This window comes from Brucella thiophenivorans (genome assembly GCF_002252445.1).
In the GTDB taxonomy this organism is placed as follows: Bacteria; Pseudomonadota; Alphaproteobacteria; order Rhizobiales; family Rhizobiaceae; genus Brucella; species Brucella thiophenivorans.
In genome coordinates, this window is the sequence record NZ_NNRJ01000019.1 from 1 (window position 1) to 56,812 (window position 56,812).

A 56,812-nucleotide genomic window follows, 5' to 3' on the forward strand; every position below is an offset into this window, starting at 1 on the left:
GTTCAAGGCAACCGACAAGGCTACCTTCAACCTTCAGCTCGCTTACGAAGAAGCTGACACCTTCGCAGCTACTGCAAACGTAGCTTACGAACTGGTTCCAGGCTTCACCATTACTCCAGAAGTTTCCTACACCAAGTGGAACGACGACAAGTCGATCCTCAAGGGCCAGGACGCTTGGCAGGGTATGGTTCGCTTCCAGCGTTCGTTCTAATCCTAACGGATTGGTTTGAGAAAAACCCGGCAGCTCAGCTGCCGGGTTTTTTGTTATGTTTAGTTCTTAAATGCTGCGTGGCGCTTGCTTTTTTAGGACTGGCGGGCTCTCTATTCGGATAGAAATAGAGTTTTCAGCGGAGTGACTGGCTTATGTTAAAGTGGTTCTGGCCAGGCGTGACATGGACTGCGGCGCTGACCGCATTGGCGCTATGGTTCGGCGAAGATCGGGTTGAAGCCGATATTTCGACACGTTCAACGCAGGCACTTGCATCTTACAGCTGGGTCGGTTTTGACGTTGATGGCCGCGGCGTTGTACTTAAAGGAATGGCACCAGATCCTCAATCGCAGCAAGCTGCAGTCCTAGCTTTGCGCAATGTTGACGGCGTTGGCGACATTCTCGATCTGACAACAGTTCTTCCGGCAGCAAGCCCATTTGTTTTTAAACTGACAAAAAGCGGGGAGGGTATCGTTTTGTCTGGTTTTATTCCTGATAATTCCATGCGCGATGTAATCATGACTGCCACCGAATCGTCAGTATCAAGCGGTTTGGTCGATGATGAGATGGCTCTTGCGCGTGGCGCGCAGCCGGAATTCGAAGAACGTGTTCTTTTCGTTATTGATCTCGCCAGCAAATTGTCGGAAGCGGAAATTGAAATTTCCGATGCCAGATTATCGCTTAAAGGCGTCGCTCTGAGTAATCAGGATTTTGATGCTCTGACTGCTTCATTGAATGCGCCGTTGGGGCATGGATTGGCGCTATCGGGTTCAAATATTGCAAGACCCTGATTTCTGTTTGTTTTATTCGCTATCATCCCCTGTTTCTTTATCTCATCTGATTGACACCGGAGCTGTCACTGCCTTTCTGTAGGGGTGACAATTGGTACAGAATGAATATTGGGCGGATTCTATATGCTTTATCTTGCGGTTATGTTTTGGCCAGTGCTCCTGATTTCGTCTGTGATTGGCTTGGCAGTTGGTTGGCTTACCGCTGGCAAATGAGGCCGGTGTGATTCGTTCTGGGGTATAAATTTGTGCGGGGTTTTTTGATTTGCTGCTGTGGCCATTATGGTTATGCGCAAATGCGTAGAGTATGAGGGAACCTATATGCCGATGTTGATCATTCAACTGGCGATTTTGATTGCCGTTGCCTTTGTAATTGGCTGCATTTTAGGGCGCCTTATCAAAGGCCGAAAAGCCTCGGATAAAATTCAGGAAGATACGATCATTGCGGCGGCTCTCTCAGTGCCGGTGCTGAATGAGAAGCCCGAATCCGTGGCTCCGATGAAAGCCGTCGCCGTGGAAGAACCAGAGAAAAAACTGGTCGAAAATTCGCCGAAACAAGTGGGTGAGACTGTTAAAACGGCGGGGACTGAAGAGTCGGAAGCTGATCCAGAGCCGGTAGATGAGGTCGCACCAGAAGACACAATTACAGAAGTAGAAGATCCGCATCGTCCCGAGCTTCTTGATGCTCCGTTGCAAGGCGCAGCGGATGATCTGACGGCTATCAATGGTATCGGCAAATCGGTTGAAGTGATTCTGCAAAAGCTCGGTGTTTTCCATTATGCGCAGATTGCGCAGTGGAATCTTGATCAGTCCGCATGGATTGAGCGCCATATTGGTTTTGCAGGGCGCGTGACGCGTGAAAACTGGACCGGGCAAGCAATCAAGCTCGTAGAATTGAAAGAGCGAAGCACTCCCAAGAAACGTGCGAAGCCAAAGAAAGCAGGGGCAAAATCAAAAGCTCCCGCTCGCGCTAGAAAAACACAGGCTTAAAAATAGCTGAAGGCCGACTTAAAGCATGTCGCGGAAAAGTGGGAACTGCCTTCGCGGGGAAATCATTTCACTGGACTGATTTCTGATCCCGCTACGATCCGATAACGACATGCGTAAAAACAAAAAGTTAAAGCGTGTTGTATGAATACAATAAAACGCAACACGCTTTAGCGTCGGCCATCAATGAGGTCTGTGCGAATATCGGCGCTGCCGGTGAGACGTGCTTTATACACCTCATAGTTTTCCATCACACGCTGCACATAGTTGCGTGTTTCGGAAAAGGGGATGCGCTCTATCCAGTCGACCACTTCTTCAATTGGCTTGCCGCGCGGATCACCATAGCGTTCCATCCACTCAGTCGCGCGTCTGGGCCCAGCATTATAGCCTGCAAAAGTCAGCACATAAGAACCATTGAATCGGTCGAGTTGTTCGCCCAGGAAGTGCGCACCAAGCGTTGCATTATAGGCCGCGTCAGTTGTCAGTCGCTGGTCAGAATAGCTCATCCCATTGCGTGTAGCGACGCTTTTTGCAGTGGCTGGCATCAATTGCAGTAGGCCACGCGCACCGGCTTTGGAAACCGCGCCAATGTTAAATTCGCTTTCCTGCCGCGCAATTGCATAGGCAAGAGCTTTACCAGAGCCGCTGATATTGGCATTTGCCGGAATAGCCCCAACCGGATGCGAGAGTGCGCCAACATCCAGCCCACGGAAGGCGGCGGTTTTGCCGACCCGCAGGGCGAGATAATGGTTCTCGTTGCGCTCTGCCATCACTGCCAGCAGTGCCAGTTCGCCAACGCTGTTCAGCTCCTGTGAAAGCTGCATGTAAAGGGCATTGGCGCGATTGCCGTAACCAATTTTTTCAAGACGCTTGATTGCCTGCACGGCTGGACGACCCGAGAAACGCACACGTTCTGCATCGCTTGGTCGCGGATAGGCGAGTTCCGGGGCCTTTTCGCGAAGCTTGGCCGCCGAAAGCTGTCCATAGAAGGTCGTGCCGAAATGCGCAGAACGTCGATAATAGTGCGTTGCATCTCCGCCAGCACCGGCATCCGCCGCACGCCCCAGCCAGTAATAGGCGCGGGAAGCAGAAATCGGACGCGAAGAAATCTCCGCGATTTTTGCAAAATGTGGTGCGGCAAGCTTGGGCTGGTTGAGCGCGCGCAAGGCATACCACCCGGCATGGAATTCCGCTTCTGCGGCCATGGTCGGTGATTCTGCGGCATGGGCTGCGGCAAGCCTGTAGGCGAGTTGAGGCTTGTTAATGTCAAGAAGCTCGCGTGAGAGAATCCGACGCTCTACCCACCATGCATCGGGATCAAGCAGCGATGACGCATCTTTTGGCGCTTTGAGCATCAGGTTTGTTGCTTCATCGAAGCGCTCTGCCCGTCGCAGAAAACGGATTTGCAGGAACATATAGGCCGGATTGGAGTGCCACGAACGATCTACATCGGCGATAGCCTTTGCGGTGTTTGGCGATTTCTGTGCCAATGCTGCAAAGGCATTATAAAGCGACTGCGCCTGCGCTGGACCAGCTAGAAGCTTTGCAGATTGCATGCGATCATTATAAAGCGAACGCAGAAGACGGCGCTGGTGATCATCACGCGTAAGTACGCTGCCGAATTCTTTCAGGACACGCGCTTCATCATCTGCGGAAAGGCGCTCGGTTGCCCACCAGGGTGACAGAAGCTGATGCGCTTTGGCTTTGTGTCCGCTGGCTATGTAGGCGCGGGCGAGGGCGATCATACCTTCGGTTGTCTGTGGTCGCGTGGTGCCGAATGTAGAAATGACCGTTGCTGCAGGCGCGTTTTCGCGGAACAATGCGCGTTCTGAATTACGACGCAGTGCCGACATACCCGGCCAGCCTTGCAGTTCAGAGGAAGCGGCCGATATTTCGCTGCTGGGGATGCCATTTATCCCGGATGTGGCAATTGACCATGTCAGAATCTGGCGATCAAGCGAGCCTTTTGTCATACCGTTGCGGTATGCAATGGCACCGGTAACGTCTCGCGAATAGAGCGCATCAAGGCCACTTTTCAACGTACCACTGATAACAGCAGGGTTTTCGACGCGGCGAAATGAGGATGTAATGAGTGGATCCGGCGCTGCAGGGCGCGCTTTTGGCGTTACCAGATTGATTGGCGATTCATGCGTAGAAGTCGGCGCAAAGGGGCGTACCAGCGGCGTTGGGACGTCGGTTGGTAAAGATGATTGCGCATAAGCAGCGCTTATCTGTCCCGCAAAAAGCGAGGCAGCAATAATTAACCCGCCCGAAACGAGTGCTCTTTGCATTAATGGCATATCTATATTTTTCTGAACCATGATCTAACGAGAATAGAGTGCCTGATTTCGGGCAAAATATTGTTCAAATCTGGCTTTTCTAAGCCTGATCTGGTGAGTGGATAATTTGCGTAAGACTATGATCGCGATGCATGAAGCATTGGTTAATAAAAGGTTATATTTTTCCTTATGATCAATTGTGCACAGGCGGGTTGACCTTGGTGAAAGAAGTGCAGGAAAAAGCGACGAATTTTTTCGTAAAACTGTCATTTGCAGGCTGATTTGCACTTCTCCCCCGCTTGCCGGATTTGCGCTGCGAGATTATGGTGCATCGCCTTGCAGGCATTCTGGCATATTTGATAGCCAGAGTGGTATTGCTGGCTTGCGACTTATTTCTCAGGAGTTCACAGATGCTGAAAGGCTCGATTACTGCACTTGTCACGCCATTCGATAGTGAAGGAGCGTTCGACGAGAAAGCCTTTCGTGCCTTTGTGAACTGGCAGATTGAAGAGGGCACCAAAGGGCTCGTTCCTGTCGGTACAACAGGCGAAACGCCAACCCTGTCCCATGACGAGCACAAACGCGTTATCGAGGTTTGCATTGAAGTGACCGCTGGCCGCGTGCCGGTGATCGCTGGTGCTGGTTCCAACAACACGGTTGAAGCCATCGAGCTTGCACAGCACGCCGAAAAAGCTGGTGCGGATGCCGTTCTCGTTGTCACGCCTTATTACAACAAGCCAAACCAGCGTGGCCTTTACGAGCATTTTTCGCGCGTCGCCCGCTCGATCTCTGTTCCATTGATTGTCTATAACATTCCGGGTCGTTCGGTTATTGATATGACACCTGAAACCATGGGTGCACTTGTTCGCGATCACAACAATATTGTGGGCGTCAAGGATGCGACCGGCAAGATCGAACGGGTTTCCGAACAGCGCATTACGTGTGGCAAAGATTTTATCCAGCTCTCGGGCGAAGATGCAACAGCCCTCGGTTTCAATGCTCATGGAGGCGTTGGCTGCATTTCGGTAACGTCGAACATCGCACCGCGTCTTTGCGCAGAGTTTCAGGATGCCTGTCAGGCAGGTGACTATTCAAAGGCACTGGAATTGCAGGATCGCCTGATGCCATTGCACAAGGCGCTGTTCATAGAGCCTAATCCTTCAGGTCCAAAATACGCCCTGTCGCGCCTGGGCCGCATCGAAAATGTTCTGCGTTCGCCGATGGTGACGGTTGAAGCGGCGACGGCTGAAAAGATCGATCAGGCCATGAAACACGCAGGACTTGTCAATTAAGACTGCTGATTTGGGTAATTGAGACATTATTACGCTCTCGCCCGTGCGAGAGCGTTTTCATTTCCGGCAATGCGCATTATATGGTTCCATTATGAATAAGCCGAAAAATTCTCCTGCCCGCAAAATGATCGCTGAAAATCGTAAAGCGCGCTACAATTTTGAGATTACCGACACGCTTGAGGCTGGTCTTGTTTTGACCGGTACTGAAGTGAAATCGTTGCGCGCCAATCAGGCCAATATTGCTGAAAGCTATGCAAGCTTTGAGAATGGCGAATTCTGGCTGATCAATTCCTATATTCCGGAATATACGCAGGGCAATCGTTTCAATCATGAGCCGCGCCGCTTGCGTAAGCTTTTGATAAGCCGCCGCGAAATGGGACGAATTTTCAATTCTGTCTCACGAGAGGGCATGACCGTTGTTCCATTGAAGCTTTACTTCAATGATCGCGGTCGGGCGAAACTCGAAATTGGCGTGGCGCGCGGTAAAAAGAATCATGATAAGCGCGAGACTGAAAAGCAGCGCGACTGGAACCGTGAAAAGTCACGTCTATTGCGCGATCGTGGATAAATAATAACAAAAGAGCGCTTTAAGCGCTCTTTTCATTGAGATAACTGCGAACATTTCTGAAAACATCTCGGAACATCGACTCCGTCAGCTTTCCCGTATTGGTGTTGTAGCGCGAGCAGTGATAGCTCGAAAATATCCGCAAATGATCAATCTCGGTTTCCTTGCAGTGGCCAAAGGGATGTCGAGATACGGGCGCGCCCATCGCGCGAACCGTCGACTGATGCGCAATCGTACCCAATGTGACAACGGCTCGCAGATTTTTGAAATGTGTGAGCAGAGGGCTGAAAAACTGACGGCAATTGTTGATTTCACTGCCCACCGGTTTGTTTTCGGGGGGCACACAGCGCACCGCATTGACAATACCGGCATCTATAAGCCGCAGACTGTCATCGGGCCGTGCTTCAAAATTACCTGTTGCAAAACCAAATTCGCATAGGGTGCTGTAGAGAAGCTCGCCCGCATAATCGCCGGTAAAAGGGCGTCCGGTGCGATTAGCACCGCGCAGGCCGGGAGCAAGGCCAACGATCAGAAGCCGAACATCATCGTCATATGCGGGCAGAAATGGAGAAACCGGCGCATTGTGCCATTCAGGTTCTTTGCGCCGCCATTCTTGAAGAAAAGCATGCAAACGCGGACAAATTGTACAGTTCGGTGAAGGTTCTGAAATCATCACCTTGCATGAACCGGACAATTGCCCGCGTCAATAGTTCTGATCAGACTGCATTCCGAAAACCGTGAAATGGCTTTCGAATAAGATGCGCTCTAAATCAATAATCGTCGTCTTGATCATCATCCTGACGGCGCTGCTGCTGCGGGCGCTCGGAAGGATCGCGACCAATTTCCGACTTCAGCGAAACAAGATCGATGAAATGATCGGCCTGACGGCGCAACTCATCGGAAATCATTGCTGGTTGTGTTGTCAGCGTAGAAACAACGGAAACCTTACGGCCCTTGCGCTGCAATGCTTCTGCAAGCGAACGGAAATCGCCATCGCCTGAGAAAATCACAAAGTGGTCCACAGTGTCGGTTAACTGCATGGCATCGACGGTGAGTTCGATGTCCATATTACCCTTGACCTTACGACGGCCTGTGGAATCGGTAAATTCCTTGGCAGCTTTGGTGACAACCTTGTAGCCGTTGTAATCGAGCCAATCGATCAATGGGCGGATTGAAGAATATTCCTGATCCTCAACCAGAGCCGTGTAATAATATGCACGGAGCAAATAACCACGTTTCTGGAAGGCCTTCAAAAGTTTACGGTAATCAATATCGAAACCGAGTGTCTTAGAGGCTGCATATAAATTTGCACCGTCAATAAATAGCGCAATTTTTTCACGAGAATCAAACATCGTGCAATATATCCACTCTGCGACCTACAGGGAGTGGGCCTGCGACCGCGTATTCAGATTTGTTTCTTAAACGGCGGGGGTATTCATTTTAGTACCAATGACGTTTATTGCGTTCTACGGAGATATTATAGAAAAACAAGCAACTCATGGTTGTTATTTGATGGTTCTTAATTGCTTATACGAGATATTTGCCTATAGCAATGGATAATCGATTAAAATCTATTGTTCCGATTTGACGCACAGCGTGTATTTGTCAGACAGATTATAGCTTAGGGTCTGCAAGGGATTAGTTTTGCATCGTGGTACGGATGAAAATTACACAGATTTAGGAGCTAAACCGAGGGGGGAGTTCTGCACTGAGGTTTTGCGACGCAAAGCTGGGCAGTTTTGACCATATCCCTTCGAGACGCCGTGGGGTTCCTGTCTGAATGCGTCAAACAGCCCTTGTGGAGGCACACTCCATGGCGACCTGCTCTTATGTTCAGGAACGAAATCCGTCGCACGCCACGCCCTGAACCTAATTCGCCATAGACCCTGGTCCAGCCGTCTGATCAAGTGTTTTGATCTGATCGTTCTCTCATGAAACGCTCTGAATCACTGATGTCTTGCACTGCGTTCGACATGCGCTCTAAACAACAGTGGTAAGTTTGCCTGAAATTAAGAACCCTGTCGTTTACCTTTTGCGCTTTTGCTTGTAATTTCGGCGCATAAGCGTTATGTGCAAGAAAAATTCCGTTAAAGTTTAAGAGATGAAAGGGACCGCCCATGGCTCGCGTCACCGTTGAGGACTGCGTAGATAAGGTCGAGAACCGTTTTGAACTGGTTCTGTTGGCCGGTCACCGTGCCCGACAGATTTCTCAGGGTGCTCAGATCACGATCGATCGTGACAACGATAAAAACCCTGTTGTTGCTCTGCGTGAAATTGCTGACGAAACGCTTTCGCCTGACGATCTCAAGGAAGACTTGATCCATTCGTTGCAGAAGCATGTGGAAGTTGATGAGCCAGAAGCACCTGCGGCTGCGCCTGCTCAGCTCACAGATGCATCCGATGCGCTTGCTGAAGGCATAGCTGAAGCAGCCGAAGACGATGCGATTACCTTCGACAGCATGTCCGAAGAAGAACTGCTTGCTGGTATCGAAGGTCTGGTCGCTCCGGAAAAGAACGACGACTTCTAATAGCCTTACGGCTACCGTATTTTGCATGCGCTGTAGCCTGACGAGGCTATGGCGCATGTTTTTATCTGGCTGTTGCACCAAGGCTGCAGACTTTTCTCGGGGATGTGAGAAAGGCTGAGTTGTGAAATTAAGGCTCTTTGCAGAAAACAGGTCAGAAAGTTCGTGAATTATTATATTTATTAGCGATTTTCGGTCAAACTAGCTGCTTGATATAGGACGGTTAAGGAGTTTGCGTAGATGATGCGCCAATATGAGCTTGTAGAGCGTGTTCAGCGATACAAGCCTGACGTCAACGAGGCGCTTCTCAACAAGGCATATGTTTATGCCATGCAGAAGCACGGCAGCCAGAAACGCGCATCCGGCGATCCTTATTTTTCCCATCCGCTTGAAGTAGCGGCAATTCTCACAGACATGCATTTGGATGAAGCGACCATTGCGATTGCGCTCCTGCATGACACGATTGAAGACACGACTGCGACGCGTCAGGAAATCGACCAGCTTTTCGGACCTGAAATCGGCAAACTCGTTGAAGGGCTAACCAAGCTCAAGAAGCTTGACCTTGTTTCCAAGAAGGCTGTGCAGGCTGAAAACCTGCGCAAGTTGCTGCTGGCGATTTCCGAAGATGTGCGCGTGCTTCTGGTGAAGCTTGCTGATCGTCTGCACAATATGCGCACGCTTGGCGTGATGCGCGAAGACAAGCGCCTGCGTATAGCTGAAGAAACCATGGACATCTATGCGCCGCTTGCTGGTCGCATGGGTATGCAGGACACGCGTGAAGAGCTTGAAGAACTTGCCTTTCGCTATATCAATCCCGATGCTTGGCGCGCAGTCACGGATCGTCTTGCGGAGCTTTTAGAGAAGAACCGCGGGCTTCTACAAAAAATTGAAGAAGATCTTTCGGAAATTTTCCAGAAAAATGGCATCAAGGCCAGTGTCAAAAGCCGGCAGAAAAAGCCATGGTCGGTTTTCCGCAAGATGGAAACCAAAGGCCTGTCGTTCGAGCAGCTTTCCGATATTTTCGGCTTCCGCGTCATGGTCGATTCCACACAGGATTGCTATCGTGCGCTTGGCTTGATCCATACCACTTGGTCCATGGTTCCGGGGCGGTTCAAAGATTATATTTCGACCCCAAAGCAGAACGATTATCGTTCGCTGCATACCACCATCATTGGCCCATCACGTCAGCGTATCGAATTGCAGATCCGCACACGCATGATGGATGAAATCGCTGAATTCGGTGTCGCGGCTCACTCGGTCTATAAAGATCGTGGCAGCGCCAACAATCCGCACAAGATTTCAACGGAAACCAACGCCTATGCGTGGTTGCGCCAAACCATTGAGCAGCTCTCCGAAGGCGACAATCCAGAAGAGTTTCTTGAGCATACCAAGCTCGAACTGTTTCAGGATCAGGTTTTCTGTTTTACGCCCAAGGGGCGTCTCATCGCGCTGCCGCGCGGGGCAACACCGATTGATTTTGCTTATGCGGTGCACACCGATATTGGCGACAGCTGTGTTGGTGCCAAGGTCAATGGCCGCATCATGCCTTTGATGACAGAGCTTAAAAATGGCGATGAAGTCGATATTATCCGCTCGAAAGCGCAGGTGCCGCCTGCTGCATGGGAATCGCTTGTGGCAACAGGCAAGGCCCGCGCTGCTATTCGCCGTGCTACGCGCTCGGCAGTTCGAAAGCAGTATTCGGGCCTTGGCATGCGCATTCTTGAACGCGCATTCGAGCGTGCGGGTAAGACTTTCAGCAAGGATATTTTAAAGCCAAGCCTGCCTCGTCTTGCGCGCAAAGAAGTCGAGGATGTTCTGGCAGCGGTTGGTCGTGGCGAACTGCCATCGACCGACGTTGTGAAGGCGGTTTATCCTGACTATCAGGATACGCGTGTTACCTCTCAGAACAGCCCGGCAAAAACTGGTGAAAAGGGCTGGTTTAATATTCAAAACGCGGCTGGCATGATTTTCAAGGTGCCGGAAGGTTCTGAAGCCGCTCCTGAGCCTGTCGCTTCCGGTGAAAAACCAAAGCGTAAGGCCGTGCCGATCCGTGGTACCAATTCTGATTTGCCGGTACGTTTTGCACCAGAAGGTGCCGTTCCCGGTGATCGCATCGTTGGTATTATGCAGCCGGGTGCTGGCATTACGATCTATCCTATCCAGTCGCCTGCATTGACTGCTTATGACGATCAGCCTGAGCGCTGGATTGATGTACGTTGGGATATTGACGAGGGAATGCACGAGCGCTTCCCGGCGCGGATAACCGTGTCAACGATCAATTCGCCCGGTTCTTTGGCTGAAATTGCGCAGATCATTGCAGCAAATGACACCAATATTCACAATCTTTCCATGGTGCGTACCGCACCCGATTTCACAGAGATGATTATCGATGTTGAAGTATGGGATCTTAAGCACCTCAACCGCATCATTTCCCAATTGAAAGAAAGCGTTGGCGTCAGTGACGCAAAGCGTGTGAACGGATAAGGCAAAATGAAAACTGAAGACGTCCTTGCTGTCTTCCGCGAAGCGGGAGCGATCCTTGAAGGCCATTTTATTCTGACATCTGGCCTGCGCAGCCCGATTTTCTTGCAGAAGGCACGCGTGTTCATGCATGCCGACAAAACGGAAAGACTCTGCAAGGCGCTTGCGGAAAAGATCAAGGCTGCCGATCTCGGTCCAATAAACTATGTTGTCGGTCCAGCAATTGGCGGTCTTATCCCGTCTTATGAAACCTCGCGACATCTCGGTGTGCCATCAGTATGGGTCGAGCGTGAAGACGGTACTTTCCGTTTGCGCCGTTTCGATTTGCCGAAAGGCTCACGCGTCGTGATTGTTGAAGACATCGTCACCACGGGCTTGTCGATTCGCGAAACCATCGATTGCATGAAGGACATCGGCATCGAAGTGGTCGCTGCCGCTTGTATCGTGGATCGTTCTGCTGGCAAGGCTGATGTTGGCACCAAGCTGATTTCGCTTGCTGAGTATGAAGTTCCAGCCTATTCGCCCGATAATTTGCCACCGGATCTCGCTGCAATTCCAGCGATTAAGCCGGGCAGCCGCAATATCTGATAAGCTTCCGTTACAATATTGATTTTGTTGAGCGCAATTTCGCCGTGCGGCGAAATTGCGCTTTGCGTTATTGCTCCCGCACCCTTATTTTAGGGGAGGGCAAGCATACGCCCTAATCCCCCTGCGTAGAGCGGTTCCTGATTAGACGGAATCGTAAGAACCGTTCTATCAAATTGTTTATCGCATTATCTCACGCAAAACCGCTTCGCACTTTTGCTGGATATGCTCTAGGAATTCATTGTGGCTGTTGCGCCTCTCATATTTGACCAAAAAGCTTCTCATCGGGCGCCGTGTGGCGTCTGCGTGGATTGTGATGTACGGCGCATGGCTGTGTGTTCAGCACTCGATGACGGCGATCTTGATGCTCTTGAATCCATCATGTCGTCGAAAAAGCTTGATGCCAATGAAATGCTGGTGGAAGAGGGGGATCCAAAGCGCCGTGTTTTCAGCCTGACGTCTGGCATGCTGCGTATTTATACCTCACTCCCCGATGGACGTCGCCAGATTGCTGGATTTCTGGTTCCGGGCGATTATCTTGGACTAGCCGATGACGAGGTTTATTCGCAGTCGGCAGAAGCTGTCGTACCTTCCGTTCTCTGCGCCTTTTCGGCAAAGGAAATGGATGGGCTGATGGAAAACTTTCCCAAGCTCAAAGAGCGTCTTTACCAAATGACGCGCGAAGCGCTGCGGACGGCGCGCGATAATCAGCTTGTGCTCGGTCGTCTTGCTCCGGTGGAAAAGCTTGCAAGTTTTCTTCTGGTTCTGGCCGCGCGTACTGAAAAGCGCGGCGGCAAACCCAATCTTGTTCATTTGTCGATGAACCGCACCGATATTGCTGATTATCTTGGCCTGACGATCGAAACGGTCAGCCGCAGCTTTACCAAGTTGAAGACACAGGGACTTATCCAGTTGATCGATTCCAATACCGTCGAGATATTGTCACGTCGTTCGCTTGCCTCGGTTGCGGGTATGGACCCGGAAAATATTTAACCCGCAATTTATTTGTTTTGATTTGGTTGATTCAAATCAATGTATTTTGCGGAAACACCCACTAAACCTGATCATGGAAACGGACGCAGCATAGTCAAATGTTGCTCTATTTTGATGAGGGATTGGGTTTTGTTGTGGCTGACAATTACAATATCGGCTGTTATGCATGCGGGCTTCCTTGCCGCATCATGCCGACTTGCCCTGCAGAGTGCCCATCTTCGTCCAGTGCACGTAAAGGTGAGAGATTTTCGCCTGATCGTCAGGAACGAGGATTGGAATTATCATGCATGAAGCCGCGATAAGACGTTATGCGGCGCTGGCCGTTCCACGCTACACATCATTCCCTACTGCTGCGGATTTTACGCCGGTCACACCTGAGAGCACACGCCGCTGGTTGCGCCAGATCGGCCCGGAAGAAGGCGTCTCGCTTTATATCCATGTGCCGTATTGCAAAGAGATTTGTCACTATTGCGGATGCCATTCTAAGATGGCTGTTCGTGAGGACGTAATAGAAAACTTCGTTATCGCGCTTTTAAGCGAGATCGAAACTGTAAGTGCAAGCCTGACGGCTCGTCCGCAAGTTGTGCATTTACACTGGGGCGGGGGCACCCCTTCTATCCTGCATGCAAACCAGTTCAAACGCATCGTGGCAGCACTTCGTCTGTCGTTCGATTTCCATCCAGATATGGAACACGCGATTGAACTTGATCCACGCACGGTTAATCCTATTCTGGTCAAGACTTTGGCCCTGATCGGCGTCAATCGTGCCAGCCTCGGTGTGCAGGACGTCAATGCCGATGTTCAGAAGGCAATCGGTCGCATTCAGCCGATAGAAACTGTTGTAAGGGCTGCAATGCTTTTGCGTGAAGTCGGGATTGATCGACTGAACTTTGACCTGATTTACGGTCTGCCACTTCAGACGGTGGAAAGTCTTCGCGAGACCTGTGAACGTGTGGCTGTAATGAAACCGGATCGTGTCGCCTGCTTTGGTTATGCGCATCTGCCGCAACGTCGCGCCAATCAAAAACTGATCGACGAAAGCCTTCTGCCCGATGCAGATGAACGTTTTGCGCAGGCAAGCACAGTTGCTGAAAGCTTCATTAGTTTTGGTTATCAGCCGGTTGGCATCGATCACTTCGCATTGCCTGATGATGCGTTGGCCGTTGCTGCCGAAAACGGCACGCTGCACCGCAATTTTCAGGGCTACACAACGGATCGGTGCCAGACACTGATTGGCTTAGGACCTTCATCGATTTCGCAATACCCAGCTGGCTATACGCAGAACATTTCCGATGTCGGCCAATACAGCAAACGTGTTGTAACAGGTGGCCTTGCAACTGTGCGGGGCTATTCGATGCGCGACAGCGACAGACTGCGGGCAAGTATCATCACGGCACTCATGTGCAACTTCCGGGTTGATCTTAACCTCGCTGCACCGGGCATCGAGTTTTCCGATGAAATGGCTTTGCTGCGCCCGCTGGTGGCTGACGGATTGGTCGAAGTGCGCGATGGCGTCATCACTGCAACGAAAGATGGCAAGCCACTGATTCGTTTGGTTGCCGCGACCTTCGACGAGTTTCGCAGGGAGAGCATGCCGGGCTTTAGTTTCGCCGTGTGAAATATTTTACGCATGTTGCAGATAGACATCGCAATGTGCGCTAGAACAAAGAAATGAAGTGAGCTTCACTTTATTTCAGAGCTGCCGCTGCACCGGGCCGTCAAATGGTCAGTGGCATCAGGAGCACCGTTCGTTGGGGGATGAGCGGTGCTCCGCCTTTTTATTCAAAGGCTGAGCTTATCGAGCCTTTTGCATCTTCGGCAGGAAAATCGTCAGAAGACCTAAGAGCGGCAGATAAGAGCAGATCTGATAGACAAACTCGATGCTTGTCCGGTCTGCAACGATGCCGAGCAATGCCGCCGCAATACCGGCAATGCCGAATGCCAGGCCGAAGAACAGTCCTGAAACCATGCCGACACGTCCGGGAAGCAGTTCCTGCGCAAAGACGATGATTGCCGGGAAGGCCGAAGCCAGAACAAAGCCGATGATCACGGTCAGAATTGCTGTGACTTCGAGATTTGCATAAGGCAGCGCGAGTGTGAAAGGCAGAATTCCTAAGATCGAAACCCAGATCACCGTGCGTGTGCCGATCTTGTCGCCGATAGGCCCACCAACAATTGTGCCTGCCGCAACAGCGCCAAGGAACAGGAACAGAAGCAACTGCGACGCCTGAACGGTCACGCCAAAATGGCTGATCGTATAGAATGTATAGTAGCTTGTGAGGCTCGCCATATAGACATATTTGGTGAAGATCAGCAGGGCAAGAACACCAATCGAAGCGATCACCTTGTTGCGCGGCAAAGGCAGCGTTTTGTCGGCCTTTGGCTTGTGCTTATTGGCGAGGTTATGCTGATTGTACCAGTTGCCGACATACCAGAGCAGTGCCATGCCGATCAGTGCCGCGATCGAAAACCACGATACACTTGCCTGTCCGAAGGGCAGGACGATGAAAGCCGCAAGCAATGGTCCGATTGATGAACCGAAATTGCCACCGACCTGAAACATAGACTGTGCAAAGCCATGGCGACCGCCCGATGCAAGGCGTGCAACACGCGCAGCCTCTGGGTGGAACACGGAAGAGCCAAAGCCAATAAAGGCGGCACCCAATAGCAGGGCTGAATAGTGATGTGCTGTGGCAAGCAGTATCAGGCCGATCAGCGTGCAACCCATCCCGAAGGGAAGCGAATACGGCATCGGGCGGCGATCCGTATAGATGCCGACGATTGGTTGCAGGATCGAAGCCGTGACCTGAAAAGTGAAGGTGAGCAGACCAATCTGCCAGAAGGACAGGCTGTAATTGTCTTTCAGCATCGGATAGATGGCAGGAAGCAGTGACTGCATCATGTCATTGAGGAAATGGCCCATACTGGTGGCCAGAATGATGGCGAGAACCGTATTGTTCGCGCTGCTTTCTGAAGGCTGCTCGGCAGCATTCGTGCTCATAATTTTACTCCGAAGATCACATGTGAGGGAATTTTCCCTGTAATTTGGGCTGATCAAGCAGGGTTGTTGTTCGAATATTACCCTCGTGGTCCTTTCATAATTAGATTGTTTCGCGCCTGCTTTCGTGATTTGGTCCATTACTTTCGAGAGTGGGCCAAAGCTAATGAAGCCGAAATCACCTCCGGGGCTTTTATTACCGGGCAGTGAAGACCTGCAAAGGTTTCATGAAGACCGTATCGCTATGCTTGAAAAGCTGAGCGGGCCGGTAATTGCTCTGCCGACAGAATATCCCGATGGCTATTTTGTCCCCCAGCATAGCCACAGCCGGGCGCAGCTTTTGTGCGCGTCGCACGGTGTGGTACTGGTGACAACGGATGCCGGACGCTGGATGATCCCTGGCGATCACGCGATCTGGATACCTGCGGGTGTCAAACATTCCGTAGAGATCGTTGGCGACGTGTTTATGCGCTCCATCTATATCGCAGTGGATGCCATTTCGGGCGTGCCAGATTATCTGCATGTGGTCGGCATGACCGATTTGATGCGCTGTCTGATCATCGACGCAACATTGGTTGACAGCATTCCAGAGCCGGGAAGCCGCGATGCTTTGGTGATAGAGCTGATTCTGCGAGACTTGCACACTCTGCCGCAAAGACCGCTTGGCTTGCCTTTCCCCGCCGATATTCGCCTGCAAAAGCTCTGCCGTGATTTTGTGAAATCACCGTCTGCGCGCGCGACGATTGATGACTGGGCCGACCGTATGGCCATGAGCCGGCGTTCATTCACCCGCCATTTTCAGCGTGAAACCGGAGTTAGCTTGTCTGTGTGGCGGCAGCAGGCTTGTCTTTTCGCAGCTCTTCCACGTCTGAGCGAAGGAGAGCCGGTAACAAGTGTAGCCCTTGATCTTGGTTATGATAGCGTGTCTGCATTTACGACAATGTTTCGCCGTATGCTGGGGGTATCGCCGAAGTTCTATTCGCCACGAATACACTCGGTATCCGTCGAAGGCAGTGTTCGACACCCTTCTGCATCGTTATAATAATAACAATTGTTTCATTGCGAAGAGAGCAGTATGAGAAGCTATGTTATTTCAACGCCGAATTCCGCCGACCCGAAGCGAGCGCTTTAGAACGCTTGTCTGGCCGCGCCGCTCATTTGCCCGCTCGTTTAAATATGGCGGCAAGCGTGTGCTGCGCATCACTGCATCTCCGCATGCAGTTGCTGCGGGGCTGGCCGTTGGCGTTTTTGCAGCTTTCACACCGTTTTTCGGCTTTCATCTGATTATCGCAATTGTGCTGGCCTACTTTTTGGCTGGTAATATTGCCGCTGCAGCGCTCGGCACAACGCTGGCCAACCCGCTGACGCTGCCGTTCATCTGGGGCAGCACCTATGAGCTTGGCCGTTTCGTTATCAGCGGTGATATTGAAAGCGCGCCACCACTGCATCTAGGTCATGCGCTTCAGACAATGAAATTCAGTGAAGTCTGGTCGCCGCTGTTAAAGCCCATGCTGTTTGGATCGACCATTCTCGGCGCATTTTTTGCGGTGATCGCCTATTTCGTGACACGCTTTGCAGTTACCGCGTTTCGCCGACGCAGGCTTGAGCGCTTGGCACAAAAACATCTTTTGGAAGGCAAGCGGGAGCCGCAAAAAATATGATCATCGGCATTGGCAGCGATCTGATCGATATTCGCCGCGTAGAAAAGACCCTCGAAAAGCACGGCGATCGTTTCACTAAACGCGTTTTTACTGACATTGAACAAGTAAAATCCGACGGTCGTAAACAGCGTGCGGCGTCCTATGCCAAACGATTTGCCGCTAAAGAAGCATGCTCCAAAGCGCTCGGAACTGGCCTTTCAAATGGTGTTTTCTGGCGCGACATGGGCGTTGTGAATACGCCGTCCGGCAAACCCACCATGAAACTGACAGGCGGGGCCGCAGAGCAGTTGAAGCGTCTGCTGCCTAAAGGCAAACGCGCTGCCATACATCTGACAATTACCGATGATTTTCCTCTTGCGCAGGCTTTCGTGATTATCGAAGCATTGCCTGAAAATGAATAATACGCGCCGCGTAAGTGTGGCAAACACCAAAACAATTGCGATTGTGGCAGGTAAACTCCTGCTCATAATCGTGCGAGAAGCGGCTGAGCGGATTGCTTCACGCAATCATAGCCGTTATTAGATCGCACATCGGCAAGCGGAGATACAATGAGCGTGTCCAGCAAAAGTGAAACTAAAAAATCAGGCGGCATTGGCGAAACCGTCAGCGTTATCGTGCAAGCATTGCTGCTGGCACTGATTATTCGCAGCCTGCTTTTCCAACCATTTAGCATTCCGTCTGGCTCGATGCGCCCGACCTTGCTGGAAGGCGATTACCTGTTTGTATCGAAATATGCCTATGGTTATTCGCGTTATTCGCTCCCCTTTGGCTTTGATCTTTTCAATGGCCGTATCTGGGGTGCAGAGCCCAAGCGCGGTGACGTGGTGGTCTTCAAACTGCCAAGCGACACCAATATCGACTACATCAAACGCGTGATCGGCCTTCCGGGTGATCGCGTGCAGATGCGTGGTGGCGTGCTCTATATCAATGACGTTGCGGTTGAGCGGGAACGTGTTGGAACAATTACCAATCCAGACGTGACCGAGGTCAACCGTCCGGTTGAGGTTTATCGTGAGACGCTCCCCAATGGCGTGAGCTATGATACGCTTGATCTTGCGCCTAATTCCATCGGCGATGACACGCGCGTCTTTGAAGTGCCTGCCGGTCATTACTTCATGATGGGCGACAATCGCGATAACTCGCTCGACAGTCGTTTTGGTGTTGGCTACGTGCCTTATGAAAATCTGGTCGGTCGCGCGAATATTATTTTCTTCTCCATCGCCGATAAGGCAAGCCCGCTCGAAATCTGGAAATGGCCGACTGACGTTCGTTTCAGCCGTCTTTTCTCCTGGGTGAGCGGAGAACCGCACACTGCCGTAACCGGAAACTGAGATGGTTTCCGCAAACAACGCAGCATCGATACTGGAAGAGCGCACAGGACACCGTTTTCTCAATCTGAAACGATTGGAACGTGCGCTCACCCACTCAAGTGTGCAGGCGCCATCGCGCGCCAATTATGAACGGTTGGAATTTCTTGGTGACCGGGTTCTCGGTCTGGTGGTTGCGGAAATGCTTTTCGAAGCATTTCCCGACGCGCCCGAAGGTGAATTGTCCGTACGCCTCAATGCGCTGGTCAATGCAGAAACCTGTGCGGCAATTGCTGATGAAATCAGACTTGCAGATCTTATTCAAACGGGTTCAGACATAAAATCACTCAACGACAAACGCCTGCTTAACGTGCGTGCGGATGTCGTGGAAGCCTTGATCGCAACGATTTATATGGATGGCGGACTGGAAGCAGCCCGCCTCTTTATAAAGCGTTATTGGCAGGGGCGGTCGCTTGAGACCGGTGCTGCACGTCGCGATGCTAAAACCGAGTTGCAGGAATGGGCGCATCAGCAGGGCAATGTTCACCCGACCTACAGTATTTTGAGCCGTAGCGGGCCGGATCATGATCCGTCATTTACTGTCGAGGTGACGGTAAAGGGCTTTGCGTCGGAAACAGGCGAGGGGCGATCTAAGCGTATTGCCGAGCAAAGCGCTGCCGAAGCCATGCTTTATAGGGAATCTGTCTGGAAACGCGACAGTTCCGTATAAGTTGTAAATCAGCATTCTTTTAAGCAAAAATCGGCTATAATCAGCTTAACAGCGACAGGTCATGGGCTTGTCGCATCGACGGAACGATTTGGGCAAGGGACGCTTCTGTCGCCATTATTAAAATAGAGCAATTCCAGCGAAAGTGGGGACCAGTTTACGTCGGGAATTGCGCAAACAAAAAAATGGAGTGCTTCCGTGTTTTTTATAAGCAGGACGACTCCCAAAAGGATGAGCAATGAACAATCCGACGACGCCGTCAAACGGCGAAACTGAAACCCTACAGACCCGTTCTGGCTTTGTGGCGCTGATTGGTGCGCCAAATGCCGGAAAATCGACGCTGGTCAACCAGCTCGTCGGCACCAAGGTTTCTATCGTCACCCATAAAGTGCAAACGACGCGCGCGCTGGTGCGCGGTATTTTCATTCACGAGCAGGCGCAGATTGTTCTGGTCGACACACCCGGCATATTTCGTCCAAAGCGCCGTCTTGATCGCGCTATGGTGACGACTGCATGGGGTGGTGCCAAAGATGCCGACATTATTCTGGTACTTCTGGATGCGCAGGGCGGTCTCAATGAGAATGCTGAAGCGCTTCTCGAAAGCATGGCCAATGTACGCCAGAAGAAAGTACTGGTTCTCAACAAGGTCGACCGCGTCGATCCGCCAAAGCTGCTTGATCTTTCCCAAAAAGCCAATGAAAAAGTTGCATTCGATCAGACTTTCATGATCTCCGCACTTAATGGCTCGGGCTGTAAGGATCTTGCGAAGTTTCTGGCCGCGACCGTTCCGAACGGTCCATGGTATTATCCGGAAGATCAGATTTCCGATATGCCGATGCGCCAACTCGCGGCAGAAATTACGCGCGAAAAGCTTTACCTGCGTCTTCACGAAGAACTGCCTTATTCCTCGACGATTGAAACCGAAAGCTGGGAAGAACGTAAGGATGGCTCGGTGCGGATCGAGCAGGTGATCTATGTCGAGCGCGAGAGCCAGAAAAAGATTGTGCTTGGTCATAAAGGCGAGACGATCAAGGCAATTGGCCAGTCTGCCCGAAAAGAGATCAGCGGTATTCTTGAACAGAATGTGCACCTCTTCCTGTTCGTGAAGGTTCGTGAAAACTGGGGCAATGATCCTGAGCGTTATCGTGAAATGGGTCTTATTTTTCCGAAGTAAAGTGTATCAGACAGATAGCCGCGCATAATTCAGAAAGTCACCCGACTTTCGTGTAGAATTATACGCAAAAGGGAATCTGGTAAAAAAACATCTATGGAATGGCGCGATGAAGGCATAATTCTCGGCACACGACGACATGGCGAAACAAGCGCCATTGTCGAAGTGATGACGCGTGAACATGGCCGTCATCTGGGCATGGTGCGCGGTGGACGATCCCGCCGCATGCAGCCTCTGCTCCAGCCCGGTAATCATGTTGATCTGACATGGTGGGCGCGGTTGGACGAGCATATGGGTTCGTTCACGATTGAACCGCTTGGCTTTGCTGCTGCCCGTTTGATTGAAACGCCTGTTGCGCTTTATGGCATTCAGCTGGTTGCAGCTCATCTGAGGCTTTTGCCAGAACGCGACCCGCAAGGTGCGCTTTATGAAACGTTGCGCCTTATCATTGAGCATTTTGACGATCCGCTATCGGCAGGCGAATTGCTGCTGCGCTTTGAAGTGATGATGCTTGAAGAACTGGGCTTCGGCCTTGATCTCAGGGAATGCGCCGCCACTGGCGTGCGCGAAAACCTGATCTATGTTTCGCCAAAGTCAGGACGGGCAGTCTGTGCCGATGCAGGTGCACCATGGGCTGATAAAATGCTGCCCTTGCCATCTTTTGTCAGCAGCACGTCCATCCGCGCTTCCTGTTATGAAGACCTCAACGATGCATTTCGCATGACAGGCTTTTTCTTCCTGCGCCACGTGTGGGAGCCGCGTGCGCAAACCCCGCCTGATGCGCGTGGCGGCTTTCTCAATGCCATATCGCGCATAATCAACTTACAACAGGCAGGCTGAATACTTCGCCTTCAAAGGCATGTTGTCCGCGGCCAATGCCGCGAATAGCCTCGACCATGCGGCCTTTACGACCCAGTATCTGATCGGCGAGTTCGATCAATCGGATGTTCGGCGTCGCGGATGGTGAAACCGCACGCAGCTTGCTTGCAAGTTCCGCTTCATCAAGCTCCGAGTTGAGCGCCAGTGCCGCGATAAAAGCGCTCGCCGTGGAGCGCGAGATACCAGCATAACAATGGATAAGCAGCGGCTTTTCCTGATCCCATATTTTCACGAATTCAAGCAATTGTTCGACATGCGTTTTTTCGGGCATCACCAGACCGTCACGCGGTTCAACAATATCGTTGAAAATCAGGCTAAGTCGCTTCGTCTCATAGGGCAGGCAAGGCAAATCGCCACTGCTCAACGTCACGATATAGCTTGGCTGATGCAGCGCAATTTGGGCTTCAAGTTTGGAAAGCGGACTGACAACAATTCGCGTCATATCTATTTCTTCCGCGCTTGTTCGAGAGTGGCAAAGCGCTCCAGAAAATCATTCTGCACGTTTTGCGTCGGGCGCGGCGTAAGGTCCAATCCTGCCGGATCGAACCCGCGTGGGCGGCCAAAATATTTGGTGGCTTCGATCTCGCTGAAACCTGCAAGTCGTGTCGCCTCGAAATAGGCGGCAATCTGATCCGCACGCTTCATCTGCTTTTTAAGCGTTACTGAAATGGAAGCAGGCAGCGAGAAACGCAGGTGAACAGCGGCTTCCAGTCGCGTTTCTATGAGCTTGTAATTGCCTCCCATCACAGCCTTGAATGGCGAGATCATGTCACCAATCACATATTCGGGCGCATCGTGCAGAAGCGTGAGCATCTGCTGCTCAATGCTTGCATCCGGCACCATGCGATTGAATATCTGCTCGACCAGCAGGGAATGCTGCGCCACAGAATAGGCGTGCTCACCAATGGTCTGCCCGTTCCAGCGCGCAACACGCGCAAGCCCATGCGCGATGTCTTCAATCTCGACGTCAAGCGGTGAAGGATCGAGCAGGTCAAGCCTGCGGCCTGACAACATGCGCTGCCATGCACGATCCCTGCCCGATGAACGATCTACGGCAGCCATCAGTCCTTTCCCGTCTCAGCGATTGGAAAAGTGAAGCCAACATGCGGCGGCAAATCGAGAGTGATTTCATTTTCACCGGCCCGAATGGCTGTGCCTGAATCAAGCGAATCCTTCACCCTATCAATGCGCACAAGCGCAAGGCCGATCCGGCCCGAAGAGCTGCCAAGCGTTCCGATTTCACGACCGCCAACGGTTATCGGCGTACCCATTGCAGGTAGGGGCGTGTCGGATTTTGCAACCAGTACACGGCGGCGCGGCGTGCCGCGATGCTGCATGCGGGAGACAACTTCCTGTCCGACGAAGCAGCCTTTCGGGAATGTCACACCGCCAGTCTGGTCGAAGTTCACGTCATGCGGGAACACATCATTATAAGCAAAATCAGCTTCGCCTTCGGCAATTCCATATTCGGCACGAAGCGCCCCCCATGCGCTTTCGTCACTGATATTTCTTGCCTTTTCATAAATGCGAATCACATTCAGATCACGCGGAAAGCGCGTATCTCGCTTCATTGAATCATCTTGTGAAGAAACGGAATCATTCTCCCAGCAAACGCCGACAAGTGATTCTGGCAATTGGGTAATTTCAGCTTTGGCGCGCAGACGATAAAGCGTCATCCGCTTGGCAAAATCAGCAGCAATTGCCGCTGGCATATCGAAGCGAAGACCGTTTTCAATGCGCGACACGAGAAAGTCGAACATGATTTTGCCTTGCGGTGCCAGCAGTGCTCCGGGTTTTAATTCGTCCGCGCCAAGATTGTCGAGATTAGTGGTGATGACGGCCTGTACGAATTTTTCCGCATCTTCGCCCGTGATGTGAACCACAGCTCTGTTGGAAAGAGTGATTAATTCCGCTACCGTCGCCATCGCTTCTTCCTTGCCTTTATTATCATCGTTACGTAAGCCGCATTGAAAAGGCTCGCAAGCCCCATTCAGCCCAGAGGAGACAACAATGACCCAGACGTTCGATACGATCCTGAAAGGTGCAACCATTGTCAATCATGACGGCACAGGTAGCCGAGACATTGGTATTCGTAACGGGCGCATAGAGGCGATTGGGTCATTGGCTGCAAATTCGGCTGCCGAAGTTATTGATTGCACCGGCCTGCATATTCTGCCGGGCGTGGTCGATAGTCAGGTGCATTTTCGCGAGCCGGGACTGGAGCACAAGGAAGATTTGGAAACGGGTTCGCTCGCAGCCGTTCTTGGTGGCGTGACATCTGTATTCGAAATGCCGAACACCAAGCCGCTGACAACCACCGCAGAGACGCTTGAAGATAAAATCCGCCGTGGCCGCCATCGCATGCATTGCGATTTTGCGTTCTGGGTCGGTGGCACACGCGACAATGCAAAAGACGTGGCCGAACTTGAGCGCCTGCCGGGCGCTGCTGGCATCAAAGTTTTCATGGGCTCATCAACCGGCGACCTGCTGGTGGAGGATGATGACGGCGTGCGCTCTATTCTTAAGAACACCCGCCGCCGTGCAGCCTTCCATTCCGAAGACGAGTTCCGCCTGAAAGAGCGCGAAGGTCTGCGCGTTGCGGGGGATCCATCGAGCCATCCCGTCTGGCGCGATGAAGTTGCAGCCCAGCAATGCACCGAACGTCTCGTGCGTATTGCACGCGAAACCGGCGCACGTATCCATGTACTGCATATTTCGACAGCCGAAGAAATTGACTTCCTGCAAGGCCACAAGGATGTGGCAACCTGCGAAGCCACTCCGCATCATTTGACACTTTCTGCAGACGATTATGCGACGCTTGGTAATCTCATTCAGATGAACCCGCCGGTGCGTGACAAGCGCCATCGCGACGGCGTCTGGAAAGGCATTGATCAGGGCATCGTCGACGTGCTTGGTTCTGATCATGCACCGCATACGCTCGAAGAAAAGCAGAAATCCTATCCCGCGTCGCCTTCCGGTATGACGGGCGTTCAGACATTGGTGCCGATCATGCTCGATCATGTCAATGCCGGCAGGCTTTCGCTTGAACGCTTCGTTGATTTGTCGAGCCATGGCCCTAACCGCATTTTCGGTATGGCACGCAAGGGCCGCATTGCTGTCGGTTATGATGCTGACTTAACGATTGTTGATTTGAAGCGTCGCGAGACAATCACGCACGAACAGGCTGGCTCAAAGGCTGGCTGGACCCCTTATCATGGCAAGACGGTCACCGGCTGGCCAGTCGGCACGTTTGTGCGGGGCATCAAGGTTATGTGGGAAGCTGAAATCGTCAATCCGAACAAGGGCGAGCCAGTCGAGTTTCTTGAAGCTTTACCGCATCGCGCATAATTTCCATTTGGCGTGAGATGTCCCATCTTTGTCCGAGGTGGGACTTTCGGCATATGTTGCAGGTGTTATCGTCTCCTTGTAAGATATTTTAAGGAGTACAAAATGTCCGTTCATGATACCGTTCTTCTGGTGATTGATGCGCAGGAGTCTTTCCGCAAAGCTCCATATTATCGCGATGATGAGGTCGCAGCCTATGTCGATCGCCAGCAGGCCTTGATTGATGGAGCTAAGCGTCAGGGAATCGCGGTTGTACAGATTTTTCATACCGCCAAAGAAGGGCCGTTCTCGGAAGCATCGGGTTTCGTAAAGACGCTCTCACCGCTTTCTATTGAACCGGATGCTGTTTTCCGCAAAAGCCGCCACAGCGCACTGGTCGGAACCGGTCTTGATGTATGGCTGATTGACAATGGCATCCGCAACATCATCATTTCAGGCATTCGCACCGAACAATGCTGTGAGACAACGACGCGTCAGGCGTCTGATCTTGGTTACAAGATTGATTTCGTGGGCGAGGCGACACTGACATTCCCTATGACCGATGCCAACGGTCGTGAATGGAGTGCGGCTGAAATCCGCGCGCGCACCGAGTTGGTGCTTGCCGGTCGCTTTGCACGCATTGCAACCGTCGAACAGGCGCTTGCAGGCAATACAGAACGGAAAGCTGCATGAACCAAGCCGCTGACAGTGTCTTAACTGTTCAGGTCTTTGTCGTTGTTCCGCCGCGCACGCTTTTGCTGGACGTGGCGGGACCGATAGAGGTTTTGCGCAAGGCAAATGTCGAGCAAAAAGTCTTGCAATTCGAGGTCAGCTATATCGGTCCATCGGATATGGTCACCAGTTCGATTGGACTTTCGGTGGCCAATATTGCCCCTATGCCGCAAAGCCTGCCAGATAATGCGCTTGTGGTCATTTCCGGCTCAGCAGATGTGCCGATGGGTGGCGCTGTTACGAGCCGCGAAGACGATGCGATACTTGAAGAGCAGATTGTCGTGTGGTTGCGCCGCAGCATTCGCCCCGGAATAAGGCTGGTTTCAATTTGCTCTGGTGCATTGCTGGCGGCACGCGCAGGCTTGCTCGACGGCTATGCATGCACGACGCATCACATGGCGATAGATGAACTTAATCGTCTGGCACCCGCATCACGCGTTCTACAAAACCGACTGTTTGTCGATGATCGCGACAGGCTGACCAGTGCTGGCATCACTGCCGGCATTGATCTCATGTTGCATATTGTGGCGGAAATGGCAGGCCATGCGCTGGCCCTCTCGGTGGCACGCTATCTGGTCGTTTATCTGCGGCGCAGCGGTGGTGATCCGCAGCTTTCGCCCTGGCTGGAGGGGCGCAATCATATGCATCCGGTTGTGCATCGCGCACAGGACGTGATTGCAGAAAATCCCGCAGCCAACTGGTCTGTTGACAGACTGGCCGAAGCAAGCGGTGCAAGCCCGCGTAATCTCTCGAGGCTGTTCAATGAACATGCCGGTATGAGCGTGACCGATTATGCCAACCGGCTAAAGGTCAGCCTAGCGCGTGAGATGTTGCTGAATTCCGCTCTTGATATGGAAAACATTGCTGAACGGGCCGGCTTTGCTTCCACGCGGCAGTTTCGCAGAGTGTGGGAGCGGATTTATGATGCACCACCAAGCCGGATGCGGGGCTTCGCTGCGATCAATAGTGCTTACTGAAGAACGCGCTGGGGCAGAAATGTTCCGGCGATGATTTGTTCGCGCATTTTCTCGATCAGTTCGAGCGCACAATCTTCACCCGCTTCACGCATAAGTTCGGTCAAAGCCGTGGTGAAAGCAGCTTCAGCAAGAATTTCTGGCTCAATTCCTTCGGAAATACCATCGGCCCAGGCTTCATTCTGGTATTCGATTGCAACGAGCTTCTTCTCGCGGGCAATCATTTCGTCCAGATCGGCTGGCATATAGTCCATTGATTTCATCCCGGCTTGCGCCCTTATTGTCTCACTGCATCGGCCGAGTTCTCACCGTATTCATTCGGGAGTGTAAGCGCTCGTAGCCTGACTATTGCTTTAAGACAGTGTTAACAGATTAAAGCGGATTTGAATCAGGCAATTTCGGCCCATCCGCACAAGACTGAATAATTGGTTAATTCCCATAGCGCGAGATAAGCTCGTTTGACAAGCTTTCTCCCTCTTTCATGTAGCGATCAATCGCTGCAAGGGCAGAAGGCGTGCAGCGCATATAATTTTCGCTGAAAGCGCGATAGCCATGGTTGAAACTGGAAATAAGCTGCACACGTTCGGTCTCGGCAGGGTTTTCGGCGGCAATCATCGCATCCATCCGCTCGCGCCATTCATTACTGGTTTCGCCGCAAAGATTACGCAGATAATGCAAGGAACCGAGCACTTCCGCCAAGCGCAGCATTTTGCCACCGTAAGCCGTGTCCTGCGCGGACATGGCCGGGGACATAACACCCAGCCAAAATGCGATTGCCAATACGGAAAGCTGTTTGCCCTTCAAAAATCGTCCCCTTTTAATATGGTTAGATTCCTACGTAAAAAAAGGGCACCTTCAAGGCGCAGCCTAAAAGCCAATTACGAGACTGCCTTGTCTTCAGCTTGCGCTACAGAACGCGCCACATCCAGTGTGCTGTCCGTGACATTAGCATCAGCCATTTCTTCAATTGTCAGCCAATGTATAGAAGCCGCATCGTCGCCTGCCTGCTCGATGCCCGAAACATCGAGTGCACGGAACACCGAGAGGAAATAGCTCTTCGCATAGGCTTTGCCTTCAAGCGCCAGATCAACCGTGATGACATGGCTTAGGCTTGCAACGTCAAGATTGGTTTCTTCTTTAAGTTCGCGCATTGCTGCTACTTCCGGCGTTTCGCCAGCCTCAATGCTACCGCCGGGAAAAGCGAGCCAACCCTTCCAAGGCTCTTTCCCGCGCTCGACTAGCAGGAATTTGCCATCTCTGCGACAGATGAGCGAAACACCGTGTATCTGAACGGGGGCGGGGATGACGGGCACTGTAACCATACATAAGCTATGATGCGGTGCATGAGATTTGGCAACAGCAAAGCTGCAAATCGTACCTACGACCTACTTGACCATTGATGCAAAAGCCTGAACATGGCCACCATGTGTGGACGTTTTTCTCTGACTGCAAGCCGCGAAGAAGTCGAGGCATTGCTCGGCGCGATGATCGAGGAGGATTTTCCTCCGCGTTACAATATTGCGCCGACTCAACCCATTCTCTCTGTTCTCGCTGGCGAAACGCCGCCGCCCGGAAGCAACAGGCCGGATCGGATAGGCATGCTGGTTCGATGGGGCTTTGTGCCGTCATGGGTGAAAGATCCCAATGACTGGAATCTCGTCTTCAATATTCGCTCGGAAACTGCCGCAGAGAAGAATTCGTTTCGAGCTGCTCTCAACCACAGGCGCGCATTGATTCCCGCTTCCGGTTTTTACGAATGGCGACGCAATGGAAAGAACAAATCGCAGGCCTACTGGATCAGGCCGCGCAATGGTGGCATCGTGGCTTTTGGAGCATTGGTTGAGACATGGAGCAGTGCCGATGGCTCACAGATTGACACCGCAGGCATATTGACCACAAGCGCCAATGGTCTGTTGCGTCAGATCCACGAACGCATGCCGGTCGTGGTTAAACCAGAAGATTTTGCACGCTGGCTCGATTGCAAAACATTGCTGCCGCGCGAAGTGGCCGACATTATGCGGCCAGTTCAGGATGATTTTTTCGAAGCGATTCCTGTATCGGACAAGGTCAACAAAGTCGCCAATATCTCACCTGATTTGCAGGAGAGAGTTGTAGAAAATCTGACGTCCGAACAATCACTGACAAATAGAAAGAAAAAGCCGGAGCCGGAAAACGAGCCCGATGCTCAGCTTTCTATGTTCTAAAAGCATGTCTCCCAAAAGTGGAAACCGGTTTTGGGTTAAAGACATGCGTCGAAAACAAACAGTTAAGGCGCAACACGCTTTAACCTGGCTTCTTGACGGCTAGAATTGATTGGTTCGCGTTGTCGTTACGCGCTTGACCATCACGCTTCTTCTTGCTCATCAAAGCAGCAATTAGCATTGCAGGCCCGATTGCACGGTATTGGTCAATCAGCTTATCCTGTCGCGGCAGGGGGTCATCTTTAGGCATTGGTTTGTCCTCTTCCAAATTACACTCACTATTTTGTGATGGATTGGGACGGAATGAAGGCTGATTGGAGCCGCTTTTGGGGAATTCCGGTTAACATAGATTAGTACTCTCTAGAGTTGCCGAAATGTCACAGCGTTTTTGATGCTACCCTCTTGACGGCTGTCGTTGCTATGAGGATAAGTAACGCCATGAAAACGTTGACCACGATCATCTGTACCGGTTCGATTATTATTGGCTAGCAGCTTGCTGGCCCGGCCGTTTTCGTCTCCCTTAAAATAAAACAGGATGATAACGCCCCGGCCAGACGGCTGCGGTCTTTTGTGCCCGTATTTTCAGGTCTTTTTGGGGAATAAAAATGGCTGATGCGCCGCAACTACGTCTTTACAACACCGCGACCCGCACGAAGGAGGATTTTGTCCCCATCGATGCGAATAACGTGCGGATGTATGTCTGCGGACCGACTGTTTATGACTTTGCCCATATCGGCAATGCGCGGCCTGTGATCGTCTTTGATGTGCTGTTTCGGCTGCTGCGTCATGTCTACGGCGACAACAAGGTCACATATGCGCGCAATATTACGGATGTTGACGATAAGATTAACGCGCGTGCGGCAAGCGAATATCCCGATCTTCCACTCAATGATGCAATCGGTCGTGTGACCCAAGGTACCAACAACCAGTTTCAGTCTGACATCAAAGCGCTGGCTAATATAGAGCCATCAAGCCAGCCTCGTGCGACCGAGCATCTGGATGACATGCGCGATATTATCGAAAAACTGATCGAGCGCGGCGTGGCCTATGTTGCCGATGAACATGTGCTTTTCTCGCCGTCTGCGATGAATGCCTTGGGCGGAGCACGCTATGGCGCACTTTCTCACCGCCCATTTGATGAGATGCTGGCCGGAGCTCGTGTTGATGTGGCTTCCTACAAGCGCGACGAAATGGATTTCGTGCTCTGGAAACCATCGCGCAATGGCGAACCGGGCTGGCCATCGCCTGCGGGGATTGAGACGCTTGGCCGTCCCGGTTGGCACATCGAATGCTCGGCCATGTCGATGGCCAAGCTGCTGGCGCCGTTTGGCGGCGGTTTGAAATGCGACGATCCTTATAAGAACCAGTTCGACATTCATGGCGGCGGCATCGATTTAGTGTTCCCACACCATGAGAACGAGCTTGCACAGTCATGCAGTGCGTTCAACACCGAGCGCATGGCCAATATCTGGATGCACAATGGCTTTCTGCAGGTCGAAGGCCAGAAAATGTCCAAATCGCTTGGCAATTTCATCACCATTCGTGATGTGTTGAATGACGGTCTTCCACAGCTTGGCCCTTGGGATGATAAGGACGCGCGCGACCGCTGGGTTGGGCTGGCGGCGCGTTTCTCGATGCTGCAAACCCATTATCGCGAGCCGATCAACTGGACCGCGCAACGTCTGGCAGAATCTGCTGAAGAACTGCGTCGCTGGTATGGAGTGTTACGCGATGCAGACTTTAAAGCACCTTCCGAGCTTTTGAAGGCAGGTGAAGTCGAAGAAGCGCTATCGGATGATCTCAATACCTGGATTGCGATCACGGTTCTGCGTAGGGCATTCAAAGCGAATGACATTTTGGCTTTGGGTGAAGGCATGGCGCTGTTGGGCCTGTTTGATCCGTATTTTGTGACGACGCAGGACGTGCCGGTCTTTGTCAAATCAGACGTTGACTCGGCGCAAATCGAAGCGCGGATAGCCGAGCGTCTACGCGTCATTGCGGACAAAAACTGGGCTGAAGCGGACCGCATCCGTGATGAGCTTTTGGCTGAGGGTGTGCAGTTGCAGGACGGCAAAGACCCTGCCACCGGCGAACGTATCACAACCTGGGATGTGGTAAGCTAATCAGCTTGTGGGGTAGGGAGGACGCCATGACGCTTGATAACAGGCCGCTTTATAGCGGCGGATGCCAATGTGGTGCGGTACGCTTTCATGTTGAGGGCGCACTTGGCTCCGCTTCGATCTGTCATTGCCGCATGTGCCAGAAAGCATTTGGCAATTTCTACGCACCGCTGGTCTCGGTGGGTGAGGCAAAGCTTGCCTGGACCCGCAACGAACCGAAGCGTTTCCAGTCTTCAAACCACGTTAAGCGCGGATTCTGTGCCGAATGCGGAACCCCGCTCACCTATGAAGCGCCGGATGGCATCGCGCTTTCCATTGGCGCGTTTGATACTCCGGAAGAGATCGAACCGACAATTCAATGGGGCGTCGAGGTTAAGCTTCACTATGTAGATAACCTCGCAAAACTGCCGGGTTACGAAACTGAACGCGACCCGGAAAGTATCGAGTTTGTAAGAACAATGGTGTCTTACCAGCACCCTGACCACGACACTGACAATTCATAAAGTTACCCACCGACAGGCAGGCAAAATGGCACGCGAACGCATCTATATCTACGACACGACTTTGCGGGATGGGCAGCAGGCGACTACCGCCCGCCCGCAGCCGCGTAGCGTGCGAGGACGGGCAAAACTGAAAACGGGAGTTTGTTGCCCGGACCTGATGTCGGGAGCTCAATGATGGCACGCGAACGCATCTATATCTACGACACGACTTTGCGCGACGGGCAACAAACTCCCGGCGTAGACTTTTCCGTCGAAGACAAAAAAGCGATTGTGGTTCTGCTTGAAGAACTGGGTGTCGATTATGTGGAGGGTGGTTATCCCGGTGCAAATCCGACCGATACTGCTTTCTTTCAAAAACGACAGACAACACATGCCAAATTTGCAGCCTTTGGCATGACCAAACGTGCAGGCGTTTCGGCTTCCAACGATCCGGGTCTGACAGCTATTTTGCAAGCTTCCAGCGATGCAGTGTGCTTTGTTGCTAAAAGCTGGGACTATCATGTGCGGATTGCACTTGGTTGCACCAATGAGGAAAATCTGGAATCGATCACTGCCTCGGTGACGGCGGTGCGCATGGCTGGACGTGAAGCGCTGGTCGATTGCGAACATTTTTTCGACGGCTATAAGGCGAACCCGGAATATGCACTCTCATGCGCCAAGGCCGCATATGAAGCCGGCGCACGCTGGGTCGTGCTTTGCGACACCAATGGCGGCACGCAGCCAGCGGAAGTAGCCGACATTATCAACGCTGTGAAAACTGTCGTGCCCGGCGAAAGCCTTGGCATCCACGCGCATAATGATACAGAGCAGGCGGTTGCGGTTTCGCTTGCAGCTATTGATGCAGGTGTGCGCCATGTTCAGGGAACCCTGAACGGCATTGGCGAACGCTGTGGTAATGCCAACCTCATAACCCTGATCCCGACACTGGCTTTAAAACCCTATTGGTCGAACCGTTTTGAAACGGGTGTTAAACCAGATGCGTTGAAAGCCATTACCCGTATTTCGCGTGCCTTTGACGATATTCTGAACCGTTCTCCCACAGAGCAAGCGCCTTACACCGGCACGTCTGCCTTTGCTACCAAAGCAGGCATTCACGCATCAGCGCTGCTCAAAGACCCGCAGACCTATGAGCACGTCCCGCCCGAAACAGTGGGAAACCGTCGCCGCGTTATGGTTTCAGACCAAGGCGGCAAGTCCAATTTCATCGCCGAGCTGGAGCGTCGTGGCATCCGTGTTGCGAAGGACGATGCGCGTCTTGATACGCTGATTTCGCTGGTTAAAGAACGTGAAGCGGCAGGCTATGCCTATGAAGGTGCTGATGCGAGTTTTGAGCTTCTGGCGCGTAACATGCTTTCCCCTCTGCCGGAATTTTTCAAGGTCGATTCCTTCCGCTGCCTCGTTGAACGGCGGTTCGATGCCAATGGCACGCTGAAAACTGTTTCGGAAGCGGTTGTTAAGGTCGAGGTCGATGGCCAAATGTATATGTCAGTCGCCGAGGGCCATGGTCCTGTCAACGCGCTTGATATTGCATTGCGCAAGGATCTGGGTCGCTATCAGGATGAGATTGAAGATCTCGAGCTGGTGGACTTTAAAGTGCGTATTTTGAATGGCGGTACGGCAGCGATCACGCGTGTTCTGATTGAATCGGGCGACGCCACCGGTGCGCGCTGGCGCACGGTCGGTGTTTCCGACAATATCATCGACGCATCTTTTCAGGCGTTGATGGATTCAGTCAATTACAAACTGATGAAAAACCGCGCTCTTGCTGGTCTGGTCGCGGCTGAATAAGCCGCACCTTTCACCAGGATTGATGCTTTGATCAGTTTAATTGAATAGATTTTATGGATTGATCGGCGCATAGCAGTCTGAATGTCTTGAAGCAGCGAACTGCTTTTTCGAGATTATGTTCAATGCGGAGATGGAAATGACCGAGCAGACCGTATCTGGAAGCCAGCTTTCAGATGGAAATCGAGGCTTCCTGATGGCTATGGGAGCTTACGGTCTGTGGGCTGTTTTGCCTTTCTATCTCAAGGCTTTATCACATCTACCTGCATTGGAAATCGTCGCGCATCGTGTGATCTGGTCGGTTCCAGTTGCAGCACTTCTGCTGCTTTTCATCGGCCAGTTCAGAACAATTCTGGATGCTTTACGCAATCCACGCATGCTGGCAATGGCGGCCCTCACTGCATCGCTGATTACCATCAATTGGTGCGTTTATGTATGGGCGGTTGCGCATGATCAAATCATCGGTGCAGCACTTGGCTATTACATTAATCCATTGTTCAACGTGGTTCTTGGCGGCATATTTCTGGGCGAGCGCCTGACAAAGGTTCAATATGTTGCTGTTGGTTTTGCCTTCGCGGCCGTGCTGGTGCTCACTTTTAATGCCGGTGGTCTGCCATGGGTATCTCTGGTTTTGCCAGTAACATTTGGTCTCTACGGCTTTTTCCGTAAGTCGTTGCCGGTGCAGCCCTTGCAGGGCTTTACGCTGGAAGTTGTCATTCTCTCGATTCCGGCAATTGGTTATGTTGTCTGGCTCATGGCCAACGGGCAGGACCATTTCTTTGACGGTTCGGTGTCGGATATTTCGCTGCTTCTGCTGGCCGGACCATTCACGGCAATTCCGCTTATTCTTTATGCAGGCGGTGCAAAACTTCTGCGTTATACGACGCTAGGATTGATGCAATATCTTACGCCGACGTTGCTATTCATCTTTGCTATCTTCATCTTCAATGAACCCTTTTCACATGCACAGCTTGTGGCTTTTGTGCTCATCTGGACTGGCCTGATTATTTATACGTGGTCGTCTTTTTCCAATCATCGCCGAAACAAAGCACGCGCGTGATAAACTAATCTTGAGTGATCAAGCTCTCGGCATGGTGGATTGCAGCCACCATAGCCTTAATTTAGCCTTGCTCTGTCCCCTTTGGTTCATTCTTTGATCAAATGAATTTTTGGAGAATTGCGCTGCATGGTGTTTGGTGCCGCCCGCAGAGAGAAGCAGAGTCATGTGGTAACTTCGCCCGATCTCATGACCCGGTGGGATAAATCGCACGCGAAAATGGCCCCCCTATCGCCGCTTGTTCTCAAGCCATTGCAACGCGTCCGCTTTTCTTTTCAAACACATCAGAGTGCCTGCATAGCGCTTGCTTTTGCAACACTCTTTGCGGGTGGCGGGTTTATGTTGCTGACGGGTGGTCTCGTGCGACATGGCCATGCTTCCCAACCTGTGATGGTTGATCCGAAAACGCTTGTTCATAGCCATGCGGCCATGAAGGATGCACGATTGCTTCCTCAAAATGAAATCCAGGATGATCGACGTATTGCAAAGCGCATTGATATTGCGGAAGGCAGCGACGACGGCGAAGCGACACTCTTTACCTATCAGCATGTGATTCTTGATCTGAAGAATGAGGCGGCGAAAGCGCCCCTGACGCGCAATCAAATCTCCGCTCAGGCGGAAGTCGATCCGCAAATATCGGCGCTCGCCAATCAAAAAGGTGTGCCGCTTAATGTGAGCTTTGCGCGACCTGTCGATATGGCCCGACAGAACGTCCATGAGATCGTTCTGTCACCCCAATCGAGGGAGAAGTTGAGCGTTCTCATGCAGGCTGCGGACATAGCATCGCAGGATGCAGAAAACCTTCAAAGGGCGCTTGCACGCAAGGACCTTGTGGCCGGCGATAACCTGGTCCTGCTTCTTGACCAGCCGTCCAAAGAACCTGCACGTATTTTGGTCGCACGATTCAAACATGGCAATGCGCCCGATTTTGTCTATGGCCGCACCGATGACGGGCTTTTTCGCTCCAATGGCAATCAGCGGCTATTTGCACGTCTTTCTCATGATGCGATGCTCTCTGCGGCGCATCAATCTGTGAAAGTAAATCCCAATAGTTCTGTTCAGTCTCGACTGATTGCGGCGGGTGTTCCGCGCGCAGTCGCCGATCACGTTAGAAAACTCGCAAGTGAGAATAATATTTCCCTCGATAGAGGCTCTAACGGCGCGCAAAAAATCGATCTGCTGTTTCGTAAAAGTGTCGATACCGACCCGGAACTGGTTTTTGTTGAGTTCAAAACGAGGAGTGAAAGCAAGCGTCTCTACAGGCACGAGGTTGAGGGTAACGCGGATTATTTCAACGAGGATGGCTCCTCAATGACCAAATATCTTATGCATAAGCCTCTACCGAATGGTCGCTTGAATGATGGATTCGGCTGGCGCATTCATCCTGTTTTGCATGTGCGCAAACACCATAATGGCGTCGATTACGATGCGCCTATCGGCTCTCCGATCGTTGCAGCCGGGGACGGCGTGGTAGAGTTGATTTCATCGCAAAAGGGCTATGGCAAATATGTCCGCCTGCGTCATCAAGGCGGCTATAGCACCACTTATGCGCATCTTTCGGGAGAGGTGAAGGGCCTCAAAGTCGGTCAGCATGTCAAGCAGGGCGAGGTAATCGCCTATGTCGGTTCAACCGGCTATTCGACAGGTCCGCATCTTTATTACGAATTGAAGGTGGGCGATCAATATGTCGATCCGCTCAAAGCGCAGCTTAAAGCCGGTGAAAAGCTCACAGGTTCATCCATGTCGAGCTTCCGTTCGGAGATCGACCATGTCGATAAGGTTTTTAAGCAAATGAACCCGACGCCGATCATGGGCGAAGGAGATAATCACACCGGGCGGTAAGCGTTTGCAAGGGCGACGAATTCCTCGACGCTCAATGTCTCAGCGCGGCGCGTGCCATCAATACCGGTTTTTTCCAAGAGTACCGCTCCGCCAACCGGTTTAAGGCTCTGGCGTAGCATTTTGCGACGTTGGCCAAAAGCTGCCTGCGTGATCTGCCCCAATGCATCTGCACGACACGGCAATGGCTCTTCGCGGGGTATGATATGCACAACCGAAGACATGACTTTTGGTGGCGGCGTAAAAGCTTGTGGCGAAACATCAAATGCGATTTTCGAATGCGCGCGCCAGCCTGCCAGCACCCCAAGACGTCCATAATGATCGCTGTCGGGTGCAGCAACAATACGCTCGGCAACTTCTCGCTGGAACATCAGTGTCATGGACGAGTAAAATGGCGGCCAAGGCTCCGTCAGCAGCCAGTTGAGCAACAATTGCGTGCCGACATTATAGGGCAGGTTTGCGACGATCCGCGGCTTTCGATCTTCTGGAAACAGTGCCTTGAAGTCCTGTTCCAGTGCATCGCCTGAAATGATCCGCAACCGCCCCGGATAATGCGCTTCGATCTCTGCAAGCGCGTCAAGACAGCGCTCGTCGCGTTCGATAGCGGTAACATAGGCACCCTGTGCCAGGAGTGCCCGGGTAAGACCGCCGGGGCCGGGGCCAACCTCAATGACCGGCTGGTCTTGAAGTATGCCGGACTGCCGCGCGATTTTCGACGTCAGATTGAGGTCGAACAGGAAATTCTGGCCGAGCGATTTTTTCGGCATCAAATCATGGCGTTCGATGACTTCACGCAGCGGCGGAAGAGTATCTATGCTCATGATTTCTGTCCTGCCTGATTTTCTGCAAGTTCCTGCGCCAGACGAATTGCAGCAATTAGACTGTCAGGTCGCGCAACGCCCTTGCCTGCAATATCAAAAGCGGTGCCGTGATCCGGTGATGTGCGGATGAAAGGCAGGCCCAGCGTCACATTGACCGTTTCATCAAAGGCAAGCGCCTTGGCGGGGATTAGCGCCTGATCGTGATACATACAAATCGCCACGTCATAGGTTGCGCGAGCGGGGGCGTGAAACATCGTATCTGCGGGCAGTGGTCCCCAGGCATTGATGCCTGATTTTTGCAATTCTTCCACCGCTGGGCGGATGATCGCATCGTCTTCTTTACCAAGCGCCCCACCTTCACCGGCATGTGGGTTCAGGCCGGAAATAGCGAGGCGAGGGGCGGTAATGCCAAAGCGTTCGGTCAGTTCTTGCGCAGTGATTTGGGATATTTCCAGAATATCGTCCTTGGTCAATATGCGAGGAACATCTGCGAGCGGAATATGAATGGTAACCGGTACTGCGCGCAATTCGGGGCCTGCAAGCATCATCACCGGAATTACTTTATGTCCTAGGTGCTTGCTTGCAAGTTCAGCAAGGAATTCTGTATGGCCGGGATGCTTGAAACCAGCATCATAGAGCGGTTTTTTTGCAATGGGACATGTCACGACAGCAGAGGTTTGGCCAGCAATTGTAAGGCTTACAGCACGTTCAATAGCCTCAAGAATGCCCGCGGCATTCTCCGGCAACGGCTTTCCGGCGCTTTCAATATGCCTGTTTACAAGCGGTAAAACGGGTAGCTTTTGGTCGAAAATATCAGCGGCATCGCTTGGCTTTGCGATTGTCGCAATCGGCACATTCAAACCGAGAAGCTGCGCTCGCGCCAAAAGCTGATCAGGATCAGCAATGATCAGAAATGGCGGCAGCGAGAATTCTGTGCGCTTCAGCCATGTATTGAGAGCAACGTCAGCTCCAACGCCGGAAGGATCGCCAATGCTTATGGCGAGCGGAGGAACCGATTGAATGCGCATATGTTTTACTCGGATAGCTATTGAATAAGGGGGCAGAAGCCCCCTCAAATTATACGGTCAGTTGGCGGCTGCCAAGACCTTAACGCCCAGGTCTTAACGATTGACGATGGTCGCCTTTTCGCGCAGTTCGTCGACATATTTCTTGCTCAGTGCATCTGCCTTCTTTTCCTGTCCAGAGGCAGAATCCGCACCTTCCATCGAGAATACCAGCTGTGCAACGCGGTCGTCGGATACCTGACGTGTCGAGCAGACGGCAAGAATCTCAACACCTTTTTCAGTGTCCTGAGGTGCTGTGGCGCGATTGGCGCTGGTTGCCTTCACAGCCTTCGCCCATTCGCCCGGAAGCTGCTGTTCGATAATGCGTCCAAGATCGCGCACGGTAACGTCGATCATGCCTTTGGTAAGCTGGCGGGTGCTGTCGCAGCTTTGGAAACGTGAGCGCAATGCATTGGCTTCCTGACGGCGCTTGCTGAGCAAGGCTGGCGAACGTTTGGAACTGGGAACAACGAAAATAACTTGCTGCAACTGATATTCCGTCGCAACCGGCTTCTTGCCGCCATCTTTGAGCATGCGCTGCACAGCATCCTGCTCACTGACCATGCCAGTTGCGCGGAAGCGTGCGCTGACAAGGCGACCCCAGCCCATCTGGACCATAATGTATTTTTTAAAATGGTCAGGCGTAATTCCAGCCTGATTCATAACCTGATTTAGCTGCGCTACGCTCATTTTGTTGCGTGTCGCAAAACCGGCATAGGCTTCGTCAACTTCCTTGTCGGAAATATTAATGCCGCGCGTCTTCATTTCGACGCGCTTGAGCATTTCTTCCGTCAGCTCCTGACGCGCAGTCTGGTTAAGGTTGCCACCCTTTCGCTGCAACTTCAAAAAGTTGGCGCGGCGCTGAATGTCACCATTGGTGATCACATTGCCGGACACAATGATCTTAGCCTCTGCTGAATTTGACGCGGCGAGGGCCGGGCTCAGCATCGCAGCCGATCCAAGCGCCGTGAAACATACGGCGGCGCCCATCATGGAGGCGAAAAGAGGTTTAGCAAACATCATCTTTCTTTCCCGGTTCCTTCAGGTCGGCAATGCGAAGCTTGCCTGATCTCGTAACATATTAGAGCGTCGCATCACCATGCGGCCCAATATAAGCCAATCATATGATGATGACTGTATAGAGGACCCAGTGCGGCGAAACAATGACCCGCGAACATTTTGCGAGGGGTTTGGAGAGACTTAGCTAAATAAAATCGATAAAAAAGGGCGAGTTCGTGCATGCGAGAATGCAATAAAACTGGAAGCGGTTGGAATGCTTCCAGTTCTAATTTGCCTAAAAGGACTGTCCTGTACCAATATCGCCGAGCGTTCGAAGAGATATATTAAAGTTCACGCTGTTAGAAGCCTTGCTTTCACCGGGGTTGCGGCTTTGAACAAAAGCCATCGAATAAGTGAAGCACTCATCGTCATAAGCAAGACCGGAAGATGCGCGAACCAATGTATCTGATACAAGGTCATAAGTACCTGAACCAAACACCCTCCAGTTGTCGTTGATCTTTATGTTTGTAGATCCGCCGACTTCCTGACGAATATCCGAATAACCATAGGCTGGCTGTGCGGCAATATAGGCATAGCGGGCTGAGACGCTCACGCGAGACCAGTTTTGCTGCGCTTCCAGTTCACCGCGCTTGATTTCGAGATTTCCTTTATCAAAGCGCCCACGTGCCGCTATTGCGAGGCCCGTCGAATTGGACGTGCCGATCATACCGACATAGTCGGAACGCGCATCTTGTAAGCCGGAATCCTCACCGACATTGACAAAATCGCTTGTGCCGAACGAATTCACACCACCAAGCTGGAAGGATTGCCCGGCAAGAGCGTAAAGATTCCAGTCGCTGTTTTCGAAGCTGCCAGAGTAGCGAGCACCTAAGTTGGCGCGTGTCCCACCTTCAACGCGATCATAACCGGAGAACTTGTCACGCGAGAAAAGGTTTGTAGCATCGAAGACGAAGCTCTGCGCATCTTCATTTGGAAGTTGGCCAGCATAGCGTTCGTTGTTGCGCATGTAGATCTGGGCGATTGGCTCCAGAATATGCGTTGAGCTCGTGCTCGAAAACAGGATAGGCCAGCGCAGTTCAAGACCCGCAGTCGCCATTGCGCGAAGGGCTTCGGATTTGACCACCGCATCTGTGAAACCAGCAACAGCCGGATCAAAGTTCGTATTCACACTAATCGCATCAGCGCGCAGTGCCAGCAAAGGCGTAATCACCAGACCTGAATCGGTGATGATTGTGCGCTTCCACTCAACTTCGCCCGTCAGGCGGGTGTTTGTGCCACTAAAACCTGGAATACGTGGGTATGGCTGTGGAACAAACCTATTAAGAGCAGGATCATAAACCTGCGAAGCAGTGCTATTTGCGTTCTTTCGATAAAGAACCTGCAAATTGCTGTTGAAGTTCAGCTCGCCGCCATAAACAGATTCTGGCGCTGTGTAAGAATAGTCGAGACTTGGGAAAACCCAAGGCTGCTTCGAGTGCATCTCAACATCGCTGTAAGCTGACGTGAGGGGATAGGATTCCTGCACATTAAAGCGATAGAAATTCAGATCGAAGTAATTGCGGTCATTGATGCCGCGCAGGTAAATATTGGAAACCTGTGTCTGGCCCGAGTAACCTGCAAGATCATATGTACGGCTGAAATTACGGTCAGTCTGGGCCATAATGTCCCAGCCTGCTTTCCAACGCGAATTGATGTCGAAATCACCTTTCGACGCAATCATTCCGCGATTTTTTTCTTCGCGATCAATTGTGTTTGCATCAAACTCGCCGGGCTTCATCTGATGAATTCCCGCGATCTGGAGATTATAGGTGCCGTTTTCGAGACGATGACGCCATTCCGCCTGCGTCAGAAAACCCTGCTTCGTATAAGCGGTTGTCGACAGTGTCAGGTCGTAATTGGGTGCAAGCGCCCAGAAATAGGAATTCTTGATGCCGAAGCCGAGATCATCCTTGTAGGCAAAGCCCGGAAACAGAAAGCCGCTTTTGCGTTTGACTGTCGGGTCGGCCATTTCGAAAGCGGGGAAATAGGCCAGCGGCATACCGAACAGCTCGAACTTGCCACGCTCGAAACGCACGGTTTTGGTCGCGCTGTTCCAGATGATCTTGCGTGCCTTGATCTGCCAGAGAACCGGCTTGTCAGGATCTTTTTCGCAAGCCTGACAGGCGGTGTAGACACCATTATTGAATGTGGTGATCTCGCCATTGCTGCGTTCAGCACTTTCAGCGGCAAAACGCGTATTGTCGGTTGTTTCGACGCGCAGGCCATTGACGAAGCCATCGCGGAAACTATCTGTGACATCCAGATGATCCGAGTAGATTTTGTTGCCGTCGCGCTCGACGATCTCGACATTTCCGGTCGCAGTCATGCGACGGGTCTGCTGATTATAGGTCACCTGATCCGCAACGAGGCGATTACCGTCATACTCGATGCGAACCTTACCTTGTGCGGTAACGACGTTTACATCGCGATCATAGACGAGCTCGTCTGCCTGCAAAATCATGTGTGCATTCGGATCGCTCTGGTAATTTGCACCAAGAGCATCCTGCGCATGAACCTGCGAAGGGAGAATTGCGACTGAAATAAAAGGTATAGCAAGGGAACACACCAAAGCCGTCCCGCGTGCGAGACGCGAGAATGAATGGGGCAATACCATGCGGGCGTTACTCAAACCCACTAACCATCCTCCTTATGCAACAAAAAGGAGACACCAAAAAATGTCGCAATAATAACTGGAACCCAGGCAGCAACGAATGGCGGAACGAATCCCGCATTCCCGAATGCCTTCACCAAGACCGAAACGACATAAAGCATGAAGCCAGCAACAACGCCACCCAGAATCATCGCTCCAGACTGACCAAAGCGCACAAATTTCAGAGACACTGTTGCAGCAATGAGCGTCATTGCCATCAACAGCGCGGGGAGGGCCAGAAGTGACTGGTATTGCATGTCAAATGCGTTTGCAGAATAGCCGAAAGAACGCGCAACTTCGATCTTGTGACGCAATTGCGTGAACGGAATCGTATCGGGGGTGGCAAGCTTCTCCTCGACATATTCCGGTCGTAACTGAGTTGGAATATCGAAGCTTTCCATTTTGCGCGGTTCTTCACCGCGCGAGAATCGCGTGACGTCAGTCAGTTCCCAATAACCGTCTTTGAGCTTCGCGGTGCGCGCATCGTAGCGGTTGCTGATTTTCTTCTTTTCATCGAACTGAATAAAAGTAGCATCGGCAAGAGTAGTGCCACGATCTAGAATGCTTTTGGCACCGATAATCGTTTCACCCTCATCAGTCTTTTGACGCAGCCATGGATCACGAAGGGCAGAGACATCCGTGACCTTACCGTTTTTCCACGTTGATGCAATTTCATCGGCTTTCGAAAAACCGTAGGCAGCAAACGGATTAAGAATAAAGATCGTTGCCAGACCGAACAGCAAAGCACCAAAACAAGCTGGCAGCAGAAATTGCCATGCCGAAACACCAACCGAACGTGCCACGACAAGCTCATATTTACGATTGAGCGAAATGAGTGTCGCCATGGCTGAAAATAAGGCCACAAACGGAATCATCTGCTGCATGATGAAGGGGACGCGCATTGCGGAAATGCCGAGTGCGATCCAGACCGAATAGCCGGGCAAATTAGCAAGCTTGCTGGCGTTTTCCGTAAAGTCGAGCAGCAAAGCCAGCGCGAAGATACCCAGCAAAAAATAGAATGTTATTTGCACATAACGGACAAAGAAATAGCGCCCAAGGGTCCAGCCAATCATGCGTGACCTCCTGTATCTTTGCGCAATCGTCCCATCACGCGATTATAGACGCTGGAGATTTGGTCTCTTAACCGATCAAGGCCATCCAGAATACGATCATTCCATTTGTCTGGCAGCCCGATACGACGTCCCATGACAAGTGCATAACCAGTAAGCAGGATCACACCCAGCGGTATGAGATACATCACAACGATATAAGTTTCGTCCTTGTCCGCGCGATCTGCGGAGAAATATCCGGCCCAATAGACAAGCAATGCAGTGCTGATCGCCGAGAAGGACGCTGATACACGCGCTTCACGGTGCGAGCGGGAGTCCCCTGCATAAGCGAGCGCAATCATTGCAAAAACCACCGGATAAAGCCATTCCGACAAGCGGCGATGCAACTCTGCTTTGTAGCGCAAAGGCCGAGTTTGCAGAATCGGATCGTTGGGGTCGGGGTTGAGCAGATAAGAGAGCGGACGATCCTTGGCATAAATAACGAAATCATCGCCAGCTGATGTGAACTGGCTCAGATCAAATGCATAGGAATTGAATTTGATGATTGAAACCGTTCCATCAGTAACATCGCGGCGCTGAACTTCGCCATCCTTCATCAGCAACATATCGCCAGCCGGCGTGGTGGCAATGTTGCCGTCCGCTGCATAATAAATCAGATCAAGCGTCGGGTCGCGGGAATCGGCGATGAACAGACCGCCAATGCTGCCATCTGAACGGCGCTCTGCGATCTGGATATAAAGATTATCGGCAAGTTTGCGGAAATTACCTTCCTGCACCACGACATTGAGCATATCCGCGCTCGCATTCGCGATCATTGCGCGCATGTTCATGCGCGCATAGGGATCGACATAGTTCGCGACCAGAAATGATACGACCGAGATAATAGCCGCGAGCATCAATATAGGACGCATGACTGCACTGCGCGGTGCACCCGATGCATTGATGACGACGAGTTCGGAATCCTGGTTCATCGTCGAGAGCGTCTGCGTAATTGCAATGATCAGCGCAAAGGGCATCACGAGAGGAATTGCAGACGGGATAAGCAGCGAACTGAACTGAATGATTGTCTGAATGGACTGGCCGCTTGTGGTGAGAAAGTCCACGCGTTGAAGCACTTGTACCGTCCACGTAATGCCCACCGCAGCACCGAGTACTGCGAAGAACATGACCGCCACGCGGCGCAGGATGTACAACTCAATCAATTTCATAGGTGGAGTTTACATCCCGGTTCAGTTGAAAAAGCCCGACGCTAAAACAGAATCATGGCTCGAAAATTAATAGCTAGCCTAAACGGACTTGGCTAAAATTAGCCGAAGAAATTAGGTTAACAGAGTACTAAAGATTTTTGACTGATACCAGCGACAGTGTTTCTAAAGCCATTGGAATAATCGACGCAACCTGTTTTCATCTCTTTTCGCTGTAAGACAGATAGGTACATATCCAAAGCTCGCAAGTTTTTTATCGAGTTAACGCAAAACTGATTTTGATTGTGTATCGCGCTTGCCGTTTCGCCATATTCGTCTCACATGAGTAAGGAAAAGTCGCGACACAATCGTGTCATCTCATGGTCTGAGTTTGTTTGGAGTTGTTATGTCGAAACGTCCTTCCATTTCTTTCAGTGAATTTTCAGCGCCGCATAAAGGCGTAAGCATCGTTCTGGTTGCCAAGGGCGGCGGCTTTGCAGAAGAAGCAGGGCAGGCTGTCGGCGGCGCGGAAAAAATCGCGCGTATCATTGAAATATCTGGCTTTTCCGGGGCTTTGGGCAAAACTGCCGAAGCTATTGAAACGTCTGAAGGCGGTATCGACAAGATCGTCCTGGTGGGTGTTGGCGAACCCGGCGAACTTGGCAATGACGACTGGATCAAGATCGGCGGCGCCGCTTTTTCGCGAATCGGTAAGTCCGAGCGCGCGACGCTCACACTTGCTTTGCCTGAAACAACGATCGCCGGCGATGAAGCAGGCGACGTGGCTCTCGGCATGATTCTGCGTTCATATGAGTTCAATCGCTACAAGACCCGTAAGAATGAAGAAGCCAATGAGCCAAAGCACGCTGCCAAGGTGCAGATTCATACAGCAGATGTGCATAGCGCCAAAAGAGCGCTCGAAGTTGCTGAAGCGGTTGCGGATGGTGTGCTGAAGGCGCGCGATCTGGTCAACGAGCCTGCCAATATTCTCGGTCCTGTTGAGTTTGCAGAAGAAGCTCAGAAGCTTGAAAAGCTCGGCGTTAAGGTCGAGATTTTGGGCGAAAAGGAAATGAAGAAGCTCGGCATGGGCTCGCTATTGGGTGTGGCACAGGGCTCGGTTCGTCCGCCACGCCTCGTTATCATGGAATGGCAGGGTGCTAAATCCAAGGAAAAGCCGGTCGCATTTGTCGGCAAGGGCGTGGTGTTCGATACCGGCGGCATTTCGATCAAGCCTGCGGCGGGCATGGAAGAAATGAAGGGTGACATGGGCGGTGCTGCTGCCGTCACTGGATTGATGCGCGCACTCGCAGGTCGTAAGGCCAAGGTGAACGCAATCGGCGTTATTGGTCTTGTGGAAAACATGCCCGATGGCAACGCGCAGCGCCCCGGCGACATCGTAACTTCGATGTCGGGTCAGACGATTGAAGTCATCAACACCGATGCCGAAGGCCGTCTCGTGCTCGCCGATGCACTTCATTACACCAATGACCGCTTCAAACCGCAGTTCATCATCAATCTGGCAACGCTGACTGGTGCTGTTCTCGTAGCGCTGGGCACACATCATGCGGGTCTGTTCTCGAATGATGATGAGTTGGCAGACCAGCTCTACGAAGCTGGTCAGTCAACGGGCGAAAAGCTGTGGCGTCTGCCGCTTGGCAAAGAATACGACAAAATGATCGATTCCAAATTTGCCGATATGAAAAACAGCTCTGGCCGCTATGCCGGTGCAATCACGGCAGCACAATTCCTCAAGCGTTTCGTGGGCGACACCCCTTGGGCGCATCTGGATGTTGCAGGAACGGCAATGGCATCGCCCACCAACGAATATAGTCAGACTTGGGCGTCGGGCTATGGCGTTCGCCTTCTGGATCGTCTCGTTCGCGATAACTTCGAAAGCTGAAACGAACAAAGAAACAAAGGCGTGGGCTGAGAAGGTGAATCGCTTTCTCAGCCCAGCTAAATCCTATACAAAGAGCGCATGGCCGAAATCCTCTTTTATCACCTGACAGAATCGACTCTGGATGAAGCTCTTCCGGGCCTTGTCGAGCGTTCGCTGACACGCGGTTGGCGCGTGACCATTCAGGCATTGACCGAGGAAAGGCGTGACACTTTAGACAGTCTGCTCTGGACTTTCTCGGATGCGTCTTTTGTGGCACATGGCACCGATCAGGAACCAAACCCGGAGCTTCAGCCTGTTTTGCTGACCACTTCGCAAGTCAATCTAAATGGCGCAACGGTTCGTTTTCTTGTCGAGGGTGCAGCGCTCGAAGATGCGAGTAGCTATGATCGACTGGTTGTCATGTTCGATGGTCATAATCAGGATCAGCTTGAGCATGCCCGTACACAGTGGAAAGCCTTCAAGACGGAGAACCACGATTTGACCTATTGGCAGCAGACACCGGATCGTCGCTGGGAGCGTAAAGCCTGATGCGCGCTGTTTTCATCGCAATGATTGTCGCGGGCTTTAGTCTGGCTCTTGGTTATCCCTGGTATGTGCGACATTTCACTGGCGACGAGATTGGTCGCTGGCCGATCCTTGAAAGTCGCGAGAGCGGTTTCATCACGCAGGAAATTCCGCTTGCCGCAAGCGACGCACCGGTGCGTATCTTTCTGGATGCTATTCCATTGCCGGGCTATGTGCCTGCTGATCGGCGTTCGGCTGTAACGCTCGCGGTCAGCCGAAATGGTATGCCGGTTTTATCGCAAGGTCTCGATTTTGCATCGACCAGCAGCTCGATCAATACGGATCGTCCGCAGGATGGCAGTGTGCTTCGTCAAAGCGCAGGCGATATTGATCCGGTTCTTTCGGGCAATTACGTGTTCCGCGCCGTTCAGGGCAACACGGACGGTCTGCAACTCTCAAAAGCTGAACTCGTTCTGCGCCGTGGTGCTGACGAAGCGGATGAGACCTACACAACGATTGGGCTCGTTGTTGGCGTTCTCGGCGTTTATGCGCTAATGCGCACGCGCATTCGTCGGCGGGCTGAATAATATTTATTCAGCCATTGCATCTTCATATTCAGAAGACATTTCCAGCCATTTGTCTTCGGCTTGCGCGAGCGATGATTTAGCATCGCTCATTTCCTTGTTGATGCGGATCGCCTTCTGCGGCTCTTTTTCATAGAGAGCAGGGTCTTCCAATTGTGTTGTGAAGCCGTGAATCTGTTTCTGCAGTTTCTGCATCAAGCTCTCGGTTTCCTTGATCTTTTTGAGCAAGGGAGCCATCGTTTCACGCTTCTGTGCAGCAAGTTTGCGCTGCTCTGCTTTGTTAACCTTCGGCCCTTCGTCACGTTCTGATACCTGTTCGCCCTTGGCATCGCTAAGAACAATCTGGCGATATTCATCAAGATCGCCATCAAACGCTTTTACCCCGCCCTCACGCACAAGCCACAGACGTTCCATGGTTGCTTCGATCAGGTGGCGGTCGTGAGCGATCAGAATAACTGCGCCATTAAATGCATTGAGTGCATGAACGAGTTCTTCGCGGCTGTCGATGTCAAGATGGTTGGTCGGCTCATCAAGGATCAGCAGGTTCGGACCATGAAAAGTCGCGAGGCCCATGAGAAGACGTGCTTTTTCACCGCCGGACAAATCTCTGGCCGGTGTGAGCATCTTTTCGGTCGAAAGCCCCATCTGGGCAACGCGGGCGCGAACTTTTGCTTCCAGCTCACCTGGCATGAGCTTGCGCACATGCTCAATTGCATTGTCTTCGGGGATCAGATCATCCATCTGATGCTGCGCGAAGAAAGCGACTTTCAGGCTTGGTGACAGCGTAAGATCACCCTTTTCGGGCTGCAAGCGTCCGGCAATCAGCTTGGCGAGCGTCGACTTGCCATTACCGTTTGAACCGAGCAATGCAATGCGGTCATCATTATCGATGCGCAGCGTCACATTACGCAGGACAGGCTTGCCCGGCACATAACCGACATCGGCGTTATCCAGTGCGATAATTGGCGATGCTGTTTTCTTGTCTGCATCGGGAAACCGGAATGGCTGCACATTGCTGTCGACATAAAGCTCAATGGGTTTGAGCTTTTCCAGCGCCTTCATGCGCGATTGCGCCTGACGTGCCTTGGTTGCCTTGGCCCGGAAACGCTCCACGAAGGATTCCATATGCTTGCGGTGCGCTTCCTGCTTGGCATGGGCTTTTTGCTGAAGCTCCAGCATTTCATGGCGCTGCCGCTCGAACTGGTCGTAATTGCCGCGCCAGAAGCTGATCTTCTTCTGATCAAGATGCATGATCGATGACGTGGCAGAGTTCAACAGATCACGATCATGGCTGATGATGATAACCGTGTGCGGATAGCGCTTCACATAATCAACCAGCCACAACACGCCTTCCAGATCGAGATAGTTGGTTGGTTCGTCGAGCAGCAAGAGATCGGGTTCGGCAAACAGCACCGCTGCAAGTGCCACGCGCATCCGCCAGCCACCGGAAAAGGCGGAAGCAGGTCTGCGCTGCGCTTCGGCATTAAACCCGAGACCTGACAGGATCGCGCCCGCACGCGCTTCTGCCGAATGCGCATTAATATCGGCAAGGCGGGTATGAATTTCTGCAATGCGATGCGGATCGGAGGCAATCTCTGCTTCTTCAAGCAGCGCTGCACGCTCCTTATCCGCTTTCATGACAATTTCAATCAGCGCATCTTCTGTACCGGGAGCTTCCTGTGCCACCTGACCGATGCGCGTGTTTCGGGGCAGTGAAATACTGCCACTCTCTGACGCAAGATCGCCGGTAATAACGCGAAACAGGGTGGATTTTCCGGTGCCGTTGCGGCCAACAAAACCCGTCTTCGATCCCGCAGGCAGCGTTACGCTGGCGTGGTCGATCAGAAGGCGTCCGGCGATTCGTACGGAGATGTCGTCAAGAATAAGCATGGTGAAAAGGCTTTTGCACGGCTTCTAAATTTTCTGCAAGTATCAACTCTTAACTATCAGGCGAAACGGCGCCCCGCTTCGATGCGCTGAAACTGAATGAGATCAAGCGACGGGGCGTCTGTCCCGAGCCGCGTGAGTGCTGCATGGATTTGCCCGCGATGATGGGTTTGGTGGTTGAACAAATGGCCAAGAGCAGGAGCAAGTCGCTGGCTGATCGTGCGTACATTGGTGGCTGTCATGTAAGTGAAGCGACCCGCGAGGCGCTCAGTGCTCATGCCTTCGATATAGTTGCAGATACGATCATCTTCCGCACGGCGCAGTTTACGCAGTTTTATGAAATCGTCGGTGATGATGGCATCGAGTTCGCGCGGATGATCGCCTTCGCCGGTAAAGCGCTTCATCCAGATGCGATCAGTGACCAGCAAGTGATTGAAGGTGCGATGGATTGAACCAAAGAAAAGTCCGAGATCCAGCCGATAGTCCGGATCGCTGAGGTCGGCGGCTGCGCAATAGAGCAAGTCATTGGCCCAGCGATTGTAATGAGCGAACATTAAGAAGTGCTGTTCCATGATTTCCCCCGAGAGTATTTCCAGAAAAAGTGCGAAGCGGTTTTGCCTAGGATAAGTGCGGAAAGACAAAAAGTTAGAGTGTAGTTTGTGCCCCAAAGAGCCGCACGGCGCTTCAGTGAATCAACTGTCCCCATCTATGCAGTCAATTTTCTGCCGTCTCAAGCTGATAAGCGTGTTGGCGAGGGGCTCCCCCTTGGCAATCGGGCCTATCGACGTTATAGAGCCTCACTTTCCGAATTTTCCATCATACAAGGTGTCCTATGGCAATCGAACGTACCTTCTCCATGATCAAGCCTGATGCAACCCGCCGCAACCTGACCGGTGCGATCACCACCAAGCTTGAAGAAGCTGGTCTGCGTGTTGTTGCTTCCAAGCGCGTTTGGATGAGCACCCGTGAAGCTGAAGGCTTCTACGCTGTTCACAAAGAGCGTCCTTTCTTTGGTGAGCTGGTTGAATCCATGTCGTCGGGTCCAACCATTGTTCAGGTTCTCGAAGGCGAAAACGCCATTCTGAAGAATCGTGAAGTCATGGGCGCAACCAACCCTGCAAACGCAGACGCTGGCACAATCCGTAAGGAATTCGCTCTGTCGATCGGCGAAAACTCGGTTCACGGTTCGGATGCTCCTGAAACCGCTGCTGAAGAAATCGCTTATTGGTTCTCCGGCACCGAAATCGTTGGCTAATTGCTGAGATCACGAACGAAAAAAGCCCGGTCGCGAGACCGGGCTTTTTTTATGACATATGCAAGGGATTAAAGGCTTTGTGAAAGCCGTGCCAATTCGTCGCCACCTTCATCAATGAGAACGAGTTTGCCTGCATCAAGTTTGTATGTGCGCGTTTTACTCAGAACATCAAGGAACTTGCGCTCCTGGTTCATGAGCGCGGGGGGGCACTGCATATAGGTTGAGCCGATTTCGGCAAATGAAATACTGCTTCCCGAAATCACAGCCTTGCTCATGAAGCGATTGCAGCCGCCTGATCCGCTGGCTGTACCGTCAGAATCGACCAGTAAAGTGGTTTGTGCCGTATCGACGACGCCGCCCCCCTGTATATCTTCCGCGAGCCAATCTTTACCTTCGATCCCAATTGCAACGGCTTCGTCAGTGGCTTTTCGAACCATAACGAGCTTGAGTTCGATAGGCGCTGCGGCATCTTTTGGATCAACGGTATAACGCTCGTCATTGACGAACCATAGCGTGTCACCGGCTGCGATGCGCGCTTGAAGGGCATAAGTGTGCTGAGGTTCGACTTTGTCTGTGTCGAAGCTGATCGCAAACGGAATAGGCGAGCCCTGCGGTGCTTCGATCCGTGTCTCGCCAATTATCTTAGAGGGGGCATCAGCCAGAGAAACATCAACGAGCTGTACGATGAGGTGGGCTTCGGGAGGCAAGGCAATACGCTCACGATAGATAGCCTTGCCGCTTATTGTTTTTTCGGCAGCAATACTTGCCGTAGGCATGGACGTGGTGACAAACATTGCGGCACCACCGAGCATGCCAATGCCTGCAGTGAGCGCTGCCACGATAGAAAGTGTTTTTGTCAAACCTTTTAGCATTGCCAAATCCGAAACTTCCGCTCCCCATATTTATAATCATGCGGCTGCAAATATTTTGACGGATATTTTTGCTATCCGAATCTGCGACGCATCATAATTAATGAGGCAAACATTAAACGTTGCTTCATGTGAAAATTGTGGCGGCACGATTATTTGCCATTCATATCTCCCTATATTCTAGGGGGTTAAATAGTTAATTCGCAATTAAATGGATATTATGATATTTGCTGAATTAGAAAAAGAATTTTGCGAACGTCATCTTGGGCGCAATTAAGCCCAATCTCATCGGTTCTCCCAACGCTCTCGGCTTTGATCATCTTCTGCCTTTGATTCGACCCAGCCGCCGATTTCGCCATTAATCAGATGCTCACGTTTCCAGAACGGCGCTCCGGTTTTCATGAAATCCATGAGGAAGGATGCAGCTTCAAATGCTGCCTGACGGTGCGACGATGCGGTGACAACAAGAACAATATTTTCGCCCGGCTCAATAAGACCATAGCGATGAATGATTGAAACGCCACAGAGTGGCCAGCGAGCAATGGCTTCTTGAGCAATGCGGTGGATCTCCGCTTGCGCCATCCCCGGATAATGTTCGAGTTCAAGCGCAGACAATTTGCCGCCCTCATCGCGGCAAAGACCGGTGAAACTGACAACTGCACCTATATCCTTGCGACCATCACCGAGCTTACGGATTTCTTCGGCTATGTCGAAGTCGGCATTGCGGACATCGATGAAAAGCGGGCAGGTTTCAAATCCTGCCATTTCAGCCACCTGTCATGGGCGGGAAAAGTGCCACTTCATTGCCGTCTCTGACCAGTTCGTTATGCTCGGCATGCTCTTGATTGATGGCGGCTCGAATGACTTTTTCATGCTCAAAAGCGATTTCATACTCGTCGCCAAGCGTTTTAAGATGTGAGATGAGTTCACCAACGGTAATGGTGTCGGAAGGAAGATCGATCACTTCCTCTCCTTTGCCGATATTCTCACGCACCCAGGCGAAATAGACGAGCTTTACGCGCATATTCATCAATCCATGACATGTTTAAGGCCTGCACGGAAATAATCCCAACCGGTGTAAAGCGTCAGGATTGCAGAAATCCAAAGCAATGTAATGCCGATTTCGGTCGTGTAAGGCAGGACTTTTTCCCCTGCAGGACCGGCAAGCAGGAATGCAAGTGCAACCATCTGTGCGGTGGTTTTCCATTTTGCAAGCTGCGAAACTGGAACGCTCACTTTGAGTTCGGCAAGATATTCACGCAGACCTGAAACAAGAATTTCACGGCAGAGAATGATAATTGCTGCCCACAGGCTCCAGCCCGCAATGGTCTTTGCAGGATCGGCCGCTAGCAAAAGAAGACAGGTGGAAACCAGCAGCTTATCTGCAATCGGATCGAGCATGCGCCCAATCGTTGAGGTCTGTTTCCAGGCCCGTGCGAGATAGCCATCGAAAAAGTCTGTAATGCTTGCGAAGACAAAAATTCCCAATGCAGACCAACGCGCAAAATCACTGGAATGAAGGCGACCTTCGATGAAAAAGCACAGTGCGACCAGAGGCACCGCCAGAATTCTCACGTAAGTCAGGATGTTTGGCAAAGAAAGAGTGTGATTGTTACGCATTGTTCCGCCGCATTCGTTGTAGGTGCACATCAACAGGGATGGCATAGAAAATCAACACCTGCTCATGTGTTCTTTCGGGACGTAATGACGCCTGTGGAGGAATAGTTGCCCAAACCCGGACAAAATTACGTCATCGGTCATGAAAATGATCGTGAATCGTGCGCGCGATGGCTTCTGATATGCCATCAATCTGCATCAGGTCTTCAATCGCCGCTCTCGATACTGCTTTGGCGGTGCCAAAATGATGGAGCAGCGCCCGTTTGCGCGTTGGGCCGATTCCCGAAATTTCATCCAGCGGGTTTGCAACGAAATCTTTTTTGCGCCGTGCGCGATGTGTGCCGATGGCGAACCGATGCGCTTCATCGCGCATACGCTGAATGAAATAGAGTACAGGATCGCGCGGCGGCAGCGTGAAAGCCTGTTTGCCTTCAACGAAAAAGCGTTCACGTCCGGCCTCGCGATCCACACCCTTGGCGATACCAATCGACGTTACCAGATGATTGATACCCAATTCGGAAAGAATCTGACGTACTGCTCCGACCTGTCCCTGACCACCATCGATAAGAATGACATCAGGCCATGAAGGGAAAGCATCGTTGGTTTCGGTGTCGCTTACAGGGTCTGGCGCGCCGTGTTCCTTCACCAGTCGAGAAAACCGGCGTTCAATCACTTCGCGCATCATGCCAAAATCGTCGCCGGGCGTGATGTCCGTCGATTTGATATTGAACTTGCGATACTGATTCTTCACAAAACCTTCCGGCCCTGCAACGATCATGCCGCCGACTGCATTCGTGCCCATAATATGCGAGTTGTCATAAACTTCGATGCGTCGCGGCACATTGGCAAGACCAAACGTTTCCGCCAGACCTTTGAGTAGCCGTGTTTGCGAGGATGTTTCTGCGAGCCTGCGCCCCAATGCTTCGCGGGCATTGGTCAATGCATGGTCGACCAGCTCTTTCTTTTCGCCACGCTGCGGCACATTCACCTGTACACGATAATTGGCGCGGGTAGATAAGGCATCCGCAAGAAGTGTCTGATCTTCAACGCTTTCTGAAAGCAGAACCAGCTTCGGGCACGGCTTGTCATCGTAGAACTGCGACAGGAAGGCGCCTAGCACTTCCGCAGGCCCGAGCGAGCTGTCGGCTTTGGGGAAATAGGCGCGGTTGCCCCAGTTCTGACCGGTGCGGAAGAAGAAAACCTGAATACAGGTCATGCCACCTTCCTGATGGATTGCGAAAACATCGGCTTCTTCCACCGTCTGCGGATTGATGCCCTGATGCGATTGCACATGCGAAAGTGCGGAAAGCCGGTCGCGATAAACGGCGGCATGTTCAAAATCGAGATCAGCAGATGCCGCCTGCATAGCTTTGGCAAGATGATCTTTGACGTTCTGGCTTTTGCCGGAAAGGAAGGCTTTGGCCTCGCTCACAAGCTCTGCATAATCCTCATCGCTGATCTCATGCGTGCATGGACCCGAACAGCGTTTGATCTGGTAAAGTAAGCAAGGACGGGTGCGGCTTTCAAACACCGAATCTGTGCAGGTGCGCAGCAAAAATGCACGCTGAAGTGCATTGATGGTGCGTGTCACCGCGCCACCCGATGCAAATGGACCGAAATATTCACCCTTGCGTGAGCGTGCGCCACGATGTTTGAAAATGCCTGGCGCGCGATGGTTTCCCGTCAACAGAATATAGGGGAACGACTTATCGTCACGTAAAAGCACATTAAAACGCGGGCGCAAGCGCTTGATGAGGTTAGCTTCAAGCAGCAGTGCTTCGGTTTCCGTGCGCGTGACAACAAATTCCATCGTCACCGTGTCGCTGATCATGCGTGTGATGCGATTGGAATGACCAATACCGCGCGCATAATTGGAAACGCGTTTTTTCAGACTGCGCGCTTTGCCGACATAAAGCACATCGCCAGAACTGTTGAACATGCGATAGACGCCGGGATTGTTTGGCAGATGTTTGACGAAGGCATTGATGATGTCGGCGCCGCTTAAGCCCTTTGTATCCGGCAGACCCTCTGAGGAATCCCACTGTATCGAATCGGCGGCAGAAGCAACAGGTACGATCTCCTCCAGATCGTCATCATCATCCATCTCCACATCGCCGACAATAATGCCAGCCACGTACTGCTCATCATCTGATGGCAGGTGTGAGACATCATCATTGGGTTTGCCTGGGCCGGTCATTCGATAATTCCTGCTATGTCCGGCGTTTCCCAAGCCAGATGCTGTCCGCCATCAAGGGCAATCATCTGGCCTGTAACCGACCGGCTTTCCCAGAAATAAGCAATAGTGCGTCCAAATTCTGACAGATCGGGCGCTCGTTTTAATGGCAGTCGACTGACTTGCAACTCAAAGTCGTCCGCATTCTGCCTTTCGCTTGGCAAAGTGGGGCCGGGGGCGATGGCATTGACACGTATACGCGGCGCAAGCGCCTGCGCCAGCGTTTTGGTGGCATTCCAAAGGGCAGTCTTTGAAAGCGTATAGGAAAAGAACTGCGGATTGAGTTTCCATACCCGCTGGTCGATCACATTGATAATCAGACCATCGCTCTCGTCGGGTAGTGCCTTTGCCATTTCTTCTGCAAGAATAACCGGCGTCTTGAGATGAAGTGCAAAATGGCGATCCCATAGCTGCATATCGAGATTGCCGATTCGGTCGTCTTCAAAGAGCGAAGCGTTGTTTACGAGCAGGCGAATCGGACCAAGCTGATCTGCAGCCTGTTTAAGCAATCCGCGGACGTCGTTTTCATTCGCAAGATCTGCCTGCACAACACAAGCTTTGCCGCCATTGTCGATGATTTGCGCTGCAAGTTCCTGCGCAGGGCGAACGGAAAGATTGCAATGGATTGCCACCGGAAAACCCTGTCGAGCCAGGTCTTGGACGATGGCTTTTCCGATACGCCGCGCACCGCCCGTTACCAGAACTGGGCAATTTGCAAGCGATTTGGTTTGCGGATTTTCCAACAGGGTAAACACTTTCTTATCGTGATTCATCGTGTTGATTCATGGCATTTTGCAGAGAAAAATACAGCGAAAAATTAGAACTCTAGCTCTCTCTGCTGACAAAAACCAAGCAAATTCAGTGGTTTCAATTTGACTATCTTGTATTCATGGGAAGCTTCATATGTAGCTCGCTCTTATATAGGAGCGACATTAAAGCGTTGCCAGAATGCAACATCGCAATTTTGCCATGTTCTCGACAGGTTCTCTCCACACGAGGGAGCAGATCATGCCGCATTTACCGTCGATATGTCTGTCCTGTCAGCGCGGCATGGGTATCACTCCCCAATTGCTGCCCGCCCGATAAGGGACCGCGCTAAAGGTAATTTATTGAAGGAGAATGCAATGCGCACTCTTAAGTCTCTCGTAATCGCCTCGGCTGCGCTGCTGCCGTTCTCTGCAACTGCCTTCGCAGCAGACGCAATCATGGAACAGCCTCCTGTTCCAGCACCAGTTGAAATGGCTCCTCAGTACAGCTGGGCTGGTGGTTACACTGGTTTGTATCTCGGCTACGGTTGGAACAAGTCGAAGAACGAATCGTCTGCCTTTAGCAATCCTACGATCAAGCCAGACGACTGGAAGGGCGGAGCCTATGCTGGCTGGAACTTCCAGCAGGATCAGTTCGTATACGGTGTTGAAGGTGATGCAGGTTACTCCGCAGCCAAGAAATCCCGCGATGGTCTGGAAGTTAAGCAGGGCTTCGAAGGCTCGCTCCGTGGCCGTCTTGGTTACGATATGAACCCAGTTCTGCCTTACATCACTGCTGGTGTTGCTGGTTCGCAGATTAAGCTCAGCAACTCTGTTGATGACGAAAGCAAGTTCCGCGTTGGTTGGACTGCAGGCGTTGGTATGGAAGCAAAGCTGACCGAAAACATTCTGGGCCGCGTTGAATATCGCTACACCCAGTTCGGTAACAAGAACTACGATCTTGGTACTGAAACTGTTCGTAACAAGCTGGACACGCAGGACATCCGCGTTGGTCTTGGCTACAAGTTCTAATTACGGCTTAACTGCTTAATTAAACTGAAAAAAACCGGGCAGGAAACTGCCCGGTTTTTTTGTATTATCAACCTTGTGGAAGAAGTTTCACCAAGTCTGGATGCAACTCCTCAAACCGCTTCATCCAGCGCTTGAGCTTTGGACGACCACGCTCCCATTTGCCTTCAAAACGCAACGCGAGATAGCCGAGCGTTGCTGCAACGGCCAAATGACCGCCGTGCAGTTTCGCTGCAAGGCGTGGCGGCGCTTCGTTCAAAAGATCGAGAGTGCGTTCGGCCTTACGCCATTGCAAATCAAGCCATGGCTGATGAATTTTCTCCTCTGGTCGTGCACGGCGCTCATAAACATGGGCAAGC

The 56,812-nt window shown here is 51.9% G+C and carries 58 protein-coding genes (1 of these 58 cut by a window edge); 32 read left to right on the top strand and 26 right to left on the bottom strand.

Annotation, left to right across the window (positions count from 1 at the left end):
- The 3 genes from CEV31_RS09450 to CEV31_RS09460 form a co-directional block, all read left to right on the top strand.
- Positions 1-211 (top strand): porin (locus CEV31_RS09450; protein WP_210190909.1); only part of this gene is annotated, 211 nt, incomplete at its 5' end.
- 152 nt (positions 212-363) lie between these two features.
- A complete protein-coding gene (locus tag CEV31_RS09455) occupies positions 364-999 on the top strand; it encodes a BON domain-containing protein (RefSeq protein WP_094506831.1) in 636 nt (211 codons plus the stop codon).
- A 318-nt stretch (positions 1,000-1,317) separates the two neighbouring features.
- Positions 1,318-1,986, top strand: coding sequence for a hypothetical protein (locus tag CEV31_RS09460; RefSeq protein WP_094507289.1), 669 nt, complete (start codon positions 1,318-1,320; stop codon positions 1,984-1,986).
- Between the two features lie 167 nt (positions 1,987-2,153).
- Here the strand turns inward: CEV31_RS09460 and CEV31_RS09465 are convergent, their stop codons facing one another.
- Positions 2,154-4,274, bottom strand: coding sequence for a lytic transglycosylase domain-containing protein (locus CEV31_RS09465; protein WP_094507290.1), 2,121 nt, complete (start codon positions 4,272-4,274; stop codon positions 2,154-2,156).
- 398 nt (positions 4,275-4,672) lie between these two features.
- Between CEV31_RS09465 and dapA the strand changes: the two genes are divergently transcribed.
- Together dapA and smpB are read left to right on the top strand one after the other, a co-directional pair.
- Positions 4,673-5,554 (top strand): 4-hydroxy-tetrahydrodipicolinate synthase, encoded by an 882-nt coding sequence (dapA, locus tag CEV31_RS09470; protein WP_094506832.1) that lies wholly within the window; start codon positions 4,673-4,675, stop codon positions 5,552-5,554.
- A 91-nt stretch (positions 5,555-5,645) separates the two neighbouring features.
- Positions 5,646-6,122, top strand: a complete 477-nt coding sequence (smpB, locus tag CEV31_RS09475; RefSeq protein WP_094506833.1) for an SsrA-binding protein SmpB — start codon at positions 5,646-5,648, stop codon at positions 6,120-6,122.
- Between the two features lie 19 nt (positions 6,123-6,141).
- Here smpB and CEV31_RS09480 read toward each other — a convergent pair whose 3' ends face one another.
- A complete protein-coding gene (locus tag CEV31_RS09480) occupies positions 6,142-6,792 on the bottom strand; it encodes a uracil-DNA glycosylase (RefSeq protein WP_094506834.1) in 651 nt (216 codons plus the stop codon).
- A 97-nt stretch (positions 6,793-6,889) separates the two neighbouring features.
- Positions 6,890-7,471, bottom strand: a complete 582-nt coding sequence (locus tag CEV31_RS09485; RefSeq protein WP_094506835.1) for a LabA-like NYN domain-containing protein — start codon at positions 7,469-7,471, stop codon at positions 6,890-6,892.
- A gap of 765 nt (positions 7,472-8,236) precedes the next feature.
- On the opposite strand from CEV31_RS09485, the gene rpoZ reads away from it, so the two are divergent.
- The 5 genes from rpoZ (at position 8,237) to hemN (ending at position 14,321) form a co-directional block, all read left to right on the top strand.
- Positions 8,237-8,647 (top strand): DNA-directed RNA polymerase subunit omega, encoded by a 411-nt coding sequence (gene rpoZ, locus CEV31_RS09490; RefSeq protein WP_094506836.1) that lies wholly within the window; start codon positions 8,237-8,239, stop codon positions 8,645-8,647.
- A gap of 237 nt (positions 8,648-8,884) precedes the next feature.
- Entirely contained in the window at positions 8,885-11,128 is a 2,244-nt protein-coding gene (locus tag CEV31_RS09495) for a RelA/SpoT family protein (protein WP_094506837.1), read from the top strand.
- Positions 11,129-11,134: 6 nt separating this feature from the next.
- Positions 11,135-11,713, top strand: coding sequence for an orotate phosphoribosyltransferase (gene pyrE / locus CEV31_RS09500; RefSeq protein ID WP_094506838.1), 579 nt, complete (start codon positions 11,135-11,137; stop codon positions 11,711-11,713).
- 324 nt (positions 11,714-12,037) lie between these two features.
- On the top strand, positions 12,038-12,703 hold the full coding sequence (locus tag CEV31_RS09505) for a helix-turn-helix domain-containing protein (RefSeq protein WP_235818068.1): 666 nt from the start codon (positions 12,038-12,040) through the stop codon (positions 12,701-12,703).
- Between the two features lie 283 nt (positions 12,704-12,986).
- Positions 12,987-14,321, top strand: coding sequence for an oxygen-independent coproporphyrinogen III oxidase (gene hemN / locus CEV31_RS09510; RefSeq protein ID WP_094506840.1), 1,335 nt, complete (start codon positions 12,987-12,989; stop codon positions 14,319-14,321).
- Positions 14,322-14,498: 177 nt separating this feature from the next.
- Here hemN and CEV31_RS09515 read toward each other — a convergent pair whose 3' ends face one another.
- Positions 14,499-15,704 (bottom strand): MFS transporter, encoded by a 1,206-nt coding sequence (locus CEV31_RS09515; protein ID WP_094506841.1) that lies wholly within the window; start codon positions 15,702-15,704, stop codon positions 14,499-14,501.
- 163 nt (positions 15,705-15,867) lie between these two features.
- Here CEV31_RS09515 and CEV31_RS09520 point away from each other — a divergent pair, with 163 nt between their 5' ends.
- The 7 genes from CEV31_RS09520 to recO all read left to right on the top strand — a co-directional run bounded on the left by CEV31_RS09520 (position 15,868) and on the right by recO (position 21,407).
- On the top strand, positions 15,868-16,743 hold the full coding sequence (locus CEV31_RS09520) for an AraC family transcriptional regulator (RefSeq protein ID WP_094506842.1): 876 nt from the start codon (positions 15,868-15,870) through the stop codon (positions 16,741-16,743).
- 43 nt (positions 16,744-16,786) lie between these two features.
- A complete protein-coding gene (gene bspA / locus CEV31_RS09525) occupies positions 16,787-17,362 on the top strand; it encodes a type IV secretion system effector BspA (protein ID WP_094506843.1) in 576 nt (191 codons plus the stop codon).
- Complete coding sequence (gene acpS / locus CEV31_RS09530; protein WP_094506844.1) at positions 17,359-17,763, top strand: holo-ACP synthase; 405 nt, start codon at positions 17,359-17,361, stop codon at positions 17,761-17,763. Before bspA ends, acpS begins: the two co-directional genes overlap by 4 nt.
- 147 nt (positions 17,764-17,910) lie before the next feature.
- Positions 17,911-18,693: a signal peptidase I gene (gene lepB, locus CEV31_RS09535; protein ID WP_094506845.1), complete on the top strand. Its 783-nt coding sequence runs from the start codon at positions 17,911-17,913 to the stop codon at positions 18,691-18,693.
- A 1-nt stretch (position 18,694) separates the two neighbouring features.
- Positions 18,695-19,399 (top strand): ribonuclease III, encoded by a 705-nt coding sequence (rnc, locus tag CEV31_RS09540; protein ID WP_094506846.1) that lies wholly within the window; start codon positions 18,695-18,697, stop codon positions 19,397-19,399.
- A 235-nt stretch (positions 19,400-19,634) separates the two neighbouring features.
- Positions 19,635-20,570 (top strand): GTPase Era, encoded by a 936-nt coding sequence (gene era / locus CEV31_RS09545; RefSeq protein WP_094506847.1) that lies wholly within the window; start codon positions 19,635-19,637, stop codon positions 20,568-20,570.
- A gap of 93 nt (positions 20,571-20,663) precedes the next feature.
- Positions 20,664-21,407, top strand: coding sequence for a DNA repair protein RecO (gene recO, locus CEV31_RS09550; protein ID WP_094506848.1), 744 nt, complete (start codon positions 20,664-20,666; stop codon positions 21,405-21,407).
- Here recO and CEV31_RS09555 read toward each other — a convergent pair.
- From CEV31_RS09555 to ygfZ, 3 genes are read right to left on the bottom strand one after another with little or no spacing between them, the layout of a single operon-like run.
- Positions 21,385-21,888: a tyrosine phosphatase family protein gene (locus CEV31_RS09555; protein ID WP_094506849.1), complete on the bottom strand. Its 504-nt coding sequence runs from the start codon at positions 21,886-21,888 to the stop codon at positions 21,385-21,387. The genes recO and CEV31_RS09555 overlap by 23 nt on opposite strands.
- Before the next feature lie 2 nt (positions 21,889-21,890).
- Positions 21,891-22,508, bottom strand: coding sequence for a YfbR-like 5'-deoxynucleotidase (locus CEV31_RS09560; protein ID WP_094506850.1), 618 nt, complete (start codon positions 22,506-22,508; stop codon positions 21,891-21,893).
- Positions 22,508-23,371, bottom strand: a complete 864-nt coding sequence (ygfZ, locus tag CEV31_RS09565) for a CAF17-like 4Fe-4S cluster assembly/insertion protein YgfZ (protein WP_094506851.1) — start codon at positions 23,369-23,371, stop codon at positions 22,508-22,510. The genes CEV31_RS09560 and ygfZ overlap by 1 nt, the downstream gene beginning before the upstream one ends.
- 85 nt (positions 23,372-23,456) lie before the next feature.
- Here ygfZ and CEV31_RS09570 point away from each other — a divergent pair, with 85 nt between their 5' ends.
- The 3 genes from CEV31_RS09570 (at position 23,457) to CEV31_RS09580 (ending at position 26,479) form a co-directional block, all read left to right on the top strand.
- Positions 23,457-24,794: a dihydroorotase gene (locus CEV31_RS09570; protein WP_094506852.1), complete on the top strand. Its 1,338-nt coding sequence runs from the start codon at positions 23,457-23,459 to the stop codon at positions 24,792-24,794.
- Positions 24,795-24,896: 102 nt separating this feature from the next.
- Positions 24,897-25,463: an isochorismatase family protein gene (locus CEV31_RS09575; protein ID WP_094506853.1), complete on the top strand. Its 567-nt coding sequence runs from the start codon at positions 24,897-24,899 to the stop codon at positions 25,461-25,463.
- Complete coding sequence (locus tag CEV31_RS09580) at positions 25,460-26,479, top strand: GlxA family transcriptional regulator (protein ID WP_094506854.1); 1,020 nt, start codon at positions 25,460-25,462, stop codon at positions 26,477-26,479. Before CEV31_RS09575 ends, CEV31_RS09580 begins: the two co-directional genes overlap by 4 nt.
- Here the strand turns inward: CEV31_RS09580 and CEV31_RS09585 are convergent.
- The 3 genes from CEV31_RS09585 to CEV31_RS09595 all read right to left on the bottom strand — a co-directional run bounded on the left by CEV31_RS09585 (position 26,473) and on the right by CEV31_RS09595 (position 27,798).
- Positions 26,473-26,730, bottom strand: a complete 258-nt coding sequence (locus tag CEV31_RS09585) for a hypothetical protein (protein ID WP_210190911.1) — start codon at positions 26,728-26,730, stop codon at positions 26,473-26,475. The genes CEV31_RS09580 and CEV31_RS09585 overlap by 7 nt on opposite strands.
- Before the next feature lie 175 nt (positions 26,731-26,905).
- Entirely contained in the window at positions 26,906-27,280 is a 375-nt protein-coding gene (locus CEV31_RS09590; protein WP_328587688.1) for a TIGR02301 family protein, read from the bottom strand.
- 74 nt (positions 27,281-27,354) lie between these two features.
- The gene (locus tag CEV31_RS09595; protein ID WP_094506856.1) at positions 27,355-27,798 is read right to left on the bottom strand and encodes an NUDIX hydrolase; all 444 of its coding nucleotides are present in this window, start codon (positions 27,796-27,798) and stop codon (positions 27,355-27,357) included.
- Positions 27,799-27,900: 102 nt separating this feature from the next.
- Between CEV31_RS09595 and CEV31_RS09600 the strand changes: the two genes are divergently transcribed.
- Complete coding sequence (locus tag CEV31_RS09600) at positions 27,901-28,680, top strand: SOS response-associated peptidase (protein WP_094507292.1); 780 nt, start codon at positions 27,901-27,903, stop codon at positions 28,678-28,680.
- Positions 28,681-28,759: 79 nt separating this feature from the next.
- Here CEV31_RS09600 and CEV31_RS21210 read toward each other — a convergent pair whose 3' ends face one another.
- The gene (locus CEV31_RS21210) at positions 28,760-28,927 is read right to left on the bottom strand and encodes a hydrolase (protein ID WP_094506857.1); all 168 of its coding nucleotides are present in this window, start codon (positions 28,925-28,927) and stop codon (positions 28,760-28,762) included.
- Positions 28,928-29,282: 355 nt separating this feature from the next.
- Between CEV31_RS21210 and cysS the strand changes: the two genes are divergently transcribed.
- The 6 genes from cysS (at position 29,283) to CEV31_RS09635 (ending at position 35,984) form a co-directional block, all read left to right on the top strand.
- Positions 29,283-30,800 carry a cysteine--tRNA ligase gene (cysS, locus tag CEV31_RS09610; protein WP_094506858.1) on the top strand — a complete coding sequence of 506 codons (1,518 nt, stop codon included), beginning with the start codon at positions 29,283-29,285 and terminating at the stop codon, positions 30,798-30,800.
- Between the two features lie 26 nt (positions 30,801-30,826).
- A complete protein-coding gene (locus CEV31_RS09615) occupies positions 30,827-31,300 on the top strand; it encodes a GFA family protein (RefSeq protein WP_094506859.1) in 474 nt (157 codons plus the stop codon).
- 25 nt (positions 31,301-31,325) lie between these two features.
- The gene (locus CEV31_RS21485; RefSeq protein WP_094506860.1) at positions 31,326-31,475 is read left to right on the top strand and encodes a 2-isopropylmalate synthase; all 150 of its coding nucleotides are present in this window, start codon (positions 31,326-31,328) and stop codon (positions 31,473-31,475) included.
- Positions 31,475-33,088, top strand: a complete 1,614-nt coding sequence (cimA, locus tag CEV31_RS09625) for a citramalate synthase (RefSeq protein WP_094506861.1) — start codon at positions 31,475-31,477, stop codon at positions 33,086-33,088. The genes CEV31_RS21485 and cimA overlap by 1 nt, the downstream gene beginning before the upstream one ends.
- Before the next feature lie 136 nt (positions 33,089-33,224).
- The gene (gene rarD, locus CEV31_RS09630) at positions 33,225-34,145 is read left to right on the top strand and encodes an EamA family transporter RarD (protein WP_094507293.1); all 921 of its coding nucleotides are present in this window, start codon (positions 33,225-33,227) and stop codon (positions 34,143-34,145) included.
- A gap of 126 nt (positions 34,146-34,271) precedes the next feature.
- On the top strand, positions 34,272-35,984 hold the full coding sequence (locus CEV31_RS09635; protein ID WP_094506862.1) for a M23 family metallopeptidase: 1,713 nt from the start codon (positions 34,272-34,274) through the stop codon (positions 35,982-35,984).
- On the opposite strand, the gene rsmA is transcribed toward CEV31_RS09635, so the two are convergent.
- The 6 genes from rsmA to lptF form a co-directional block, all read right to left on the bottom strand.
- The gene (gene rsmA / locus CEV31_RS09640; protein ID WP_094506863.1) at positions 35,969-36,802 is read right to left on the bottom strand and encodes a 16S rRNA (adenine(1518)-N(6)/adenine(1519)-N(6))-dimethyltransferase RsmA; all 834 of its coding nucleotides are present in this window, start codon (positions 36,800-36,802) and stop codon (positions 35,969-35,971) included. The genes CEV31_RS09635 and rsmA overlap by 16 nt on opposite strands.
- Positions 36,799-37,830, bottom strand: a complete 1,032-nt coding sequence (gene pdxA, locus CEV31_RS09645; RefSeq protein ID WP_094506864.1) for a 4-hydroxythreonine-4-phosphate dehydrogenase PdxA — start codon at positions 37,828-37,830, stop codon at positions 36,799-36,801. The genes rsmA and pdxA overlap by 4 nt, the downstream gene beginning before the upstream one ends.
- A 93-nt stretch (positions 37,831-37,923) precedes the next feature.
- Positions 37,924-38,889: a SurA N-terminal domain-containing protein gene (locus tag CEV31_RS09650; protein WP_094506865.1), complete on the bottom strand. Its 966-nt coding sequence runs from the start codon at positions 38,887-38,889 to the stop codon at positions 37,924-37,926.
- A 271-nt stretch (positions 38,890-39,160) separates the two neighbouring features.
- Positions 39,161-41,539, bottom strand: coding sequence for an LPS-assembly protein LptD (locus CEV31_RS09655; protein ID WP_094506866.1), 2,379 nt, complete (start codon positions 41,537-41,539; stop codon positions 39,161-39,163).
- A gap of 20 nt (positions 41,540-41,559) precedes the next feature.
- Positions 41,560-42,648 (bottom strand): LPS export ABC transporter permease LptG, encoded by a 1,089-nt coding sequence (gene lptG, locus CEV31_RS09660; protein ID WP_094506867.1) that lies wholly within the window; start codon positions 42,646-42,648, stop codon positions 41,560-41,562.
- The gene (gene lptF, locus CEV31_RS09665) at positions 42,645-43,853 is read right to left on the bottom strand and encodes an LPS export ABC transporter permease LptF (protein ID WP_094506868.1); all 1,209 of its coding nucleotides are present in this window, start codon (positions 43,851-43,853) and stop codon (positions 42,645-42,647) included. Before lptF ends, lptG begins: the two co-directional genes overlap by 4 nt.
- Before the next feature lie 382 nt (positions 43,854-44,235).
- Between lptF and CEV31_RS09670 the strand changes: the two genes are divergently transcribed.
- From CEV31_RS09670 to bspB, 3 genes are all read left to right on the top strand, one after another.
- Positions 44,236-45,729 (top strand): leucyl aminopeptidase, encoded by a 1,494-nt coding sequence (locus CEV31_RS09670; RefSeq protein WP_094506869.1) that lies wholly within the window; start codon positions 44,236-44,238, stop codon positions 45,727-45,729.
- Between the two features lie 78 nt (positions 45,730-45,807).
- A complete protein-coding gene (locus CEV31_RS09675; protein ID WP_094506870.1) occupies positions 45,808-46,257 on the top strand; it encodes a DNA polymerase III subunit chi in 450 nt (149 codons plus the stop codon).
- Positions 46,257-46,820, top strand: a complete 564-nt coding sequence (gene bspB, locus CEV31_RS09680; protein ID WP_094506871.1) for a type IV secretion system effector BspB — start codon at positions 46,257-46,259, stop codon at positions 46,818-46,820. Before CEV31_RS09675 ends, bspB begins: the two co-directional genes overlap by 1 nt.
- A gap of 3 nt (positions 46,821-46,823) precedes the next feature.
- Here bspB and CEV31_RS09685 read toward each other — a convergent pair whose 3' ends face one another.
- Positions 46,824-48,707: an ABC-F family ATP-binding cassette domain-containing protein gene (locus tag CEV31_RS09685; RefSeq protein ID WP_094506872.1), complete on the bottom strand. Its 1,884-nt coding sequence runs from the start codon at positions 48,705-48,707 to the stop codon at positions 46,824-46,826.
- A gap of 56 nt (positions 48,708-48,763) precedes the next feature.
- Entirely contained in the window at positions 48,764-49,276 is a 513-nt protein-coding gene (locus CEV31_RS09690) for a DinB family protein (protein WP_094506873.1), read from the bottom strand.
- A 260-nt stretch (positions 49,277-49,536) separates the two neighbouring features.
- Between CEV31_RS09690 and ndk the strand changes: the two genes are divergently transcribed.
- The gene (gene ndk / locus CEV31_RS09695) at positions 49,537-49,959 is read left to right on the top strand and encodes a nucleoside-diphosphate kinase (RefSeq protein WP_094506874.1); all 423 of its coding nucleotides are present in this window, start codon (positions 49,537-49,539) and stop codon (positions 49,957-49,959) included.
- Between the two features lie 68 nt (positions 49,960-50,027).
- Here the strand turns inward: ndk and CEV31_RS09700 are convergent, their stop codons facing one another.
- From CEV31_RS09700 to CEV31_RS09725, 6 genes are all read right to left on the bottom strand, one after another.
- On the bottom strand, positions 50,028-50,831 hold the full coding sequence (locus tag CEV31_RS09700) for an META domain-containing protein (protein ID WP_094506875.1): 804 nt from the start codon (positions 50,829-50,831) through the stop codon (positions 50,028-50,030).
- Between the two features lie 282 nt (positions 50,832-51,113).
- Positions 51,114-51,593: a molybdenum cofactor biosynthesis protein MoaE gene (locus CEV31_RS09705; protein ID WP_094506876.1), complete on the bottom strand. Its 480-nt coding sequence runs from the start codon at positions 51,591-51,593 to the stop codon at positions 51,114-51,116.
- 1 nt (position 51,594) lies between these two features.
- Positions 51,595-51,852, bottom strand: a complete 258-nt coding sequence (moaD, locus tag CEV31_RS09710) for a molybdopterin converting factor subunit 1 (RefSeq protein WP_094507294.1) — start codon at positions 51,850-51,852, stop codon at positions 51,595-51,597.
- Positions 51,853-51,857: 5 nt separating this feature from the next.
- Complete coding sequence (pgsA, locus tag CEV31_RS09715) at positions 51,858-52,448, bottom strand: CDP-diacylglycerol--glycerol-3-phosphate 3-phosphatidyltransferase (RefSeq protein ID WP_094507295.1); 591 nt, start codon at positions 52,446-52,448, stop codon at positions 51,858-51,860.
- Between the two features lie 130 nt (positions 52,449-52,578).
- Positions 52,579-54,549 (bottom strand): excinuclease ABC subunit UvrC, encoded by a 1,971-nt coding sequence (gene uvrC / locus CEV31_RS09720; RefSeq protein WP_094507296.1) that lies wholly within the window; start codon positions 54,547-54,549, stop codon positions 52,579-52,581.
- An 89-nt stretch (positions 54,550-54,638) separates the two neighbouring features.
- The gene (locus CEV31_RS09725; RefSeq protein ID WP_094506877.1) at positions 54,639-55,451 is read right to left on the bottom strand and encodes an SDR family oxidoreductase; all 813 of its coding nucleotides are present in this window, start codon (positions 55,449-55,451) and stop codon (positions 54,639-54,641) included.
- 351 nt (positions 55,452-55,802) lie between these two features.
- Here CEV31_RS09725 and omp25 point away from each other — a divergent pair, with 351 nt between their 5' ends.
- Positions 55,803-56,456, top strand: a complete 654-nt coding sequence (omp25, locus tag CEV31_RS09730) for an outer membrane protein Omp25 (RefSeq protein WP_094506878.1) — start codon at positions 55,803-55,805, stop codon at positions 56,454-56,456.
- A gap of 67 nt (positions 56,457-56,523) precedes the next feature.
- On the opposite strand, the gene CEV31_RS09735 is transcribed toward omp25, so the two are convergent.
- Positions 56,524-56,812, bottom strand: the 3' end of a protein-coding gene (locus CEV31_RS09735; protein WP_094506879.1) for a glutathione S-transferase. Its footprint extends 311 nt past the window's final position; the window shows 289 of its 600 coding nt (coding positions 312-600); the start codon falls outside the window, past its right edge — the gene reads right to left on this strand; the stop codon is at positions 56,524-56,526.

Coding starts and splice junctions, on each gene's coding strand:
- CEV31_RS21210 (WP_094506857.1), bottom strand. CDS start 28,927: ATGCCTAAAGATGACCCCCTGCCGCGACAGGATAAGCTGATTGACCAA.
- CEV31_RS09460 (WP_094507289.1), top strand. CDS start 1,318: ATGCCGATGTTGATCATTCAACTGGCGATTTTGATTGCCGTTGCCTTT.
- CEV31_RS09570 (WP_094506852.1), top strand. CDS start 23,457: ATGACCCAGACGTTCGATACGATCCTGAAAGGTGCAACCATTGTCAAT.
- CEV31_RS09455 (WP_094506831.1), top strand. CDS start 364: ATGTTAAAGTGGTTCTGGCCAGGCGTGACATGGACTGCGGCGCTGACC.
- CEV31_RS09725 (WP_094506877.1), bottom strand. CDS start 55,451: ATGAATCACGATAAGAAAGTGTTTACCCTGTTGGAAAATCCGCAAACC.
- CEV31_RS09615 (WP_094506859.1), top strand. CDS start 30,827: ATGACGCTTGATAACAGGCCGCTTTATAGCGGCGGATGCCAATGTGGT.
- moaD (WP_094507294.1), bottom strand. CDS start 51,852: ATGCGCGTAAAGCTCGTCTATTTCGCCTGGGTGCGTGAGAATATCGGC.
- rarD (WP_094507293.1), top strand. CDS start 33,225: ATGACCGAGCAGACCGTATCTGGAAGCCAGCTTTCAGATGGAAATCGA.
- CEV31_RS09650 (WP_094506865.1), bottom strand. CDS start 38,889: ATGATGTTTGCTAAACCTCTTTTCGCCTCCATGATGGGCGCCGCCGTA.
- bspB (WP_094506871.1), top strand. CDS start 46,257: ATGCGCGCTGTTTTCATCGCAATGATTGTCGCGGGCTTTAGTCTGGCT.
- CEV31_RS09555 (WP_094506849.1), bottom strand. CDS start 21,888: ATGACGCGAATTGTTGTCAGTCCGCTTTCCAAACTTGAAGCCCAAATT.
- CEV31_RS09690 (WP_094506873.1), bottom strand. CDS start 49,276: ATGGAACAGCACTTCTTAATGTTCGCTCATTACAATCGCTGGGCCAAT.
- uvrC (WP_094507296.1), bottom strand. CDS start 54,549: ATGGATGATGATGACGATCTGGAGGAGATCGTACCTGTTGCTTCTGCC.
- bspA (WP_094506843.1), top strand. CDS start 16,787: ATGTTATTTCAACGCCGAATTCCGCCGACCCGAAGCGAGCGCTTTAGA.
- CEV31_RS09600 (WP_094507292.1), top strand. CDS start 27,901: ATGTGTGGACGTTTTTCTCTGACTGCAAGCCGCGAAGAAGTCGAGGCA.
- CEV31_RS09705 (WP_094506876.1), bottom strand. CDS start 51,593: ATGGCAGGATTTGAAACCTGCCCGCTTTTCATCGATGTCCGCAATGCC.
- CEV31_RS09505 (WP_235818068.1), top strand. CDS start 12,038: ATGGCTGTGTGTTCAGCACTCGATGACGGCGATCTTGATGCTCTTGAA.
- CEV31_RS09700 (WP_094506875.1), bottom strand. CDS start 50,831: ATGCTAAAAGGTTTGACAAAAACACTTTCTATCGTGGCAGCGCTCACT.
- era (WP_094506847.1), top strand. CDS start 19,635: ATGAACAATCCGACGACGCCGTCAAACGGCGAAACTGAAACCCTACAG.
- lepB (WP_094506845.1), top strand. CDS start 17,911: ATGAGCGTGTCCAGCAAAAGTGAAACTAAAAAATCAGGCGGCATTGGC.
- CEV31_RS09655 (WP_094506866.1), bottom strand. CDS start 41,539: ATGGTATTGCCCCATTCATTCTCGCGTCTCGCACGCGGGACGGCTTTG.
- hemN (WP_094506840.1), top strand. CDS start 12,987: ATGCATGAAGCCGCGATAAGACGTTATGCGGCGCTGGCCGTTCCACGC.
- CEV31_RS09585 (WP_210190911.1), bottom strand. CDS start 26,730: ATGGACTATATGCCAGCCGATCTGGACGAAATGATTGCCCGCGAGAAG.
- CEV31_RS09515 (WP_094506841.1), bottom strand. CDS start 15,704: ATGAGCACGAATGCTGCCGAGCAGCCTTCAGAAAGCAGCGCGAACAAT.
- CEV31_RS09480 (WP_094506834.1), bottom strand. CDS start 6,792: ATGATTTCAGAACCTTCACCGAACTGTACAATTTGTCCGCGTTTGCAT.
- CEV31_RS09670 (WP_094506869.1), top strand. CDS start 44,236: ATGTCGAAACGTCCTTCCATTTCTTTCAGTGAATTTTCAGCGCCGCAT.
- pgsA (WP_094507295.1), bottom strand. CDS start 52,448: ATGCGTAACAATCACACTCTTTCTTTGCCAAACATCCTGACTTACGTG.
- CEV31_RS09685 (WP_094506872.1), bottom strand. CDS start 48,707: ATGCTTATTCTTGACGACATCTCCGTACGAATCGCCGGACGCCTTCTG.
- rsmA (WP_094506863.1), bottom strand. CDS start 36,802: ATGAGCATAGATACTCTTCCGCCGCTGCGTGAAGTCATCGAACGCCAT.
- CEV31_RS09485 (WP_094506835.1), bottom strand. CDS start 7,471: ATGTTTGATTCTCGTGAAAAAATTGCGCTATTTATTGACGGTGCAAAT.
- lptG (WP_094506867.1), bottom strand. CDS start 42,648: ATGATTGGCTGGACCCTTGGGCGCTATTTCTTTGTCCGTTATGTGCAA.
- ndk (WP_094506874.1), top strand. CDS start 49,537: ATGGCAATCGAACGTACCTTCTCCATGATCAAGCCTGATGCAACCCGC.
- CEV31_RS09495 (WP_094506837.1), top strand. CDS start 8,885: ATGATGCGCCAATATGAGCTTGTAGAGCGTGTTCAGCGATACAAGCCT.
- omp25 (WP_094506878.1), top strand. CDS start 55,803: ATGCGCACTCTTAAGTCTCTCGTAATCGCCTCGGCTGCGCTGCTGCCG.
- smpB (WP_094506833.1), top strand. CDS start 5,646: ATGAATAAGCCGAAAAATTCTCCTGCCCGCAAAATGATCGCTGAAAAT.
- CEV31_RS09560 (WP_094506850.1), bottom strand. CDS start 22,508: ATGGCTGCCGTAGATCGTTCATCGGGCAGGGATCGTGCATGGCAGCGC.
- lptF (WP_094506868.1), bottom strand. CDS start 43,853: ATGAAATTGATTGAGTTGTACATCCTGCGCCGCGTGGCGGTCATGTTC.
- CEV31_RS09675 (WP_094506870.1), top strand. CDS start 45,808: ATGGCCGAAATCCTCTTTTATCACCTGACAGAATCGACTCTGGATGAA.
- CEV31_RS09575 (WP_094506853.1), top strand. CDS start 24,897: ATGTCCGTTCATGATACCGTTCTTCTGGTGATTGATGCGCAGGAGTCT.
- recO (WP_094506848.1), top strand. CDS start 20,664: ATGGAATGGCGCGATGAAGGCATAATTCTCGGCACACGACGACATGGC.
- pyrE (WP_094506838.1), top strand. CDS start 11,135: ATGAAAACTGAAGACGTCCTTGCTGTCTTCCGCGAAGCGGGAGCGATC.
- cimA (WP_094506861.1), top strand. CDS start 31,475: ATGGCACGCGAACGCATCTATATCTACGACACGACTTTGCGCGACGGG.
- ygfZ (WP_094506851.1), bottom strand. CDS start 23,371: ATGGCGACGGTAGCGGAATTAATCACTCTTTCCAACAGAGCTGTGGTT.
- rpoZ (WP_094506836.1), top strand. CDS start 8,237: ATGGCTCGCGTCACCGTTGAGGACTGCGTAGATAAGGTCGAGAACCGT.
- CEV31_RS09595 (WP_094506856.1), bottom strand. CDS start 27,798: ATGGTTACAGTGCCCGTCATCCCCGCCCCCGTTCAGATACACGGTGTT.
- CEV31_RS09465 (WP_094507290.1), bottom strand. CDS start 4,274: ATGCAAAGAGCACTCGTTTCGGGCGGGTTAATTATTGCTGCCTCGCTT.
- CEV31_RS09635 (WP_094506862.1), top strand. CDS start 34,272: ATGGTGTTTGGTGCCGCCCGCAGAGAGAAGCAGAGTCATGTGGTAACT.
- cysS (WP_094506858.1), top strand. CDS start 29,283: ATGGCTGATGCGCCGCAACTACGTCTTTACAACACCGCGACCCGCACG.
- pdxA (WP_094506864.1), bottom strand. CDS start 37,830: ATGCGCATTCAATCGGTTCCTCCGCTCGCCATAAGCATTGGCGATCCT.
- dapA (WP_094506832.1), top strand. CDS start 4,673: ATGCTGAAAGGCTCGATTACTGCACTTGTCACGCCATTCGATAGTGAA.
- CEV31_RS09520 (WP_094506842.1), top strand. CDS start 15,868: ATGAAGCCGAAATCACCTCCGGGGCTTTTATTACCGGGCAGTGAAGAC.
- CEV31_RS21485 (WP_094506860.1), top strand. CDS start 31,326: ATGGCACGCGAACGCATCTATATCTACGACACGACTTTGCGGGATGGG.
- rnc (WP_094506846.1), top strand. CDS start 18,695: ATGGTTTCCGCAAACAACGCAGCATCGATACTGGAAGAGCGCACAGGA.
- CEV31_RS09580 (WP_094506854.1), top strand. CDS start 25,460: ATGAACCAAGCCGCTGACAGTGTCTTAACTGTTCAGGTCTTTGTCGTT.
- acpS (WP_094506844.1), top strand. CDS start 17,359: ATGATCATCGGCATTGGCAGCGATCTGATCGATATTCGCCGCGTAGAA.